We start from the raw sequence: 48,897 nt of genomic DNA, 5'->3' as shown, positions 1-48,897 counted from the left end.
GCGGGGTGGAGCAGCTTGGTAGCTCGTCGGGCTCATAACCCGAAGGTCGTCGGTTCAAATCCGGCCCCCGCAACCAAATACAAGACGATAGATTGAGTACTTATTTAGTATACAATTGTTAAGTCGTCTACGGATGCGCCGCTTGATTCAACGCCTGCTTCTCGCAACCAATCACATCGCTCTTTTCATAATGCTGCGAAGCATGAATCCCCAAAAGCTAAACTTTTATCCGCATCATATGATGTCGGACGATTTCGTTTGTGTTTAAAACACGATATGAATCGGCTGACGTACAAGTATGATGAGGCTTCGCGTGTTTTATCTACTTTAATTAACAGAGTTATCCACATACGTCGTTCTGTGGATAAGTTGGTTGATAAAGTGTTTTTAGCTTGACTTTTTATGATGGGGAAGAAAGATCTTTTCTCTAAAATGAAGTTGAAACAACAAAGAAATACCAATTAAATCTTTGTTATATAAAGAAAAAATAAGTTTTTTGTCGGATCGAGTACGTTAAAATACGATCATTAACTGGTATTTTTTTGATCCTAGTCATTTCTCCGAGCTGTGTTTAACTTTTTTCTGCTAGCTTGTTTTTCTTGAATCTCAAATTTTTTTCCACATTACAAAATTGAGAACAAGGTCATGAATTGAACATGCAAAAGTACTTTCAATCTCTTGCATATAGACTACGCTCTATGCGTCTCTCGGCAGTCCCTTCTCGACTATCCTTATTAAGCGTTGCTTTTTTGTCTCTATAGATGAATTACTCTCAGTGGGGAGTTGATTCAGTTGCTCTGTCAAAGCCCATTTAATGTGCTCATCAAGTAATTTATTTTCACCTTGCCGACTTTCCAGCGCATCTATGATTCGCTGACTATATTCTGCATTACCAAGTGCGACAGCGATGTTACGTAGCCACTGTATATGACCAATACGACGGATAGCGGAGCCTTCCATATTTTTTAGAAAAGTCGCTTCATCCCAGTTAAACATGTCGACGAGGTCAGGGTTTTTGAAACTGTCACGACGGTGGAAATCATCTTGCTCCGTTATGTCGGCGTAGCGGTTCCATGGGCAAACCAATTGACAGTCGTCACAACCATAAATGCGGTTACCCATTGGCTTTCGAAACTCTTCAGGAATCACGCCACCGAACTCGATGGTGAGATAAGAGATACAACGCCTGGCATCGACAACTTTGTCTTCAACGATGGCTTGTGTTGGGCATGATGTAATGCATGCTTTGCATTTACCGCACTGATCAACGCTTGGCTCATCTACGGGTAGTGGTAAGTCGATAAGTAGTTCACCTAAAAAGAACCACGATCCACAGTCTTGATCTAAAATCAGGGAATGTTTCCCGGTCCAACCTAAGCCCGCTTTTTGGGCGAGAGGTCGCTCTAATATTGGTGCGGAATCAACGAAAGGTCGGTAACCATATTGACCAACCTCTTGTTCAATAAGTTTGCCGAGCTTATTTAGCTGCTTTCTGACGAGCTTGTGATAATCGCGCCCTAGTGCGTAGCGGCTAATATAGGCATGACTTTTATTCGCGAGGTTCGAAGCGAATTGAGCCTCTGGTGGCAGATAGTCCATCCGGACGCTGATAACACGAACGGTTCCCGGGAGTAGCTCATGGGGTCTAGCACGCATCATACCGTGACGAGCCATCCAATCCATTGAGCCGTGATAGCCTGCATCAAGCCATTTTTGTAGTGCTGCTTCATGTTCACTCAGATCAACGTCGCAGATCCCAACTTTTTGGAAGCCGAGTTCTTTTCCCCAAACTTTGATTTGTTGTGCGAGTTGTTCGTAGTTCATGTTAACCACCGGAATAAAGGGGGGCGGATCTTAACGGATCTCTGGCTTTGGTGCTACCCAGTTAGGTACGTTTTTGATGTTGTGAATACTGCTTATTGAAGTCATTTGCATATATTCTAAATCTAGGTCGATACTAAGATGATTAAGATACCGTTTATTGGATACTTTTTTCGCACATATGACATTTGAAAGCTTGTCTCTCAAAACCAACACGGTTTACTATTCCTGTTCTTTTGATTTTTATATAGTCAACGATCATTAGTTAGAGAAGCATCAATGAGCACGAAACAATTCAATTTAAAAGATGAGCATGAAACGGTTGCACTAGGCACCGCTTTGGCTCAGCTTTGTTCCCAGCAAACCACAATTTATCTGCATGGTGATTTGGGTGCAGGTAAAACAACCTTTAGTCGTGGTTTTGTCCGTGCTCTTGGTCATCAAGGTAACGTGAAAAGTCCAACTTATACTCTAGTCGAACCGTACCAGTTGGATCAGTGGCAAGTATATCACTTCGACCTTTATCGTCTTGCGGATCCTGAAGAGCTTGAGTTTATGGGTATTCGAGACTATTTCACAGACGATGCGATTTGCTTGGTTGAATGGCCTGAAAAAGGGCATGGCTTACTGCCACAACCGGATCTTGATGTAAACATTCGCTACCAAGGTGAGCAACGTGTAGCCGAACTAACAGCTAATAATGATTATGGTGTGCAGTTACTCAGTCGATTGGAGCTATGTTGAGTTTTTCAAATTTTAGAGTAGTGGCGACGTTTGTCGCCACTTTTCTCCTTCTCATCCCCAATTTAGCATTTGCTAACGTCGTTAAGAGTTTTCGAGTTTGGCCTTCACCTGATGAAACGCGTGTTGTCATCGATTTAGGCTCGGAAGCTGACTATTCCTATTTCTCTTTATCAGGGCCGGATCGCCTTGTCGTGGATTTAAAAAGCACGACGATGCAGGCCAAACTACCTGTTACTGTTACGGATAGCCCTGTTTTAAAACTGGTACGAAAAAGCTCGCCTCCAGAGAAGGGCACTTATCGTTTGGTGTTTGAACTAAAAAAGAGCGTTCAAGCGGAGTTATTTAAATTAAGCCCAACACCAGGTGGGCAGTATGGTCACCGCTTGGTGATTGATTTACCGCACGGTAAGAAGGCATCGACCTCTAAACCGAGTAAGCCAGCGGCGGCCAGCAAAGACATGAGCTCAGTTCAACGAGCTCAAGAAGTGTTAATTGTTATCGACCCTGGTCACGGTGGGGAAGACCCTGGCTCTATTGGCCCTTCACGTCGTAAGTACGAGAAAGATGCGGTATTGAGTATCTCAAGAAAAATTGCTGCTCAGCTCGATGCGACTCCTGGTATTAAAACGCGCATGACTCGTACGGGAGATTATTTTGTAAACTTAAACCGTCGTGTCGCGATTGCTCGTGAAAATGATGCGCACTTGCTGATCTCCATTCACGCAGATGCGTTTACTTCACCGAAGCCTCGCGGTGGATCGGTCTTCGTACTAAATACTCGTCGTGCAAATACCGAAATTGCTCGTTGGGTCGAGAACCATGAGAAGCAGTCTGAGTTATTGGGCGGCTCGGGTAATGCGTTCTTCACGAAGACAAAAGATCGTAACGTGAACCAAACTTTGTTGGACTTGCAGTTTAGTCATTCACAAAAAGAAGGCTATAAGCTGGCAACAGAAATCCTAGGTGAGATGGGACGTGTTGCGCACCTGCATAACACCAAACCGATCAACACCAGCCTTGCGGTTTTACGCTCTCCACAGATTCCGTCTGTGCTAGTGGAAACGGGCTTTATTTCTAACCCAACAGAAGAGCGTTTACTGTTTCAACGAGCGCACCAAGATAAGTTAGCTCAGGCTATCACTAAGGCGGTCGTCAAGTACTTAAAAGATAACCCACCAGAGGGTACGGTGTTCTCGCCTTCAGCGAAGCCAATGGTACATATTGTAAAGCGTGGCGAGTCATTATCGGTGATCGCGAACAAATATGGGCTTAGCTCTAAAGCGCTGATGTCGGCAAACAACTTGAAGTCGACAGGCTTGGCAATTGGTCAGAAGCTCAACATTCCTTCTGCTGGTACGATTAAAGTGCCAAGTAAACCGATTACTGTTGAGACAGAAACCATTACGCACAAGGTTAAGTCTGGTGAGTTCTTAGGTAAGATTGCGAATCACTATAAAGTGAAGGTTTCAGATATCCGCCGAGAGAATAACTTGAAGTCAGATACCTTGTGGGTAGGGCAAAAGTTGAAGATAACGGTCGCGGTAAAAGATAAACCAATTCGTAAGCACAAGGTTTCTCGGGGTGAGTTCCTTGGCAAAATAGCGTCCAAATACGGTGTTAGCGTATCGAGCATTCGTAAAGCGAATAACTTACGCTCTGATCAGCTAGCGGTTGGGCAAGTCCTGATCATTCCAAACAAGTAGGTGAGCTTCTAACTCATTATGACGATTAAAATTTTGCCAGCTAGGCTTGCAAACCAAATCGCCGCAGGGGAAGTGGTCGAAAGACCTGCTTCTGTGATTAAAGAGCTGGTTGAAAATAGTCTTGATTCTGGCGCAACTCGAATCGATATCGATATCGAGAAAGGAGGCGCAAAGCTGATTCGTGTTCGTGATAACGGAAAAGGTATCGCGAAAGATGAACTCGGCTTAGCGCTCAGTCGTCATGCGACATCTAAGATACATACCTTAGATGATCTCGAAGCCATTATGAGTCTAGGTTTTCGCGGTGAAGCGTTAGCCAGTATTAGCTCAGTCTCGCGTTTGACGCTCACGTCGCGTCCTGCGGCACAAGAAGAAGCCTGGAGTGCCTACTCCGAAGGGCGTGATATGCAGGTGAAGCTTAAGCCAGCAGCGCACCCGATTGGCACAACTGTTGAGGTGTTGGACTTATTTTTTAATACTCCAGCGCGTCGCAAGTTTCTTCGTACGGAGAAAACCGAATTTGCTCATATTGATGAGTTATTGAAACGTATTGCGTTAAGTCGCTTTGATGTCACCATCAATGTGCGTCATAACGGCAAGATCATCCGTCAATATCGCGCGGCGAAAAATCAGCTTCAAACCGAAAGGCGTATTGCTGCTGTCTGCGGTAATGCGTTTGTGCGGCATATGCTCAGAATCGAGCTTGAGCATCAAGGGTTTAAGCTACATGGGTGGATTACCACGCCAGAGGGAGCAAGGCAGCAAAGCGATTTACAATATTGCTATGTGAATGGCCGAATGATGCGTGACAAATTAATCAATCACGCGATTCGTCAAAGCTATGAAATGAGCTTAAAGCCAGATCAGTTTGCTGCGTATGTGCTCTTTATTGAGCTAGATCCGCACCAAGTAGATGTGAATGTTCACCCTGCTAAGCATGAAGTGCGTTTCCACCAAGCTCGTTTGGTGCATGATTTCATTTATCAAGCTTTGACGGATGCACTTGCGCAAAGCGCCGTGATTGATAAACCACAGGTGAATGAATCGGCATTTCATCGCGTGGAACCGACTGAGTCCGAAGAGATTGAGCATTCGCCAGAGCCTGAAAAAGTACAAGAGCCAGCATCTTCACCAGTACCAGAGCGGGTTTATCAAGCGATAGAGAGTACACCGGCTTATCCTGGACGCAGTGATTATGAAGTGAAGCCTCGTAATAGCGGTCCTAGTGAAACCTCCGTGCGAGAGGCGCGCGTAGTGGAGTCATTCAAACGTAATGATTGGGTGGAATCCAAACCTGCACCAAAGCCAAGTCACAGTAAAGAGCGCCACGTAGAACCAGCGCCAACTAAACAAGAAGTACGCGCTTATCACGAGCTGTTGAAAACGCCAGAGTTTGAGGCTCAGGCAGTCACTCCAATAGCGCCCCAAACGATAACTTCGCACACATCAATGCCATCGATTACTGCATTAGGCAAAGCGCTGATGGTGGTCGATGAACAATTTGTTTTGATGGACAGTGACAGTGGGGCGGCGTTAGTCTCGTTACCTAGAGCAGAATTTTATCGTGTAAAAGGCCAGCTCACTCCAAGCGATGGTGCACTTAAGGCACAACCTCTGCTTGTTCCTCTATCTATTAAGTTAGAGGCCGAATTAGTGAGACTGGCCCAAGATTATCAACAAGATTTGGCATTGCTTGGTATTCAATTGAAAGCGAGAAACGAGCACGCCTTAATGGTGATGGGCGTTCCAGCTCCGCTGCGTCAACAAAACTTACAAAATTTAGTACCAGATCTGTTATCTTACGCGCAATCTTGTGTGAACGAAGGTATAGCAGCGGCTCAGATGCTGTCTGAGTTGATAGATTGGCTCGCATTACAGGTCACGACAGTGAAGAGTCACTATACTTTTTCTGAAGCCATTCAAATTATTGCGGAACTTGAACAGCTAAGACATGGTCAATTGCCATTAGAAGATACAAAATTCGTATCCGCTGTTGATTTCTCTGCCACGATAGCCAAATTAAAACCATGACAGATAAACTACCTTTGGCGCTATTTTTAATGGGGCCAACTGCATCAGGCAAAACTGAGCTGGCGATTAGTCTTCGTCAAAAATTTCCGATTGAGATCATCAGTGTTGATTCTGCTTTGATCTACAAAGGGATGGATATCGGTACGGCGAAACCGGATGAAAAAGAGTTAAGTTTGGCGCCTCATCGCTTGATAGATATTTTGGATCCAAGTGAATCTTACTCTGTCGCCGACTTTCGTCGAGATGCATTGAAAGCGATGGATGATATTGTTGCAGAAGGAAAAATTCCACTTCTTGTGGGTGGAACAATGCTGTATTACAAGGCGTTACTTGAAGGTTTATCACCACTTCCTGCTGCAAATCCTGAAATTCGTCAGCAAATTGAACAAGAGGCATTGACTAAAGGTTGGTCAGTGTTGCACGATGAACTCAAAGAGGTTGATCCTGTGTCAGCCGCGAGAATCCATCCCAATGATCCCCAACGTTTATCTCGGGCATTGGAAGTTTTTCGCATTTCAGGTAAAACTTTGACTGAATTGACTCAAACGAAAGGTGAAAGCCTACCATACCGAGTCAAGCAGTTTGCAATAGCTCCCAAGGATAGGGCAGAACTTCACCGTCGGATTGAACTCCGTTTCGAGAAGATGATGGAAGCGGGCTTTGAAGAAGAAATGAAAGCGTTACATTCGCGAAAAGATCTTCACCCCGATCTTCCTTCCATACGATGCGTCGGTTACCGACAGATGTGGGAGTATTTAGATGGGGAGTGTACACGTGACGAAGCGGTATTTCGTGGCGTATGCGCGACTCGTCAATTGGCCAAGCGTCAAATCACCTGGTTACGCAGCTGGGATGATTTAACTTGGTTGGATAGCGAGAACATTGAACAGGCATTAGAAACGATGTCGGAAGCAATAGCATCTGATTGACATAGCTGTGTATAATGTGATCGTTTTTGCGTGAACGCACTCTCAAAGGATCTGTTGTTGGCGGTTTTTATACTATGCTGCTAATTACTTAGAGTGCATTTTTGATTCGTTTAGCTCAGATGCAAAAGCCGTATCTTTTGCATTGCACCACTAGCTAAATAATTACAACTACAAATTAAATAAGGAAAATAAAAATGGCTAAGGGGCAATCTCTACAAGACCCATTTCTAAACGCGCTACGTCGTGAGCGTATCCCGGTATCTATCTACCTTGTGAATGGTATTAAACTACAAGGTCAGATCGAATCATTCGATCAATTTGTGATCCTGCTGAAGAATACTGTTAACCAAATGGTGTACAAGCACGCGATCTCAACAGTTGTGCCGGCTCGTCCAGTGAGCCATCACAGCGGTGAACGTCCACAAGGTGAGCGTCCACAAGAGAAATCAGAAGATTAATTCTTCATCGAGTATTTTTAAAATAAGGAGTTGATTGCTTGTTTGACCGTTATGAATCCGGTGAGCGAGCCGTACTTGTTCATATCAACTTCACGCAAGAAGGTGAATGGGAAGATCTGGCTGAGTTCGAAATGCTGGTTTCTTCTGCTGGGGTAGAGGCGCTACAAGTGGTAACTGGTAGTCGTCAATCCCCACACCCGAAATACTATGTCGGAGAGGGTAAGGCCCAAGAGATTGCTACAGCGGTACAATCAACGGGTGCCGAAATTGTGATTTTTAATCACGCCCTCTCTCCTGCCCAAGAACGTAACCTCGAAGCACTGTGCCAATGTCGAGTTCTCGACCGCACTGGTCTTATTCTCGATATCTTTGCTCAACGAGCTCGAACACACGAAGGTAAGCTACAGGTAGAGCTGGCTCAACTTCGTCATATCTCTACTCGTTTGATTCGTGGTTGGACGCACCTTGAAAGGCAGAAAGGTGGTATCGGTTTACGTGGCCCGGGTGAAACCCAGCTGGAAACCGACCGTCGCTTATTGCGTGACAGAATCAAAGCCATCCTGCGACGCTTAGACAAAGTAGCGAAGCAGCGTGAACAAGGGCGCCGCGCCCGAAATCGAGCTGAAATCCCAACGGTTTCACTTGTGGGTTACACCAACGCGGGTAAGTCGACACTCTTCAACCGTATTACAGAAGCTGGCGTGTACGCGGCTGATCAATTATTTGCTACTTTGGACCCGACTTTACGTAAGATAGAGTTAGCAGATGTTGGTCCTGCCATCTTGGCAGACACGGTTGGTTTTATTCGACATTTGCCACACGACTTGGTTGCGGCCTTCAAGGCAACCTTGCAGGAAACGCAAGAAGCTGACATTTTGTTACATGTTGTTGATGCCAGTGATGAGCGTTTTCGTGAGAATATTCAAGCTGTTCATGAAGTACTAGAAGAGATCGACGCGCATGAAGTGCCGACTCTGGTTGTCATGAACAAAATCGACAATCTAGATTCGCAGAAACCACGTATAGAACGAGACGAGGAAGGCGTACCTCGCGCAGTTTGGGTTTCAGCAATGGATGGGTTGGGCATTGATGTCCTGTTTGAGGCTCTGACGGAACGTCTGGCGTCACAAATGGTCGAGCATCAGTTGCGAATTCCTCCACAGTATCAAGGACGATTCCGTAGTACCTTCTTCCAAATGAAGTGTATTCAACGTGAGGAATATGACCAGGATGGTAACTTGTTGATCGATATTCGAATGCAGCAAGTAGATTGGTCTAGACTTGAAAAAAGAGAAGGGGCAGTTTTGACTGGCTTTATAGTCACTTAAAGGACTGCTACAGTATAACGTCATATCAAATGATGGAGCTTTCTAATGGCGTGGAATGAGCCTGGAAATAACAACGGCAACAATGGCCGCGATAATGACCCTTGGGGTAATAATAATCGTGGTGGCCAGCGTCCTGGTGGCCGAGATCAAGGTCCGCCAGATTTAGATGAAGTGTTCAACAAACTGAGTCAAAAGCTGGGCGGCAAGTTTGGTAAAAAAGGCGGCGGTGGTTCTCCAATCGGCGGCGGTGGTGGTAGTGCAATTGGCTTTGGCGTGATTGCTCTGATTGCTGTTGCAGTTTGGTTCTTCGCTGGTTTTTACACCATCGGTGAAGCAGAGCGTGGTGTTGTACTGCGTTTAGGTAAATACGATCGTATCGTAGACCCAGGTCTTAACTGGCGTCCTCGCTTTATTGATGAGTACGAAGCGGTAAACGTACAAGCGATTCGTTCACTACGTGCATCTGGTCTAATGCTGACTAAAGATGAAAACGTTGTAACAGTTGCGATGGATGTTCAGTACCGAGTGACTGACCCATACAAATACTTGTACCGTGTAACCAATGCAGACGACAGCTTGCGTCAAGCAACGGATTCTGCACTACGTGCAGTAATTGGTGACTCATTGATGGATAGCATTCTAACCAGTGGTCGTCAGCAAATTCGTCAAACTACGCAAGAAACACTTAACCAAATCATTGATAGCTATGATATGGGTCTGGTACTTGTTGATGTGAACTTCCAGTCTGCTCGTCCACCAGAGCAAGTGAAAGATGCGTTTGATGATGCAATCGCAGCACGTGAGGATGAAGAGCGTTTCATTCGTGAAGCTGAAGCATACAAGAACGAAATCTTGCCTAAGGCAACGGGTCGTGCAGAGCGTTTGAAGAAAGAAGCACAAGGTTACAATGAGCGTGTCACTAACGAGGCTCTTGGTCAGGTAGCACAGTTCGAAAAACTACTACCAGAATACCAAGCAGCGCCTGGTGTAACGCGTGATCGTCTGTACATTGACGCAATGGAAGAGGTGTACTCAAGCACTTCGAAAGTGTTGATTGACTCGGAATCAAGCGGCAATCTTCTTTACCTTCCAATCGATAAGTTGGCGGGACAAGAGGGCAAAGCAGATACCAAACGTAAATCGAAGTCATCTTCAACCTATGATCAAATTCAACTTGAGTCTGATCGTACACAAGAAGACACTTCGAACTCGCAGTCTCGTTCAACAGGTTCACGTCAAGGGAGATACTAAGAATGCGTAAGTTAATGATCCCTGTACTGGTAATCGCACTGGCATTAATGTTGATGTCTTTGTTTGTGATTCCTGAAGGTGAGCGCGGTATCGTGGTTCGATTTGGTCGTGTCTTGAAAGACAATAACGACATCACTCGAATTTACGAGCCTGGTCTGCATTTCAAGATGCCTTTGTTTGACCGTGTGAAACAACTTGATGCACGTATCCAAACAATGGATGGTCGTGCAGACCGTTTCGTAACGTCTGAGAAAAAAGACGTTATCATTGATACCTACGTGAAGTGGCGTATTGAAGATTTTGGTCGCTACTACCTCGCGACAGGCGGTGGTAACTCGCTAACGGCAGAGGCACTACTTGAGCGTAAAGTGACGGACGTGCTTCGTTCTGAAATCGGTGCTCGTGAAATCAAACAGATCGTATCTGGTCCACGTAACGATGATGTGCTACCAGAAGACGCAAGTGCCGATGTTGTCGCAACTGAAGCGGCTCGTGAGGCGCTTGAGATTGATGGTGAACGCGACCTAATCATGTCTGAAGTATTGAAAGACACGCGTGAAAGCGCAATGAAAGACTTGGGTGTTCGTGTCGTTGATTTCCGAATGAAGAAAATCAACCTGCCTGATGAAATCAGTGAGTCTATCTACCGTCGTATGCGTGCGGAGCGTGAGTCCGTTGCTCGTAAGCACCGTTCTCAAGGTCGTGAAAAAGCGGAAGTTATTCGTGCTCAAGCAGAACTAGAAGTAGCAACTATTCTAGCTGAAGCTGATAAAACTGCGCGTGTGACACGAGGTGAGGCGGATGCTGAAGCTGCGAAGATTTATGCTGAAGCATACAACAAAGACCCTGAGTTCTTTAGCTTCCTACGTTCGCTACGTGCGTATGAGAAGTCCTTCAGCTCTAAGAGCGATATTCTGGTGCTTGATCCGAAGAGTGAGTTCTTCCAATACATGAACCAGTCGAAGGGCAGCATGGAGAAATAATCTCCGCGTCTCATTGAAATAAAAGGCTCCTTAGGGAGCCTTTTTTGTATCTGATGCTAAGTGCTAGCTCATCATGATGGCGATGACGGCTCCAGCAACTACTAGGCAGCCACCGATGCGTCGTAGCTGATTGTTGGGTTGTTCACTTAATTGAGCCACCATATTCCGCCAACCGTTAGGAGCAATCAGTGGCCCAATGCCTTCCACGATCAAGACGAGCCCAATCGCCAACCATATGGATTCAGACATAGCGCTTTCCAGTCGAATAGAGAAAGCTAAATACTATCAGTGATATGCTGATTTCAAAATGAACAAAGCGGCAAGATGACATTCTGGTAGCAACTCTGTGAACAAAAAATGACTGCAAGAAGCGTGATTCGGTGCTAGAATCCATTTTTAACTAGCAATCAGACTTGGAAAGATGGGAAATAACGTAGTCGTTCTAGGCACCCAATGGGGTGACGAAGGTAAAGGTAAAATCGTAGACCTTTTAACTGAAGATGCAAAATACGTGGTACGCTACCAAGGCGGTCACAACGCAGGTCACACTCTCGTAATTGACGGTGAAAAAACCGTTCTTCACTTAATTCCATCAGGTATCCTTCGCGATAACGTAAAATGTGTTATCGGTAACGGTGTTGTACTATCACCTGAAGCTCTACTTAAAGAAATGAAGCCTCTTGAAGAGCGCGGTATTCCAGTACGCGAGCGTCTTTTCATTTCTGAAGCATGTCCGCTAATTCTTCCTTACCACGTTGCAATGGACCAAGCTCGCGAAATCGCTCGCGGTAAAAAAGCTATCGGTACTACTGGTCGTGGTATCGGTCCAGCATACGAAGATAAAGTTGCTCGTCGCGGTCTACGCGTTGGCGACCTATTCGATATGGCGACTTTCGCAGAGAAGCTAAAAGAAGTCATGGAGTTCCATAACTTCCAACTAGTTAACTTCTACAAAGCGGAGCCAGTAAGCTACGAAGAAGTACTTGAGCAAGCTAAAGGCTACGCTGAACTACTAACGTCAATGGTTATCGACGTAACTGACGAACTAGACGCAGCACGTAAGCGCGGCGACAAGATCATGTTCGAAGGTGCACAAGGTACACTACTTGATATCGACCACGGTACTTACCCGTACGTAACGTCTTCTAACACGACTGCTGGTGGTGTTGCTGCAGGTTCTGGTTTTGGTCCTCGTCACATCGGTTACATCTTGGGTATCGCAAAAGCGTACTGTACTCGCGTTGGTGCTGGTCCATTCCCGACTGAACTATACGACGGTTTAGATAAGCAAGATCCAATTGGTAAGCACTTAGGTGAAGTTGGCCACGAGTTCGGTGCGACAACTGGTCGTCTACGTCGTACAGGTTGGTTCGATGCTGTTGCTATGCGTCGTGCAATCCAAATCAACTCTGTATCTGGTTTCTGTCTAACTAAACTAGACGTACTAGATGGTCTAGAAGAGCTAAAAATCTGTACTGGTTACAAGATGGAAGATGGCTCTGTGCTAGAAGTTTCTCCGATGGCTGCTGAAGCATTCGAAAAAGCAACGCCAATCTACGAAACAATGCCTGGTTGGTCTGAGAACACATTTGGTGCTAAGTCACTAGATGCTCTACCACAAGCCGCTCTTGACTACATCAAGCGTATTGAAGAGCTAACTGGCGTTCCAGTAGACATCATCTCTACAGGTCCTGACCGTAACGAAACTATCATCAAAGTTCACCCATTCGAAGCTTAATTGATAGCCGTTAAAGATTGCAAAAGCCGACCTTCTGGTCGGCTTTTTTGTATCTGAACAAAAACAGCGTGACTCTCATATGGCAAGCTTTTGCCGCTGAGCCTAAATCAGAGGCAAAAATTGTCTAAAGCTTAGCTGTTTTTTGCCGATAAGGTTATCAAGCAGAGGAGATCCTTCACCGATCTTTGGTTTCTTAGATACCTTAAGGGTACGTTTATGAAGTTACGAACAGTGGCTGCTTCACTGTTGTTGACCTTGGTTGCTACCACAGTGAAAGCCAATGTTGCTGATGTGGGGGCACCAGTTCCGATCTATACCGAAGCAGAGCTGATAAAGCTTATTGAGCAAAATAAGCACTTACAACGTGTGCGCGCTGATAACTGCCAGCTGGTGGAGGATATCGTAGCTCGTGCGACTCGAATTAACTTACCCGCTTATGAATTTCTGTACGGAGATATGTTGGCTTGGGGGGTGTGTGTCGAGCAAGATGTCGAACTGGGTCTTTACTACATCGAAAATGCAGCGCATCAGGGGTTACCAGCTGCACTAGAGCAGATTGGCCGATACTATTCGCGTGGCACTTTAGTACAGCAAGATAAAGAACGTGCAATTCCATATTTGCGAGAAGCTGCGTCAATGGGAAACCTAAACGCGCGTATTCATCTGGCCGAGTTGCTTTTACGTGATTATGGCAGTCCACTCGATTACGAAGATGCGTATCGTTGGTTATATAACTCTGTCACAGCAGATAAGCGGCAGCATAAGCGCATAACTGTATTGAGAAACGGCCTTGAACAGCGCATGCCACAAAACGTTATTGCTCGAGCTAAACGGCGAGACACCTTTTGGTAACGCTTCAATATTGCAAACAACTTCATACAACAAAGCCCACGTCACGTGGGCTTTGTTGTTTTCCCGATAGTTGGTAGCGCTTAAACCACTTTGTGTGGACCGAAGCATTCGTAATGGAATTGCTCTTCTGGTACGCCAAGTTCTAATAGCTGTTTCGCTACGTGCTGCATAAATCCTACAGGACCACAGAAGTATACCTGCACGTTATCTTGCTTTAATGCAGCTTCAATTTCATACAGATTGACAAAGCCCGTGAAGTGGAAGTCTTCGCCTAGCTTGTCTTCTGCCGTTGGTTGGTTATACCAAACGAGCGCGTTCATATTTTCTTTTTCTGCAACGAGTTGGTTTACGTGTTGCTTGAAAGCATGCTGTTGGCCATTTTCTGTTGCATGAACCCAAGTTACAGGTGCTTGATGTGCTGAGAGACTTTCTAGCATTGACAGCGTTGGAGTAAGTCCCACACCAGCAGAAATTAGAACAACGGGTGTTTGTGGTTCGGCATCCATAAAGAAATCACCGGCAGGGGCCGCAAGCTGCACTTTTTCGCCAATGTTCAGGCTATCGTGCAGGTAGTTCGACACTTTTCCGCCTTCTTCACGTTTTACTGAGATACGGTAGGTGTTCTCTTGGACCGCAGAAGACAGGCTATATTGGCGAATTTCTTGGTTTTCTAACTGGTCACTGTTGATGTAGATGCCAAGGTATTGTCCCGGTTTATACGGCGCCACTTTTTGGCCATCGGTTGGCTTGAACACAAAGCTGCAAATGTGTTCGCTCTCAATCTTTTTATCGACTAATTCAAATTCGCGTAGACCGCGCCAGCCGCCTTCCAAAGCTTCATTTTGTTGGTAAATTTGTTCTTCGCGCTGAATAAATACATTCGCAAGTACGCCGTAAGCCTCAGCCCAAGCATCCAACACTTCTTGACCTGGATTAAAAAGCTCATCGATTGTCGCAAGTAAATGCTTACCAACGATTTGGTACTGATCTTCTGTGATCAAAAAGCTCGTGTGCTTATGCGCAATTTTCTCTACTGCGCCAAGCAGAGCTGGCAAATTTTCAATATTGGCAGCATAGGCACAGATAGCGTTGAATAATGCTTCACGCTGATCGCCGTTACGCTGGTTACTCATGTTAAAAATATCTTTCAACTCAGGGTTATGAGTAAACATACGCTCGTAAAAGTGCGCGGTCAGTTTTGGTCCTGTTTCGGCGATGAGTGGTGCGGTCGCTTTGACGATCTCGATAGTTTGATTGCTGAGCATAAGGGCTTCCTACTTTAAGTTGTATTTATAATGCATGTTTAAAGTTGTATCTCAAATGTATCTTTCGATCAAGAAAAGATTTACACTTTTATCGATAGCTCAAGTTTGGGGTTTTAGCATCACCAGTGGGTTATTGAGTCGCACTTTGGGAGAGAATATGCAGTTAACTAGTTTCACTGATTATGCGTTGAGAACCTTAATTTTCTTGGCTTCGTTGCCGGAAGATGAGTTAACCAGCATTACCGAAGTGACGGATTTATTTGGTGTGTCGCGCAACCATATGGTTAAAGTTATCAATCGGTTAGGGCAGTTGGGTTATGTCCATACCGTGCGCGGAAAAAACGGTGGTATCCGGCTGATGAAGCCAGCGTCTGAAATCACAGTCGGTGGTGTTGTGCGCGATTTAGAGCCGTTAGATTTAGTCAACTGTGGTGTGGATTTTTGCCATATTACCCCTGCTTGCCGCCTCAAAGATAAATTGGCGAAAGCAAAAAGTGCCTTTCTGGCGGAGTTGGATGACTGCACGATTGAATCCTTGCTCAGTGACAATTCTGAACTTTTGATCTTGCTGGCTCGTCCTTAACTCATTTGCATGCCTAGAGTCGATCTCGATCATTCTTTTTTCAAAGCAATTCTGTAGCTTATCGAGAGACTCAGATATACTAGCCATATACCTTCCTTGCTAGATAGGCGTGCCTATGTCAGACAATATTCCAAACGATCCTTTTGCAGATCGTGAATCCAAAAATTACGAAAATCCAATTCCAAGCCGAGAGTTTATCATCGAGTTTCTAGAGCAAGCGGGCGTTCCAATGAATCGTAACGACTTGTTTGAGGCACTAAAGCTTGAGGGCGAAGAGCAATACGAAGGGTTGCGTCGTCGGCTACGTGCGATGGAGCGAGATGGCCAACTGGTGTTTACCCGCCGTCAGTGCTATGCATTGCCTGAAAAACTTGAAATGGTGAAAGGTTACGTGATTGGTCATCGTGATGGCCATGGTTGGGTACGTCCAGAAGGCAGCGTCGGCAAGGATGATGATATTCTGTTACCGCACCATCAGATGAAGAACATCATCCACGGTGATTTTGTCTTAGTGCAACCGACAGACAACAGCAAGCGCGGCCGCCGTGAAGGACGTTTGGTGCGTGTGCTAGAGGAGCGCAATGATCAAATCGTTGGTCGTTTCTTCCTTGAATATGGATACTCCTATGTTGTCCCAGATGACTCGCGTATCAGCCAAGATATCCTGATCCCAAATGAGCACAAAGCGGGTGCACGCATGGGTAACGTAGTCGTAATTGAAATTACTGATCGTGGCTCACGCTCACGCGGCATGATGGGTAAAGTGGTTGAAGTCCTTGGTGAAAACATGGCACCAGGTATGGAAACACAAATTGCGATTCGTACACACCAAATCCCTCACGAATGGCCAGAAGCCGTCGATAAACAAATCGAAAACTTAGGCGAAGAAGTACCAGAAGAAGCGAAAGTTGGTCGTGTGGATCTACGTGATTTGCCACTAGTGACCATTGACGGCGAAGACGCACGAGACTTTGATGATGCCGTTTACTGTGAAAAGAACAAAGAAGGTGGTTGGCGTTTATGGGTAGCGATTGCTGACGTCAGTTACTACGTTCGTCCTGACTCTGCGTTGGACAAAGAAGCGATCAATCGTGGTAACTCAGTATATTTCCCGTCGCAAGTTGTGCCAATGTTGCCAGAAGTACTGTCGAACGGTCTATGTTCGCTTAACCCGCAAGTAGATCGCTTGTGTATGGTGTGCGAAATGACCATTTCCGATACAGGTAAGCTGTCTGGTTACAAGCATTACGAGGCGGTGATGAACTCGCACGCTCGTCTCACATATAGCAAAGTGAGCGCGATTCTAGAAGGGGATGAAGAACTACGTGAGCGCTACCAGCCGCTTGTTTCTCATCTAGAAGAGTTGCACAAGATGTACAAAGTGCTGAAAGAAGCACGAGATCAACGCGGTGCAATCGAATTTGAAACCGTTGAAACCAAATTTATTTTCAATGCGGAACGTAAAATCGAAAGCATTGAGCCAGTAATTCGTAATGACGCGCATAAGATCATCGAAGAATGTATGATTTTAGCCAACATTGCTTCGGCATCGCTGGTAGAAAAAGCGAAAGAGCCCGCGCTTTATCGTATCCACGAATCTCCAGGTGAATTACGCCTGCAAGGTTTCCGTGACTTCTTAAGTGAACTTGGTCTTGAGCTAAAAGGTGGTTTAGAGCCTTCACCAACGGACTATGCTGATCTCGCACGTCAAATCTCCGGGCGTCAAGATCAAGAGTTGATTCAGACCATGCTGCTACGCTCAATGAAGCAAGCGGTATACAACGCAGATAACGCGGGGCACTTTGGGTTGGCATTGAAACGCTATGCGCACTTTACGTCGCCAATTCGTCGTTACCCTGACTTGTTACTTCACCGTGCAATCAAGTATCTGATTGCTAAAGAAGAAGGTCGTAATCAAGATCGCTGGACACCAACAGGTGGCTATCATTACTCGTTTGACGACATGGATTTTTACGGCGAACAATGTTCGATGACAGAGCGCCGTGCTGATGATGCAACACGTGATGTTGCGGATTGGCTGAAGTGTGAATATATGCAAGACCACGTCGGTGACGAACTAGACGGTGTTATTGCTAATGTCACTAGCTTTGGCTTCTTTGTACGTTTAACGGATTTGCACATCGATGGTTTGGTACATATTTCTACCCTTGCGAACGACTACTATCAATTTGACCCGATTGGTCAACGACTTATTGGTGAAAGTTTCGGTAACATCTACCGCTTAGGTGATGCAGTAAAAGTAAAAGTACTGGCTGTTAACCTCGATGATAAGCAAATTGACTTTGAATTGGTCGAAACAAGTCGTAAGCTACGCGGCGAAGGTAAGACTGCGAAGAAACGCGCAGCGGAAGCAAAGCGCAAAGCGAAAGATAAAAAACGCGCTGCGACTCGCTCTTCATCGAAGGAAGGTGGCGCGGCTCGTGCAGTTCCTGCGATAGAGCCAACTAAACGCCCAGAAGAAACGGGCGCAACGAGTAAGCGTAATGGCCCAAAACGTGGTGACGCCGAAGGCAACGAGAAGCCTAAAGTGAAAAAAGCACGTAAAAAGAAGCCGCACAGTAAGCCGAAGAAAACCAAGCGCACTAAAAAAGAAGCGCAGTAGTAGGTTGAAGCGCCAACTTAGTTCAAACTTGGTTGGCGCAGGCAATACGACCAGAACAACAGGTTAAACAATGAGTAACGAATTTATCTACGGCATTCACGCAGTGAAGGCGGTATTGGAGCGCGAACCAGAGCGTTTTATCGAGGCGTACGTTTTAAAAGGTCGTCAAGATGATCGCCTAATGCCAATCCTAAATGATCTTCAGGTTTGTGGTGTTTCTATTCAGCAGATGACACGTAAAACTTTGGATGACAAAGCGCGCGGTGCAAATCACCAAGGCATCATCGCTCGTGTGAAACCAGCGAAGCAGCTGAATGAGAACGATATAGATGACATCCTGGCGCAGCACGAATCACCACTGCTATTAGTGTTAGACGGAGTGACCGATCCACACAATCTTGGTGCGTGTTTACGTAACGCAGATGCGGCAGGTGCTGCGGCGATCATCGTACCGAAAGATCGTTCTGCGCCAATGAATGCGACGGTAAGTAAAGTCGCTTGTGGTGCAGCTGAAGTCGTACCATTGATCCGAGTAACGAACTTGGCTCGTACTATGCGTACATTGCAAGAGAAAGGCATCTGGTTTGTTGGTACTGCGGGTGAAGCAACGCACGACATCTACCAAGCCAAACTGACTGGACCCCTTGCTATCGTAATGGGGGCAGAAGGTGACGGTATGCGTCGTCTGACTCGTGAAACCTGCGACGATTTGATTAAGATCCCAATGGCTGGTAGCGTTTCAAGCTTGAACGTATCTGTGGCATCCGGCATCTGTTTGTTTGAGGCAGTTCGTCAGCGTATTGCTGCAAAGTAAGTGCTAAATAAGTTAATAAACAAACAGTTACTGCAAAGTTAGACATACTGATAAAAACAAAGGATGGGGTGCCATCCTTTGTCGTTTTCACCGATTTATAAATAAAAATCCTCAGGGAAGTTATGACTCAACAAGACATTAAATTCATCGCCTTCGATCTAGATGGTACTTTGCTTGATAGCGTGCCAGATCTAGCTGTCGCGGCAGACCAAGCAGTACAGGCGCTTGGCTTTCCATCGGTTTCAGAAGAACAAGTTCGTGATTACGTGGGTAACGGTGCAGACGTGCTTATTGGTCGCTCATTAAGCCAAAGCCTGACCATCAACCCGGAGCTGAGTGAAGAGCTTCGTGCTAAAGCGCGTGTATTGTTTGATGATTACTACGAGCAAAGCGGTCACAAGCTAAGTCATCTTTACCCAACGGTAAAAGAGACACTAGCAGAGCTGCACAAAGCGGGCTTTGTTATGGCGTTGGTGACCAACAAACCTTCAAAGTTTGTGCCTGACGTTTTGGAAAAGCACGACATCGCAAAATACTTCGTTGATGTCCTTGGCGGTGATGCATTCCCAGAGAAAAAACCAAACCCAGTAGCATTGAACTGGTTGATGGAAAAGCACCAAACCCAACCAAGTGAAATGCTGATGGTTGGCGACTCGAAAAACGATATTCTCGCAGCAAAGAATGCAGGCTGTGCCTCATTTGGTCTGACATATGGTTACAACCACGGTGAACCTATTTCAGCATCAAATCCAGATTTCGTCGCTGACAGTTTGGCAGAATTATTGGACGTTGTAGCGGTTTCTGCATAACGGCTACAAAAGAGCTTCCAAAATACTCGTTAATGAGTACACTGAGTAAACCGTGCACCTATTACTGCACGGTTTTTTTCATTTAATTAGATTAAGAAGTCAAAGGAATCATTCTAATGAGCAAACCCATTGTATTGAGTGGTGTTCAACCTTCAGGTGAACTAAGTATCGGTAACTACTTGGGTGCTCTACGTCAATGGCAGCAGATGCAAGACGATTATGATTGCCAATATTGTGTGGTAGACCTTCACGCGATTACGGTTCGTCAGGACCCTAAAGCGCTGCATGAAGCAACTCTAGACGCACTGGCAATTTGTCTGGCAGTTGGTGTTGACCCGAAGAAGAGCACGCTATTTGTTCAGTCACATGTACCAGAGCATGCTCAATTAGGTTGGCTTCTTAACTGCTACACTCAAATGGGTGAGCTGAGCCGTATGACTCAGTTTAAAGACAAATCGGCACGTTACGCGAATGACGTAAACGTCGGCCTATTTGACTACCCGGTGTTGATGGCGGCTGACATTTTGCTTTACGGTGCACACCAAGTACCTGTAGGCAGTGACCAGAAGCAACATCTAGAATTAGCGCGCGATATCGCAACGCGTTTCAACAATATTTACTCGCCAGAGCAGCCAATCTTCCAAGTTCCAGAGCCTTACATTCCGACAGTAAATGCGCGTGTAATGAGCCTTCAAGACGCAACGAAGAAGATGTCTAAATCTGATGACAACCGTAAGAACGTTATCACGCTGCTGGAAGAGCCTAAGTCGATCCTTAAGAAGATCAACAAAGCGCAAACCGATACCGAAACGCCACCAAGTATCCGTCATGATATCGAGAACAAGGCGGGCATTGCTAACCTAATGGGTCTGTACTCTGCGGCGACAGGCATGAGCTTCGAAGAGATTGAAGCGAAGTACCAAGGCGTAGAAATGTATGGCCCATTTAAGAAAGATGTTGGTGAGGCAGTTGTAGCAATGCTTGAGCCAATTCAAGCAGAATATCACCGTATTCGCGCTGATCGTGCTTACATGGACGAGGTAATGCAGCAAGGCGCTGAGAAAGCCTCGGCACGAGCGGCTGAAACGCTTAAGAAAGCATACGAAGCAGTAGGTTTTGTAGCTCGCCCATAGTTGCTAAGAACGAATACGAAAAAGCTCCACTTTGGTGGAGCTTTTTTTATGCCTGTATTACTGAAATGGTGTGTCTTTCATACAGCGTTCCATGTCGTAATATTCAACACGTCCTCGAGCCCCTAGAAAGGCAGACTTCACAACCATGCCTCTATCAATGAAGTAACTAAGCTGTACGCATGATATATCGTAGCTGAGTTCTTTAATTCTCGCTGGAATCCAGTAGGTTCCTGGCGTTCTTAGACGCTGAGTAAAGGTAATAACACCCTCGTCACTGACTTCTAGCTCTTCAATACCATCCAGTTCATTTTTGGCTGATTCGATGATGTCTTGATTCGCCGTAGGTTGAAGTGGCTCACTGGCGGTCAACTGACACCCCGCTATCAAGCCAAGTAGGGAGAGAGCTAGCACACTGCGTTGAATTTTTTTCATTTGTCGTTCCTGGGTTTACAGCTAATGAGATCTTATTGTCTCGCGCAGGTGTTATATCTTTTGTGTATGTTTTTGGCTAGTGAGTAATGAAAAGTTATTGAATAAATCATGAAAACTTTGAAGTATGAGAGGCCTGTATAAGAGAGAACGAAGCGAGTAATAGATTCTTGGGCTTGAACAGTGATACAAGTGAAAATTAAAGCATTCTAAATTAGTGACTAATTATATTTTTTATTTGTAACAGGAACGGTTGGGTTAATAAGCAACTCAACAAGTGATGTATTTTCTACTCCTTAACATGAATTGAAAAAGTAAACTGAGTAATCAATCTAAATTCTGATTTGTTTATCAATAGCGCTCTGTATTTATTACAAAAAATGTTTGAATGGGATGCTCTGGCATATTTTCTTATATTCACATGTGATTCATTTCACGGCTTTAATTACTCATTCTTATTTATTTCATAAATAAACCTGATAGTAGACGCAAATGGCAGGCTCTAACCAGAGCTAAGTTTGCATTTACATAAATATCAGGTATGACAATGGACACGTTAATCAAACCCTCAATACTCGCATTAACCATCGCCAGTGCACTTAGTGCAAACGCGAACGCAGAGATTATTATTTCCCAATACGTAGAAGGCGGCGCTTATAATAAAGCGGTAGAGATCGCTAATACGGGTGATACTGCGGTGACACTCACTGGCTACGAGTTGGCGAAATCATCAAACGGTGGTGGTACTTGGGGTAGCACATTCGACCTTAGCCAAGTGATGCTACAAGCTAACCAAGTGTATGTACTGGCGCATGGTGACGCGAGCGATACCATCAAAGCTATCGCGGATATTACAGATAAAAGCGTCGCGAACTTTAACGGTGATGACCCGATCGCACTGCTTAAAGATGGTGAAGTACACGACATCATCGGTGTGATGGGTGACGTAGATTTTGGTAAAGACACCACATTAGTTCGTAACAGTGATGCACTAACCCCTTCTGCTACTTATGATGCATCTCAGTGGACGGCATTTGAGAAAGACAACATTGACGGCCTTGGTGAGCTAAATGCGACTGAGCCACCAGCACCATTCGCTTGTGAAGTAGACGGTCAGCAACCTAACTTCACTACCATCCAAGATATTCAAGGTGAAGGCGATACGTCTCCATTCATTGATGGTTACCCATACATTACTGACGAAGATCATTTCGTAACTGGTGTCGTGACTGCTGTTACCACTGGCCTAACCAAAGGTTTCTACCTACAAGCACTAGAAAGTGATAACAACGACAAGACCTCAGAAGGTTTGTTCATTCATACCGATGCGGCAGACACGGAGCTAAAAGCTGGTGACGTTGTTTGTGTGAAAGGTAAAGTTCAAGAGTACTACAGCAATACTCAGCTAGCTTCTGATGCTAACAGCTATGTGAAAACAGGCACCTCTGAAACCCCTCGAGTTACCGATCTTGTTATCAAAGAAGGTGAGACACTACGTGATGCGCTAGAGCGTCATGAAGGCATGCAAGTTGAGTTGACCTCGGCAAGTGACTTGTTTGTAACTCGAAACTTCTCTTACGACTACGATTCACGTCGTAACAATATGATGCTCTCTCATGAAGCGCCATTGTTAAAGCCGACTCAATTACACGCGGCAGAGAGCGATGCAGCCGTTGAGCTAGCAAAAGACAACGCAGCGAACCGCGTATACCTAGAATCAGATGGCAAAGCACCAAACGGCCAAATCCCATACTACCCAGATTTTGCTAAAGATGCAGATCAAGATGGCTCTTCAGAGCAGCACATTCGCCTTGGTTCTCGAGTAGAAGGTCTACAGGGTGTCGTGGCTTACAGCTACAACGAATACCGCCTGATTGCGACAAATGAAGTCAATAACACCAACTTCGTGACTTCAGGTGAAGGCTTCGACGTGGCTCGTAAAGATGCCCCAGCGATTGCGGACTCAGATTTGCGTATTGCAAGCTTCAACGTACTGAACTACTTCAACTCCGTGGCTGACAGTGGTCATGAAAACCCAACCGGACAAAACCGTGGTGCGACTAATCTAGACGAATTCCTGATCCAGCAAGCGAAAATCGTTGCGGCGATGAACAAGATGGACGCAGACGTTATTGGTTTGATGGAAGTCGAGAACAATGGCTTTGGTGATGGCAGTGCTATCCAAAACTTAGTTGATGCCCTAAATGCTGAGATTGATGACGCTGAAGATCATTACACGTATGTCGAAATCGAAGAGCAAGACAAATACCAAGACGAATACTTTGGCAGTGATGCGATCATGGTGGCGATTTTATATCGTGCTAACGCAGTAACGCCAAAAGACGCTGCAAAAGTGATCATCACGCCAGAGCAGCACATTGCAGAAAACACAATTACTCGTAAAGAGGGCACAGAAAGTAACCCTGCTTACGATAAGTACCAACGACACAGTCTACTTCAGACCTTTACGGTGAAAGAGACGGGTGAAGATTTGTCTATTGTCGTAAACCACTTTAAGTCGAAAGGCTCTGAGTGTATTGAAGAGTGGATTGCTGGTGTAGAAGATTCTGAGCCAGCGGATCTGCAAGGCAACTGTAACAACTTCCGCGTTTCTGCTGCGCACGCAGTGGGTGAAGCGTTGAAAGAGGTGAAAGGCGATGTATTGCTCATGGGCGATCTCAATGCTTATGGCATGGAAGACCCACTTCTGACACTGACTGATTACTCGAAAGAGAAATACGGCCGTGACATTTATACTGCTGCTTACACAACCATTGGTGATGGTGAACTTCAAGTAGAGAAGACCAAAATTGAAAAAGGTTACGGTCTGCACAATTTAAACACGTTGCTGCACGGCACTGATACGTTTTCTTACACCTATTCGGGCGAGCTGGGTAATTTGGACCACGCATTGGCAAGCAGTAGCCTAGCGCAAAAAGTGGTAGCAATTGAAGATTGGCACATCAACTCACTAGAGAGTAACTTGTTCGAATACAGCAGCAAGTACACTGGTGATATGCCGAAGTACAAAGATGCGTTCTCTGCCTCTGATCACGATCCAGTGATCATCGCGATTGATTTACCAGATGATGACATCGATTTACCGAAAGCAGGTGACAACTTAGCCGTCGATGTCCGTTTACCACCAACGGCGGTTGTAGGTGATATTGTTACGGTGAACTTAACGCCATCCACACAAGCGGCTGCGGCAAGCAGCGATACGAAAGCTTACTCGGCTAGCCAAACCTTAGTTCAAGCTGATATTGATGCGCGTAGCGTGAATATTGAGTTTGAACAAACGCCAGAGCAAGGTAATTATCAGTTAGAAGAGAAAGTGACTGACTCGACAGGTAATATCGTGAAGTTTAGCTCTGTTCGTGATGTTTCAATGACGCAAACTGAAACTGGAACAGAAGGGTCGAAGGATTCAGATGGTGGTTCGTTTGGTTTTGGCGCGCTATTTGCGCTGCTAGGTCTCGGCTTATTCCGCCGTCGCCGCTAAGCGAATTTATTTCCTGATAAACCTTTCCTAAATAGCTGTAAAGACCAAAGGCCAGCCTATGCTGGCCTTTTTATTCAGCAAAAACTTGCCTTTCTTGCTTGGTATAGCAAAATACCGCCCTTGATTGTCACGAACGTGGCGATTCACTACGTAAGCATTGCCAAAACGGATTGGAGCAACCGACCCTTTATGTTGTTGATCATCGATAACTACGACTCTTTTACCTACAACCTTTACCAATACTTCTGCGAGCTTGGTGCAGACGTAAAGGTGGTGCGTAACGATGAAATCGATATCCAAGGCATTGAGGCGCTCAACCCAACTCATTTGGTGATCTCGCCAGGGCCATGTACGCCGAACGAAGCAGGTATTTCACTGAAAGCGATAGAACACTTCGCTGGTAAGCTTCCAATATTGGGTGTTTGCCTTGGCCATCAAGCGATAGCGCAAGTGTTTGGGGGGGAAGTGGTACGTGCACGACAAGTGATGCACGGTAAGACCTCACCGATTCGTCATAACGGTCGTAGTGTGTTTAAAAATCTGAATAACCCACTCACGGTAACCCGTTATCACTCTCTTGTGGTGAAAAACGGTACTTTACCCGACGTGTTTGAACTGACTGCATGGACAGAACTGCCGGACGGAAGCATGGATGAAATAATGGGTTACCAACATAAAGCCTTGCCAATTGATGCGGTGCAGTTCCACCCAGAATCAATCAAAACTGAGCAAGGTCACGAGTTGCTTGCGAACTTTTTAGCACGCAAAGCGATCTGATCGCGATCACTTTTCTTAACAAATCATTCATCTTTTTGCTGAGGTGAGCGGATTGCAAAACTATGCGATTCTCTCGAGTCTCTTTGTCTATTCATGTCTTTTTAAACCTTCTATCCCCTGTATTACATAACATTTATAAAAAATCACTTCTCTATTTTACTTTCTTGATGCATAAATAGTCATAAGCAGTGATTAATGGAAGTTGCTTTCGAGAACGAAAAGAATAAATCACTATTGAAATGGTTAATTAAATGTAAATACAATGCCGCAATAGCTTAAATGCAAAACATTATTTGCTGGCAAAGAGAGCCGGTTAAATTCGCTTATCTGCTACGCATGCGGTATCAAGAAGGAATGTGCAATGACAACGGAAATTAAAGTAGAGCGCGGTTTATTCGATGAGGTAATGGTACCTTGCTATAACCCGATGGAAATGATCCCTGTTAAAGGTGAAGGTTCACGTGTTTGGGATCAGGAAGGTAATGAATACATCGACTTTGCTGGTGGTATTGCAGTGAGCTGTCTTGGCCATTGTCATCCAGTAATGGTAAACGCACTAACAGAGCAAGCTAACAAGCTTTGGCACTTAAGTAACGTTATGACGAACGAACCAGCCCTTCGTCTGGCGAAAAAGCTAACAGAAGTGAGTTTTGCTGAGCGTGTGTTCTTTGCTAACTCTGGCGCAGAAGCAAACGAAGCCGCTTTGAAGCTGGCACGTCGTTATGCAGCAGACGTTCATGGCACTGAGAAATCTGAAATCATTGCATTCAAACAAGGTTTCCACGGTCGTACATTCTTTACCGTAACGGTTGGTGGCCAAGCGGCATACTCTGACGGCTTCGGTCCTAAGCCAGGCGACGTGACACACCTTCCTTACAACGATATCGAAGCTTTACAAGCACACATGTCTGATCGTACTTGTGCGGTCATGATGGAGCCACTACAAGGTGAAGGCGGCATCGTGCCACCAACGCCTGAGTTCGCTCAAGCGGTTCGCGAGCTGTGTGACAAACACAACGCCTTACTGATCTTCGATGAAGTGCAAACTGGTAATGGCCGAACAGGTAACTTCTACGCTTACCAAGGTTTAGGTATCACGCCAGATATTCTAAGTACTGCGAAATCACTTGGTGGCGGTTTCCCAATCGGTGCAATGCTAACGACAGCAAAATTGGCAGAGCACATGAAAGTGGGCACTCACGGTTCTACATATGGCGGTAACCCACTAGCGTGTGCGGTTGCAGAAGCGGTTGTAAATGAAGTCACTAAGCCAGAGGTTTTGGCTGGTGTACTAGAACGCGAAGCAATGTTCCGTGAAGGTCTAGAGAAGATCAACGCGAAGTACAACATCTTCTCAGAAGTGCGCGGTCAAGGCCTATTACTTGGCGCTGCACTAAATGAAGAATGGCAAGGCCGTGCGCGTGACGTGCTGGTTGCTGCAGGTAAACAAGGTCTCATGGTATTGGTTGCGGGTGCCAATGTCGTACGTTTCACACCATCACTCGTTATCACACAACAAGAAATTGAAGAAGGCTTGGCGAAACTGGATAAAGCGATCGCGACTTTAGTTTAAGCGCGATATCAGTTTAAACGTCAACGCAGACACCCCCGTCAAGGATCTCTGATGGGGGAATTGTTCCTACAATATAGTTAGGATCTTCTTGCATCTGGAGGGAGTATTGATGCTAGTAGTTCGCCCTATCGCGATGTCGGATTACGACGCACTGCACACTTGTGCGGTGGAGTCTGGTCACGGATTTACATCTCTACCGGTTAACGAAGAACTGTTAACCAATCGAATCAAACATTCAGAGTACAGCTTTGGTAAGCCAGATGTGGCAGAACCAGGCGATGAAGGCTACCTGATGGTTGGCTTTGACTCTGAAACGGGTGAGGTTGCGGGTACCACCGGAATCGAAGCATCTATCGGCTGGGATGTCCCATTTTACTCATATCACATTAGTAAAGTTGTGCACTCGTCGCCAAAGCTTGGCGTTAACAACGTCGTTAAACTGCTTACTTTTGGTAATAACTACACTGGTAACAGCGAAATTTGTACCTTGTTCTTGCGTGAGAAATTCCGCCAAGGTCTGAATGGTCGTCTAATGTCGAAGTGTCGTTTCCTAATGATGGCAGAGCACCCAGAGCGCTTCTCTGAAACGATCTTTGCGGAGATGCGTGGCGTTTCAGACGACGAGGGTAATTCACCATTCTGGCAATGGCTTCAAGAGCATTTCTTCTCTATCGATTTCACTCTTGCAGATTACCTGACAGGTATCGGCAAGAAAGGCTTTATCGCCGACTTGATGCCGAAACTGCCTATTTACATCAACCTGCTCAGCCCAGAAGCGCAAGCCGTGATTGGTCAAGTACATGACAACACGCGTCCAGCGCTGAAGCTGCTTGAGCGTGAAGGTTTTACCAACCGAGGCTACGTCGACATCTTCGATGGTGGCCCAACGGTTGAGTGTGATCTGCGTAATATTGAGTCGGTACGTCATTCATTCCGCGCGCAAGTCAAAATCTCTGAACATTCCAGCACACAAGACTTCTTGATGTGTAATTCATCTTTCGAGAACTTCCGTGCGACAGTCACTAAGGCGGCGTATGACGCAGAGACACAGAGCGTAATGATCGCACCAGACGTTGCGGATGCACTTTCGGTTGAAGAAGGGGATTTCGTTCGCCTTCTTCCGCAGTAACAGACGACAGAATTTAAGGATAGAAACAATGACACATTGGATTGCAGGTGAATGGGTACAAGGTCAGGGTGAAGCATTTACGTCTCTGTCGCCGTACAACCAAGAAGTGATCTGGCAAGGCAAAGGTGCAACGGCAGAGCAGGTGAACCAGGCGGTATCTGCAGCGCGTGAAGCGTTTATTGACTGGAAAAAGCGTCCATTTTCAGAGCGTGAGGCAATCGTGTTGGCTTTTGCGGAGAAAGTAAAAGAGAACAGCGAAAAAATCGCCGAAGTGATTGCCAAAGAAACTGGTAAGCCGATTTGGGAAACGCGCACTGAAGCAGCAGCCATGGCAGGTAAAATTGCCATTTCGATTCGCGCTTATCATGACCGTACTGGTGAGGCGAGCCGTGAAGCAGCAGGCAACCAAATCGTATTGCGCCACCGCCCATTGGGCGTGATGGCGGTGTTTGGTCCTTACAACTTCCCAGGCCACCTACCAAATGGTCACATTGTGCCAGCGCTACTGGCTGGTAACACGGTAGTCTTCAAACCGTCTGAGCAAACGCCATGGACGGGTGAATTGGCAATGAAGCTATGGGAAGAAGCCGGTCTGCCGAAAGGCGTGATTAACCTTGTTCAAGGCGCGAAAGAAACTGGTATCGCCCTCGCTGACGCTAAAGGCATTGATGGCGTACTGTTTACGGGTAGCGCGAATACGGGGCATGTATTACACCGTCAATTTGCTGGTCAACCGGGCAAGATGCTCGCACTAGAAATGGGTGGTAATAACCCGATGGTGATCTCTGATAAATATGGTGATTTGGATGCCACGGTTTACACCATCATCCAGTCAGCGTTTATCAGTGCTGGGCAGCGTTGTACGTGTGCTCGTCGTTTGTATGTGCCATTGGGTGAAAAAGGCGATGCGCTTATCACTAAGCTCGTCGAAGCGACACGCAATATTCGCGTAGACCAACCATTTGCAGAACCTGCGCCATTTATGGGACCGCAAATTTCGGTCGCGGCAGCCAAGTTTATTCTTGATGCACAAGCTAATCTACAGTCTCTTGGCGGTGAAAGCTTGATTGAAGCGAAAGCAGGAGAAGCGGCGTTTGTTTCTCCTGGCATCATTGATGTAACGAACATTGCTGAGTTACCAGATGAAGAATACTTCGGCCCACTTCTGCAAGTGGTGCGTTACGAAGGGTTAGACAAAGCCGTGGCGCTAGCAAACGATACGCGCTTTGGCTTATCTGCTGGTTTGGTCTCAACCGACGACCAAGAATGGGAATACTTCGTTGACCACATTCGTGCAGGTATCGTGAACCGTAACCGCCAGCTCACTGGTGCAAGTGGTGATGCGCCATTTGGTGGTCCGGGAGCGTCGGGTAACTTGCGCCCAAGCGCTTACTACGCAGCAGATTACTGTGCGTACCCAATGGCATCAATGGAAGGTCAAGAGACTGTCTTGCCTGCAACATTGAGTCCAGGTGTAGCGCTATAAGTTTTAATAATAGAGTCGCAACTATGCATTGCGGCTCACCTTGCCGGCGCATCATTTAGGTATGGGTTGTAGTGATCGTTGGCAGAACACGAAAAGTGAGCAAAGACTCGGAAAAGCGTGTTGACTGACTGGCATTTACCGTCACAGGTTGATGGTTGCTCGTTCATTATTCTGGACAACTTTTGTTGTGAACGAGCAGCCAACTTCCGCTTACCTTTAAACTCTACATCTCGTAACAAGGAGTCGTTATGACGCCCGATGTGTTATTTGAATCGCTATGGCAAGATTACATTCAACGTCTTTGCCCTTCGGCTGCTAAAGTGCATCAGCTGCTTCAAGAAGATGAGCCTCTGATTAATGATCATATAGCTTTACGTACCTTCAATATCGCGCCTCTTGGTATTGAAACTCTAGCTAAGCCATTTGTAGCTATTGGTTACAAGGCGTGTGGTGATTACGTTTTCGAAAGCAAAAAGCTGGTTGCTAAGCACTATGAGCACCCAGATCCGAAGCAACCTAAAGTCTTTATTAGTGAGCTAAAAGTTGAAGAGTGCTCGTCTGAGCTACAAGAGATTGTGAAAAATTTGGTGGCACAAGTCGATGCTGACAAGCTGAACGATAGCGCATTCTTACATGGTGGACGCTTGTGGGATTTAAGCTTTGCTGATTACCAAACGTTGGCTAAAGAAAGTGAGTACGCATCTTGGCTTGCGGCGCATGGTTACGGAGCAAACCACTTCACGGTGAGCGTTAACCAGCTCAATGAATATGAAGAAGTGAAGCAGGTAAACGATCATCTGCGTACCGCTGGGTTTACCATTAATGAAAATGGTGGTGAAGTGAAGGGCACTCCTGAGGTGTTGCTAGAGCAGTCATCGACCATGGCAGATAAAGTAGCGGTTCGTTTTAGCGAAGGCACTGAAATTATCCCTGGCGGGTTTTATGAATTTGCTAAGCGCTATCCGATGGAAAATGGTGATTTGTACCCAGGTTTCGTGGCCGCTTCAGCTGACAAAATCTTTGAAAGTACGAATGGCTAAGTTTTAGGGTTAACCTGTTAAGCTTACTCATTAGTGTTCGCTGCACCCTATCTCATTTGGTCATGAGTAAATAAAAAGCCACCAATGTTGCCATTGGTGGCTTTTATAATTTTGTTCGTTTCACTCTAGTTCGAGATTAACGAGTACCGTAAACCACGATGGTTTTACCGTGAGCAGAGATTAGGTTCTGCTCTTCTAGCATCTTCAAGATACGACCTACTGTCTCACGAGAACAGCCAACAATTTGACCGATTTCTTGACGAGTGATCTTGATTTGCATGCCGTCTGGGTGAGTCATTGCGTCTGGTTGTTTTGCAAGGTTCAGAAGCGTCTGAGCGATACGACCAGTTACGTCTAGGAACGCCAGGTCACCCACTTTTTGGCTAGTTACTTGAAGACGACGAGCCATCTGCGCAGAAAGACGCATTAGGATGTCTGGGTTTACTTGGATAAGCTGACGGAACTTCTTGAAAGAAATTTCAGCAACTTCACAAGGAGATTTAGCACGAACCCAAGCTGTGCGCTCTTGGTCTTCCTCGAATAGACCAAGTTCACCAATAAAGTCTCCTTGGTTTAGGTAAGAAAGGATCATCTCCTTACCTTCTTCGTCTTTGATAAGAACCGCAACAGAACCTTTAACGATGTAGTACAAAGTTTCTGCCTTTTCGCCCGCGTGAATTAGCGTGCTCTTTGAAGGGTACTTATGAATATGACAGTGTGAAAGAAACCACTCTAATGTTGGGTCGGTTTGAGGTTTACCTAGAACCATAATATCTCACTTCCTCTGCAGGGTACGCTTGCGCTATCCATATTTTAGCTAAGCCTGAATTAGGCCTACTAGAATAAGAGCACTTTTTATATGCTGCAAGCTCTCTTGTGTTTCGGTAAGAAATAGTATCCTTTTTCGAAAACGATTTCTTGATTTTAATCGTGCCATGATTGAGATTTTGTAAGCAAAACTGTGCACATGATCACGGTATGAAAAGTAAACATCTTCGCTGGCAGGTTTTTAGCCAATTTTCCCTGTTTCGATGAGCTGTTGTAGGATAGGCCGAACTATGAGCTCCATTGCAAAGCTCATCTTACCGCCGGGTACGACAATCGTGTTGTGGCGTGACATGAATGAGCCATCAATCATGGCCAGCAGATATGGGAAGTCGACATTCTTGATACCGCGTAGGCGAATCACCACAAAACTCTCATCCAAACTAGGGATGCCTTTTGCATTAAGTGGGTTGGAAGTATCAACGGTCGGTACGCGCTGGAAGTTGATGTGAGTACGAGAAAACTGAGGAGTGATATAGTTGAGGTAATCGTCCATGGATCGCACGATTGAGTCCATTACCGCTTCACGCGAATGGCCGCGATCGCGAGTGTCGCGTACGAATTTTTGTATCCACTCTAAGTTCACAATCGGCACCATGCCAATTAAGAAATCCACATGTTGAGCAACATTAACATCGCCATCGACCACGCCACCATGTAACCCTTCATAAAACAGAACGTCGCTGTTTTCGGGTAAGTCTTGCCACGGTGTAAACGTGCCTGGCATTTGATTGTAGGGAACCGCTTCGTCAAACGTGTGCAGATAACGGCGCACGCTGCCAGTGCCGTCATGCCCGAACTTACGGAAAAACTCTTCTAATCCCGGGAAGTCATTAGCTTGTGGGCCAAAGTAGCTAATGTGTCGACCTTGCTCGCGGGCTTTGCGGATTTCGATGTCCATTTCTGGGCGAGTAAAGCGATGGAAGCTATCGCCTTCAACCCATGCGGGTTTAACGTTCATCATATTGAACATTTTACGGAAGGCTTCAGATGTAGTGGTCGTGCCGGCACCGGACGAACCAGTAACCGCAATAATTGGGTGTTTAGCTGACATGACAAACCTTGTCGAAAATTACTTACCTGTAATGTGCAGTAGAGTTACTACTGCACGGTCGATATCCCACTATAGCACGTAACAATACCTTGTCATCGAGTGGGATACGGTAAAATGTGAAAGGTCTAAAATTTTGTTTTATGCTGAATATCGACGGTTTCGTGTAGCTCAGAGAACACGATAACCGCTTCACCTTTTTCCAATTGAGCTTTAACTTGATCAATTTTGTCATGCAAAGAAACCTCGACGGTTCCGTAATCCGTTCCTTCGCGTAAGACGAATTCACGAATTAAGTTTTCCAATGTTTCCGGCGCAATGTCTTGCCATGGAATGATCATAAATACCTCTAACTTTTATGATGAGCGGCTAGTTTACTGCGTTCGTTGCTTGGATACAGCAGAAAGGTAATCTGCGGCGATACTTTCGTAATACGCGGGCAGCGCTTCCTCCAACCAAAACTTAGGTTTTAACGCCGTTCCTGTCAGGAAGCCAACATGGCCACCGTGCTCAAAGAGACGGTAATCAATATTATCTGGCAGAACAAACTTCGGGATCACATCGTCGGTCATGAACGGATCGTCTTTGGCATGGATGATCAGTGTGGGTAGCGTGATTTGCTGTAGTTTACTTAAGCCAGAGCATTGGTCGTAATAATCTTGTGCGTCTTTGAAGCCATGCAATGGTGCGGTAATCAAATCATCGAATTCATACAATCGTGTGACACGTTTTATTGAGTTGTAGGACAGCGCAAGCTCACCATGCAGTAGATGATGCTTTTGTAACGCGTTACGTTTCAGTGAAGAAAGCAGGTAACGGCGATACACTTTTGAAAAGCCTTGTTCAATACGGTTTGCACACGCAGCTAGGTCTAAAGGCGCTGAGATAATAGTCGCTGCATTCAAAATAGGGTGGTCTTTATATTGGGCTAAATAATTCGCCAACATGTTACCGCCAAGAGAAATACCAACTGCAACTTTGGGATTATCAGGAAAACGTTGTTCAAGGTGCTCTAGGAAGTAACGAGCATCCGTCACTTCTCCCGAGTGATAAGCTCGTGCTTTTTTGTTTGGTTTACCGCTGCAGCCACGAAAATGCATCATCACCGACAGCCATCCAGATTGAGCAAATGCATTCATTAGCCCATTGGCATAAGGGCTATAGAAGCACCCCTCTAACCCATGAAATAAAACAAAAATCGGCTTTTTTTGTGCAGGCTCTTGGGTTGGGTCCTCGCTCCACGCGAGATCGAGAAAGTCGCCATCGGATGTATCGAGGGTTTGCCAAATCGGCGTAAATAACGCTTTTTTGCGAATAAAACGCGGCAAAAGCGTTTGGAGATGCGGGTTTTTGATCCCGGCGGCTGCGAAAAATTGTGTCATACCTAACTGCTCTTATGCGGTCCTTCGGTGTCCGTTGAAGAACTTATTAATATAATCCTTTATAAAGATTATAGGTATTCTACAGATTTATGGGCGTTTTGGTGGTTGAATGTTTGGCACCGGAATAGCAAAGGCTTGCTGCAAATGCTCCCCACCGAGTTGACGACAGTATCTCAACGTCAGTGGGTCACCATCATTTTTGAGTAGTGCAAGTGAGTTAATGCAGCCCACCAAATCCGCTTGTTGCTGCTTTTCTAGTTGCAGCTCAAACTGCAAGGTCTCACGATACAAAGCGTCATTGACTTGAGACTTAAGGTGGCGACGAAGGTCGCGAAAGGAGTGAAGTAAAGTTTCGCTTCTACCTAGACAGTCTTGCACCAAGGGCCAGTCTTTTTCTTGGAAAATGAGTTGCTGCTCATCGAGCCATCTGAGCAGCAGGAGTAGGTTCACGTTACCGTGGTAGTTGTTTTGCAATGATAAGCACGCCTCTTTCACTTCTCGCACACCATAAAACTGCAGACTAAACTGCCAAAGGTGTTCTAGGGTGAGTGTGTATTCAGCGTGTTGATTACTCATTGATTAAACTCTAGCTCCATCTGCTCCAACGTTTCTTGAGCAGACATCCATTCCATTTCAATTTCTTCGAGCTCAGCCTTACTAGAAGCTTGAAGTGCCAGCACTTGGTTAAGTTTAGCTTTATTTTCGGCCGCATACAGTGAGTTGTCCGCCAATTGTTCTTCAGCTTCGGCCAGTGCAGCACCTAACTTATCCATTTTATTTTCTAGTTGTGTCAGCGTTTTGCGAATTGGCGCTGTCTGTTTTCGAAACTCTGCATCGCGACGTTTTTGCTCTTTCTTCGCAGCTGCGCTGTTGGCCGTATCTTTGCTTGGCTGCGCAGCCTGCGCTTCTTTGCGTTCCGCTCTTTGTTGTTCGGTTAACCATTTATAATAGTCATTTAAATCACCGTCGAACGGAGCAACTTGTCGATCATGCACTAAATACAAGTCATCGGTCGTAGCGCGCAGTAAATAGCGGTCGTGCGAAACAATCACCATCGCACCTTCGAATGTTTGCAGTGCCATCGTAAGTGCTTGGCGCATGTCCAAGTCTAAGTGGTTGGTCGGTTCATCAAGTAGCAACAGGTTTGGCTTTTGCCACACAATTAAAGCCAACACCAAACGGGCTTTTTCGCCACCAGAAAACGGCGCAACTTTTTCTAGTGCTTTGTCACCTTGGAAGCCAAAGCTACCTAGGTAATCACGTAGCTGCTGTTCGGTTTGATCCGGCGCGATCTGCATCATGTGTTGCAGCGGCGTTTCCTCTGGGTGCAGCGTTTCTAATTGATGCTGGGCAAAGTAACCTATTTTTACGCCTTGTGAGTAAGTCAGATCGCCACCTTGCGCGTTAAGCTCACCAGAGAGCAATTTGATCAAGGTCGATTTACCCGCGCCATTACGGCCGAGTAGACCAATGCGACTGCCAGGAACCAAGTTCAAGCGGATCTTCTCTAAGATCAGGTTGTCACCGTAGCCTGCCGATACTTCATCCATCATCATGATTGGGTTTGGCAGCGCCGCGGGCTCACGGAATTGGAAGCTAAATGGGTTATCGAATTGAGCGGGTAACACTTTCTCCATGCGCTCCAAAGCTTTAATACGGCTTTGAGCCTGGCGTGCTTTAGAGGCTTTATAACGGAAGCGGTCGATGTAGCTTTGCATGTGCGACATCTGTTTCTGTTGCTTCTCGAACATCGCTTGCTGCAGCACCATTTTTTGCGCTCGTTGGTTTTCGAACGACGAATAGTTACCCGTGTATTCGTTCAATTGTTGGTTTTCGATGTGAATAATACGGCCAACAATGGGGTCAAGGAAGTCACGGTCGTGCGAGATCAGGATCAGTGTGCCTGGGTAGTTTTGTAGCCAACGTTCAAGCCACATCACCGCGTCTAAGTCCAAGTGGTTGGTTGGCTCATCGAGTAGCAATAAGTCAGAACGGCACAATAGCGCTTGGGCTAAGTTAAGGCGCATACGCCAACCACCTGAGAATTGAGTCAAACTCCAACTCATTTGCTCTTGGCTGAAACCTAAACCGTCGAGCAATTCTGCCGCGCGAGCGCGAATGCTATAACCGCCGATGGTTTCAATTTTACCGTGGATCTCGGCAACCAAGGTGCCGTTGTCTTGTGCTTCCGCTTCAGCCAACTGCTTTTCGAGCGCTCGGTACTCGCGATCACCATCGATGACGTATTCTAGTGCAGTGCGCTCTAGCGCAGGCGTTTCCTGTGCGACCCAGGCCAACTCCCAATGTTGAGGTTGGCTAAATGAGCCTGCATCAATCGACAGTTCATCTTTCAGCAATGCAAATAGCGTTGATTTACCGCAGCCGTTTTTGCCCACAAGACCGACTTTATCGCCAGGATGGATAGTCGCTGAAGCTTGTTCTAAAAGAGGTTTACCGCCACGCAGTAACTGAATATCAGAGAAGGTAATCATAAAGTTTTCATTCACTTTGCGCAGTGCGCGTTGCTTGGTTACATCGCGAAGTGGTTTCAATCGTTTTTAAAGCCACTTGGGTATATATCTTGCGGTGAATAGTAGGGGTATTGGCCGGAAAAGTCGATTGATTCGCTTTAATTGCATTATGCTGTACAAAAAAGTATAACAATTTGATAACGGATAAAAATAACCACAAGGACGACCATTTGGCTGTTGCACCGTCTATTCTCCCAAGAGTTCTGGTCATTTATGCTCATCCAGAGCCACATAACTCGATTGCTAATCAAGTGATGATTAAAAAAGCTCAGTCGCTTGAGCACGTCACTGTGCACGATCTTTACGGTGTTTACCCTGACTTCTTTATTGATGTGAATTATGAACATGAGTTGTTGCTCACGCATGATGTGATCGTGTTTCATCACCCGCTTTATATGTATTCATGCCCAGCCCTGTTAAAAGAGTGGTTGGACCGAGTGCTGGGCAAAGGTTTTGCTTTTGGCGGAGGTTCGGCGCTGGAGGGAAAATACTGGCGCAGTGTGATTACAACGGGGGGGAAAGAAGAGGCCTTTAGCGCGAAGGGGTACAACAAATATCCATTAGAGCAAATCTTACAACCGTTTGAACTGACGGCCGCCTTGTGTCAAATGCACTGGATTGAACCTTTGGTGTTGTATTGGTCGCGTAATGTCTCGGATATTGAGCGGTATGAGCACGCCGAATTGTATCGTCGGTGGTTGAACAACCCACTTGAAAACTGGGAAGCAACAGACCAAGGAGGTCAGTATGGCGATAACCAGTGAGTTTCTTCAAAGTAGCGTGGTCTTTCTCTCGGCTGCGGTTATCGCGGTGCCGATTGCTCAGCGTCTCGGACTTGGCTCGGTTTTAGGTTATTTACTTGCCGGTGTGTTGATTGGCCCTTGGGGTCTTGGCTTAATCAGTGATGTTGATGCTATTTTGCACTTTGCTGAACTTGGGGTCGTGTTGTTACTGTTCTTGATCGGCCTTGAACTAAATCCTAAAAAACTGTGGCAAATGCGAGGACCGATTCTAGGTTTAGGCGGCGCGCAGGTGGTGGTTACGACCGCCGTGCTCGGCAGTGTCGTCAGTATGTTCGGCGTAAGCATGCAAGTGAGTTTGGTGATTGGGATGGGGTTGGCGCTGTCCTCGACGGCAATTGCTCTTAAAGTGATTGAAGAGCAAGGGCTCAATGGCACCGAAACGGGTCAGTCTGGTTTTGCGGTATTGCTCTTTCAAGATATTGCCGTGATCCCAATGTTGGCAATGTTGCCCTTGCTTGCTGGCGGGCAGAGTGGCGGTAGTTGGTTGGATGTCTTCACGGTATTAGGCAGTGTGGTGGCCCTGTTGATTGGTGGTCATTTCTTATTGCGTCCACTATTTCGTTTTGTTGTGATGAGCGGCGTTCGTGAGCTCTTTACCGTCGCCGCACTATTGGTCGTGCTTGGGATTTCTGTCGTGATGCAAAAGCTCGGGCTTTCTATGGCCCTAGGGACTTTCTTAGCCGGCGTTCTGCTGGCTGAGAGTGAGTATCGACATGAATTGGAAATCGCTATCGAGCCGTTTAAAGGTTTGTTGTTGGGTTTGTTCTTCATCGCGGTTGGCATGGCGGTAAATTTGGGGTTATTGGCATTACACCCTTTAGAGATTCTGGGCGCGGTGGTGGCTTTGGTCGTGGTTAAGGGCTTGGTTTTGTATGCATTGGCGAGAGCTGCCCGTGTCGGAGCCAAAGCGAGAAGCCGTATGGCCGCGATTTTAAGCCAAGGTGGTGAGTTTGCCTTTGTCATATTTACCGCAGCGAGCCAAGAGGGCATTTTATCCAAAGAGCAAGTGGCTTTTCTGTTGGTGGTGGTCAGTCTATCCATGGTGACGACACCACTTTTGCTGATGGGACAAAAAAAATGGTTTGCTCATACCCTGAATCAAGAAGAAGAGGGCATGACCACGAAAGTAGTGGATCGTCGGCCACGTGTGATCATTGCAGGCTTTGGACGTTTCGGTCAGATCGTCGGACGTTTAATGTATGCCAATAAAATCAAAGTGACGGTATTAGAAAGTGATGCCAGCCAAATTCACCTACTGCGCAAGTATGGTTACAAAGTGTTTTATGGTGATGCTACCCAAATTGATCTTTTGCGGGCTGCTGGCGCAGATAAAGCAGAAGCATTGGTCATTTGTACCGATTCACCTGATGAGGTGATGGCCATCGTTGATATCTGCCGCGTGCACTTCCCGAAACTTAAGTTGCTAGCCCGAGCAAGAAGCCGTGTCGAGGCGTATCAGTTAATGAGCCACGGTGTTGAGAATTACTCTCGTGAAACATTTTTAGGGGCATTGGATCTCGGTCGTCAAGCGCTCGTAGAACTTGGTATGCACCCTTATCAAGCAAAGCGGGCAGAAGCACATTTTCGTAAGTTAGATAATGCTATGCTTAAGGACTTATTGCCTCAGCACAATGAAGATAAGAAATTGGCTCAGAGAGCGAAAGAGGCACGCAAAGAGCTAGAAGAAATTTTTGGTCGTGAGATGGAGAGCGACCATCAGTCACCTAATCATTGGAAGTAGTACTTGAGCCAAGACTCAAGCTAAGGAAATAGCGTGAAAATCAAGAAACGTTTTATTGCCGGCGCTAGCTGCCCAAATTGCAGCCAGCAAGATACCCTGCGCTGGTGGATTGAAAATAATATCGAGTTAGTTGAGTGTGTCGAGTGTGAGTTTACTGAGCAGCGTAAACCGCAATCTGTAGAGAAAAATAAACACTCAGATCAGGAAATGATCGGAATTTTTAAGCCGGAATAATTGAACTTCGATAATTGATCCCCATAATACACCCAGATATCTCAGTACTTAACCCCATTCAGGTTAAGTCAATTAATCTCCCTGGAGTTAGTATGAAAATTGAAAAGAACGTTGTTGCAAGCCTTGCATACAAAGTAATGATGGAAGACGGTGTCGTTGTTGATCAATCAACAGCAGAAGCGCCTCTAGATTACCTTCACGGTCACAACAACCTAATCACTGGTCTTGAAAAAGAGCTTGAAGGTAAAGTGGCTGGCGACAAGTTCTCAGTAACGGTAGCTCCTGAAGAAGCTTACGGCGAGCACAATGATGCGCTAGTACAACGCGTTCCTGCGGACGTATTCCAAGGCGTTGACCAAATCGAAGTGGGCATGCGCTTCCTAGCTGACACTGACCAAGGTCCAATCCCTGTAGAAGTAACAGAAGTTGATGGCAACGAAGTGGTTGTTGACGGTAACCATATGCTAGCTGGTCAAACACTAACTTTCGAAGTAGAAGTTATGTCTACACGTGAAGCAACAGCAGAAGAGATCGAACACGGTCATATCCATCAAGCTGGTGGTTGTGGTCATGACCATGATCACGATGATGAAGGCTGCTGTGGCGGCGGCAGCTGTGGTTCTCACTAATCACAAGCTCCTTCACTAGATAATCTTATCTAGTAAAGCTTTGCAAAGCGCAAGTTGAGGTTTCAACTTGCGCTTTTTGTTTATCTAAGGTGTAGTGCATAGAAGAAAAGAACAACTCATGGAAAAAGCGATGACAAAACCTTTCTCGATTGCGATTCATGGTGGCGCAGGCACCATTTTACGTGAACAGATGAGCAATGAACTTCAGCAATCGATCTTGGCTGATTTGGAAGCGTCGGTAAAAGCTGGCTATCAAATTCTAGAGAAAGGCGGCGACGCTTTGGATGCGGTTATTGCTGCAGTAAAAGTATTGGAAGACTCGCCTAACTTTAATGCGGGTAAAGGCTCGGTGCTGACCAACAACGAAATGGTAGAAATGGATGCCTCTGTCATGGATGGTCGAAACCAAGCCGCAGGCGCGGTCGCTGGTGTTCGTCATATCAAGAATCCAATTGAGCTCGCTCGTGACGTAATGCGAAACAGCAATCACGTGTTGTTGGTGGGTGAGGGCGCAGAGAAGTTTGCTTTTGAACAAGGCCATGAGTATACCGAACAGGATTACTTCTTTACTGATCGCCGTTATGAGCAGTTGCTGTCTATGCGTGAGAAAGGGCTGTTTGCTTTGTCGGAATCTCGCTACCCAGATGATCGTAAACATGGCACCGTCGGAGCCGTAGCGTTGGACCAACAAGGTAACTTAGCCGCTGCCACCAGCACGGGTGGCGTAACGAATAAGCAATACAATCGAGTTGGGGATTCGGCTTTGATAGGCTGTGGCACGGTGGCCGAAAATGGCGTTGTCGCAGTTTCAACTACGGGTGTCGGTGAGTTTTTTATCCGTAAACGTGTCGCAGAAGACGTCGCCGCGCGGATGCGTTACTTACAAGAAGATATTCATACTGCTTGTGAGCATATTATTCAGGGCGAACTGAAAGAGATGGGCGGCGAAGGCGGCTTAATCGCAATTGACGCGCAAGGTGAGCTGCACTTTGCGATGAACAGCTCTGGTATGTACCGAGCTGGCATCAACACTCAAGGCGAGTTGAGCGTCAAAATCTACGCTGACGAATAGCTTCCTCTTGAGTGCCTCTTAAGTAATAAATACAACAAAGCCCAGAACACGTTCTGGGCTTTATGCTATTTGAGCCTGCATTTTAATAATGCGGTGGTGGGGTTTCTTCTGACGGATCGGCTAAATTCGACGAGTCCATATTTTTTACTTTACCTACCACATATTTCATCTGATCGAGCATCTTGGTAATTTGCAGTTGCTGCTGCGATAAGGCACCGTTCAGATCTTCAATAGTCTGTTCTTGGAACGCAAGCTGACATTCTAAGTCATTAATGCGTGCTTCCAATTGCTGAATGATTTTTTCTGTCATGATCCGTTCTCTAACTGCCAAGCTTGGGCAATACCTGCTGAAGTAGCAGTAATTACGCGTTGTTTTGAATCAAAGGCTGCATCATACACGACCGCACGGGGAGGGCGAGTGTCTTTTTTGGGCTCAACTTCAAATCCGCCAATCCGTTTTCCGGTTTGAGTATCCCATATTGAAACGCGGCCAGAAGGCGTTCCTGTCACTAACTGAGTTCCGTCGTCAGAAAATCGCGCAGTAGAAAAGATCAATTGGCGCGACCAACTGCTCAACTGTGTGACTTCTTGTCCAGTTTTTAAATCCCAAATTACCGCTTGGTTTCCGCCATCGGATGTCATTGCTAACTTGCCATCTCGTTGCAGGGCAACACGAACAACCCGTTGTTCATGTTCGAAGGTCCGCAGCACTTGTCCGGTTTCGGTGTCCCACAAATACGCTTTGTAGTCATTACCACCAGTCAGTGCGAAGCGGCCATTAGGAGAAATGGCGACGGAATTGACTTTTTCACGATGCGCAAGGAACTCCAAGCGACGTCCGGTGACTAAGTTGACGTAAATTGCTTTACCGTTGGATAACCCGAGCAGAACTTGCTCACCGTTACTGGTGATATCAACGTCGCGAATGAGCGCATCAGAAATAGACCAAAGGCCTTCGGATTGCGTCCAACCTAAGTCCCAAACTGCGAAGTTCATTTGGCTTGCTGTGACTGCATAGCGACCATTGTCTGAGATACGAATATGGGATACCACGTTGGCATCGGCATCGAGCTCACCCAGGTTGGCTAGTTGTTCATTTTGCTCTAGGTCCCACAACATCAAATGGTGTTGCTGAGAATAGAGCAGAGCAAATCGTCCATCTCTGCTAAGTGCGAAGCTCGTCGCACCCTGAGGCTCTATCGGCCAACGGTGCACTTCACGCTCGGCGAAAAAGCAACCATTTAACGTGGTGATGACAATTAAATATAGGAATAAATGAGAAATTCTTTGCATCACATCTAATAATCCGGTTTGTGTCTTAAGACATATAGCTAGTATATTGGTATAACGATTGTCTTCACTAGTCTCATAGAAGATTTGTGCACAACAACCAATGGCAAAGCCATTATTGGGAGAATTTAATGAAATCAGTTTTAAAAGTGTCGCTACTTGCTGCAACAGTTATGCTAGCGGTAGGTTGTCAGAAAGAAGAAACTAAAACAGAAGCCGCACCTCAAGCAGAACAAGTTCAAGCAGAAACCGGTAAAGCGGTTCACTTTAAAACCGACGACGATAAAGCGGCATACGCAATCGGTGTTTCATTTGCTAACTACCTAAGCACAAGCATCGACAAGCCAAGCGAAATCGGCATTAATCTTAACAAAGACTTGGTACTAAAAGGTATCGAAGACGTTTTCAAAGGCAATGCTGAATTGAATGAAGAAGAAACACGTGCAGCACTAGAATCTCTAGATAAGCGTGTTGCTGAAAAGATGCAAGCACAAGCGGCTGAGAAAGCAGCTGAAGCGAAAAAAGCTGGCGATGATTTCCGTGCTGAGTTCGAGAAGCAAGAAGGCGTAGTGAAGACAGATACAGGTCTTCTATACCAAGTTATTACTCCAGCTGAAGGCGAGAAGCCAAAAGACACTGATACGGTTCAAGTACACTACAAAGGTACGCTAATCGATGGTACGCAATTTGATAGCTCTTACGATCGTGGTGAACCTGCAACCTTCCCACTTAACCGTGTAATCCCAGGTTGGACAGAAGGTGTTCAGCTAATGCCTGTGGGTTCTAAATTCAAATTCGTTATCCCGCCAGAGCTAGCATACGGTGATCAAGACACACCAAGCATTCCTGCTAACTCAACGCTAGTATTTGAAGTTGAGCTGCTAAAAGTCGAGAACGACAACGCAGAGCAATAACAATAAGCAGCGATAAGTTATTGAAAAAGGTCCGTTTAACGGGCCTTTTTTGTTCTAGGTCACTAGTTGGTGAGTTTGCTAGGTTGATTTTCAAATTTTCTGATAAACTTACACCAATTTGTTGATTTTTCGCTCGAAGGCTTATGACAACTACAGAAACAATAAACGCGGAGATGTTGCTCGAAATGGAATCCGTTAACGTGATGCCGTTTACCGAGCACGACAAAATCATTTTAAGATCTTATGAGGCGGTCGTTGATGGTATCGCCAGCCTGATAGGTCCCTTTTGTGAAATCGTTCTTCACTCGCTAGAAGACTTAAATACCTCTGCAATTAAAATCGCTAACGGTGAAAACACGGGTCGCCAAGTCGGCTCACCGATCACTGATTTAGCGCTTAAGATGCTAAAAGACATCGAAGGCTCGGAGCGCAACTTCTCACGTTCGTACTTTACCCGTGCAAAAGGTGGCGTGTTGATGAAGTCGATTACTGTCGCCATTCGTAATGGCGAAAATCGCGTGATTGGTTTGTTGTGTATCAACGTCAACTTGGATGCGCCTTTCTCGCAAGTCCTTCAATCTTTCATGCCAACGCAAGAAGCAAAAGAAGCGGCTTCCTCGGTTAACTTTGCTAGTGACGTAGAAGAGTTGGTGGACCAAACTGTTGAACGCACCATCGAAGAGATCAATGCGGATAAATCCGTATCGAACAACACCAAGAATCGCCAAATCGTGATGGAATTGTACGACAAAGGCATCTTCGATATTAAAGATGCCATCAACCGCGTTGCAGATCGTCTTAACATTTCAAAACACACCGTCTACTTATACATTCGTCAACGTAAAACCGAGGACGATGAAAAGTGAGTAAGCTGACTTACACGTTGGTGGTGAATGGTCCTGTTTACGGTAGCCAGTCAGCACGCAGTGCTTATCAGTTCGCCAAGGCGGTGATTGAGCAAGGCCATCAGTTAGTGAGCGTTTTCTTTTATCAAGAGGGCGTGACCAATGGTACTGCTTTGAGTGTGCCTGCCAACGACGAATTTGATCTCAATAAGGCATGGCAATCTTTGGCAAAAGAGCATGGTGTTCGTCTAGAAACTTGTGTTGCTGCGGCTTTGCGTCGCGGGATCGTAAGTGAAGAAGAAGCGAATCAACATGGTTTGGTCCAGAGCAATCTAGCGGAAGGTTTCGAGCAAGCCGGCTTAGGTAGCTTAGCCGAAGCGATGTTAACCCAAGACAGAGTGGTACAGTTTTGAGTCAGCTAACTTATCTATTTCGTAGCGCACCGCATGGCAGTGCGGCTGGTCGTGAAGGTGTGGATGCACTGTTAGCCGCGTCGGCTTACTGTGAAGATATCAGCGTCATTTTCATGGGAGATGGGGTTTACCAGCTTCTACTAGGGCAAGAACCGAGTAAGATCTTGAGCAAAGATTATGCGCCGATGCTGAAGCTTTTCGATTTATACGATATCGAACAAGTCTTTGTGTGCTCAGAGTCATTAGCTCAGCGAGGTTTGGCTCAAGCGGATTTAGTCATTGAAGCTCAAGCGTTAAGCTCAGAGCAGCTCAAAGATAAGTTGCAACACGCTGGCAAGCTACTGTCGTTCTGAGGAAGTTATGCTACATATTATAAAAACGGTCTCCGCTCTAGAAGACGCCATGCCCTTATGCAGTACACAGGATGACATCTTACTTATAGAAGATGCCGTGTACGCTGCTAACTCGCAGCATAAAGCGTTCTCCCACCTAAAAAACCGCAGTGTATTTGTGCTAGAGAGCGATATTCACGCTCGCGGTATTGCGAATCGTATCAGTCCATCACTGACGATCGTGAATTACTCAGGCTTCGTTGAGCTCACAGTTAAACAGGATAAATCGCTTACTTGGGATTGAACGTGATTTACTGTCGCTAAAGCTTTACGGATGAATTGTCCTAATTGAACAAAAAAGATCCGTATATTTCTTGACACACCTCTCACTGCTGCATAGAATTTTGCGTCCCTAACTGCAATGGTAGTTGGGGATAGATTTTTCACAAAGCTTACTTTCAAGTAAATCAGGAGCTAGTTAATGGCAACTATTAACCAGTTGGTACGTAAGCCACGTGCAAAGCAAGTTGTTAAAAGCAACGTGCCTGCACTAGAAGCGTGCCCACAAAAACGTGGTGTATGTACTCGTGTTTACACTACTACACCTAAAAAACCTAACTCAGCACTTCGTAAAGTTTGTCGTGTACGTCTGACAAACGGCTTCGAAGTTACATCGTACATCGGCGGTGAAGGTCACAACCTTCAAGAGCACTCAGTTGTTCTAATCCGTGGTGGTCGTGTTAAAGACCTTCCAGGTGTGCGTTACCACACTGTTCGCGGCGCACTAGACTGTGCTGGCGTAAATGACCGTAAACAAGGTCGTTCTAAGTACGGTGTGAAGCGTCCTAAGTCTTAATGGATTCCGTTAAGTAAGGCCAAACACTAAATTATTTTTAATTTTTTGAAAAAACTGAAAAGTTTTGGATAAAACCTGAAGAAGACAACGGAGATAAATCCATGCCACGTCGTCGCGTCATTGGTCAGCGTAAGATCCTTCCAGATCCAAAATTCAAATCTGAATTGCTGGCAAAATTCGTTAACATCCTAATGGTTGACGGTAAAAAATCTACTGCAGAGAAAATCGTTTACACTGCACTAGATGCTATGGCTGAAAAGTCTGGTAAAGACCACTTAGCTATTTTTGAAGAAGCTCTTGAAAACGTTCGCCCAGCGGTAGAGGTTAAATCTCGCCGTGTTGGTGGTTCAACTTACCAAGTACCTGTAGAAGTACGTCCGGTTCGCCGTAACGCACTTGCTATGCGTTGGTTGGTTGAAGCTGCGCGCAAGCGTGGTGAAAAATCTATGGCTCAACGCCTAGCTGCTGAAATGCTAGACGCGTCTGAGAACAAAGGTACTGCGGTTAAGAAACGTGAAGACGTTCACCGCATGGCTGACGCAAACAAAGCGTTCGCTCATTACCGTTGGTAATACCTTCTGTGCTGCGAGGTTCTCTCGCAGCACTTTTCTATACTCTAAGGTACACCTTAGTAAGAGGATACAATCGTGGCTCGTAAAACTCCTATTGAGCTATACCGTAATATCGGTATCTGTGCTCACGTAGATGCAGGAAAAACAACCACAACTGAGCGTATTCTGTTCTACACTGGCCTTTCTCACAAAATCGGCGAAGTTCACGATGGTGCAGCAACCATGGACTGGATGGAGCAGGAGCAGGAGCGTGGTATCACTATCACATCCGCTGCGACTACTACATTCTGGCGTGGTATGGAAGCACAGTTCCCTGAGCATCGCGTAAACATCATTGATACCCCTGGACACGTTGACTTTACTATCGAAGTAGAGCGTTCTCTTCGTGTACTTGATGGTGCTGTGGTTGTGTTCTGTGGCTCATCTGGTGTTGAACCTCAGTCTGAAACTGTATGGCGTCAAGCAGACAAATACCACGTTCCACGTTTGGTATTTGTAAACAAGATGGACCGTGCGGGCGCAGACTTCCTACGCGTTGTGAACCAAATTAAGAATCGTCTTGGTGCGACTCCTGTTCCAATCCAGCTGAACGTTGGTGCGGAAGATGAGTTCAGAGGTGTCATCGACCTTATCAAGATGAAAATGATCAACTGGAATGATGCCGATCAAGGCACTTCGTTTACTTACGAAGACATCCCAGCTGACATGATTGAACTTGCTGAAGAGTGGCGCAACCACATGGTTGAATCCGCTGCTGAAGCTAGCGAAGAGCTGATGGACAAGTACCTTGAAGAAGGTGAATTGACTGAAGCTGAGCTCAAACAAGCTTTACGTACTCGCACACTAAATAACGAAATCGTACTGGCTACTTGTGGTAGTGCGTTTAAGAACAAAGGTGTTCAAGCGGTACTGGATGCAGTAGTTGAGTTCTTGCCATCGCCAGTTGACGTACCTGCAATTAAAGGTGTCGACGAAAGAGAAAATGAAGTTGAGCGTCATGCTGACGACAACGAACCTTTCTCTGCGCTAGCGTTTAAGATTGCGACTGACCCATTCGTGGGCACGTTAACTTTCATGCGTGTTTACTCCGGTGTTGTAAACTCGGGTGACGCTGTTTACAACTCAGTAAAAGAGAAGAAAGAGCGTTTCGGTCGTATCGTTCAGATGCATGCGAATAAGCGTGAAGAAGTGAAAGAAGTTCGCGCTGGTGATATTGCAGCTGCTATCGGTCTGAAAGACGTAACAACAGGTGACACACTGTGTGATCAGAATCACAAAGTGATTCTAGAACGCATGGAGTTCCCTGAACCAGTTATTCAGATTGCTGTAGAGCCTCGTTCTAAGGCAGACCAAGAGAAAATGGCTATCGCGCTAGGTAAACTAGCAGCGGAAGATCCATCATTCCGCGTGGAAACGGACGACGAATCAGGTCAGACTCTGATCTCAGGTATGGGTGAACTTCACCTAGACATTATCGTTGATCGTATGAAGCGTGAATTCAGCGTTGATTGTAACGTTGGTAAACCTCAGGTTGCTTACCGTGAAACCATTCGTGGTAAAGCGGAAGTTGAAGGTAAGTTTGTTCGTCAATCAGGTGGTCGTGGTCAATACGGTCATGTTTGGGTCAAACTTGAGCCTTCTGAGCCTGGTGAAGGTTTCGTATTCGTAGACGAAATCGTGGGCGGTGTGATTCCTAAGGAATACATCAGCTCGGTATCGAAAGGTATCGAAGAGCAAATGAATAGTGGTGTTCTAGCGGGTTACCCTGTACTAGATATTAAAGCTACACTATTTGATGGTTCTTACCACGATGTAGACTCAAGCGAGATGGCGTTTAAGATCGCTGGCTCGATGGCATTCAAGAAAGGTGCACTAGAAGCACAACCTGTGATTCTAGAACCTATGATGAATGTCGAAGTAACCACTCCGGAAGACTGGATGGGTGACGTTGTTGGTGACCTAAACCGTCGTCGTGGTATCATTGAAGGCATGGACGAAGGTGTGGCTGGTCTTAAGATCATCCGTGCTCAAGTACCACTATCCGAAATGTTCGGTTACGCAACTGATCTACGTTCTGCAACTCAAGGCCGTGCGTCTTACTCTATGGAGTTTCACGAGTACGCTGAAGTGCCGAAAAACTTCGCAGATAAAATTATTGCAGAGCGTGGTTACTAATTGACGATTGAACTGCAAAAAGTTTACGACTTTTTGCGAGATCAGGGCGTCCAAATATTGCGCTAACGGGCGTTGGCGCATAAAATAACAATTTCTGGCGCGTCGTCGATCAATAATGATCACGACGAATCATAACTAGGAAGGAACACGATCGTGTCTAAAGAAAAATTTGAACGTACGAAACCGCACGTTAACGTTGGTACTATCGGCCACGTTGACCACGGTAAAACA

At 46.0% G+C, this 48,897-nt stretch carries 46 protein-coding genes; 34 read left to right on the top strand and 12 right to left on the bottom strand.

The genetic code is table 11. From position 1 onward, the window contains the following. Nucleotides 1–696: 696 nt before the first annotated feature. The gene (gene queG / locus R7P36_RS23080) at nucleotides 697–1,824 is read right to left on the bottom strand and encodes a tRNA epoxyqueuosine(34) reductase QueG (RefSeq protein ID WP_065274931.1); all 1,128 of its coding nucleotides are present in this window, start codon (nucleotides 1,822–1,824) and stop codon (nucleotides 697–699) included. A gap of 276 nt (nucleotides 1,825–2,100) precedes the next feature. Here queG and tsaE point away from each other — a divergent pair, with 276 nt between their 5' ends. The 8 genes from tsaE to hflC all read left to right on the top strand — a co-directional run bounded on the left by tsaE (nucleotide 2,101) and on the right by hflC (nucleotide 11,248). Next, the gene (gene tsaE, locus R7P36_RS23075) at nucleotides 2,101–2,565 is read left to right on the top strand and encodes a tRNA (adenosine(37)-N6)-threonylcarbamoyltransferase complex ATPase subunit type 1 TsaE (protein ID WP_005381372.1); all 465 of its coding nucleotides are present in this window, start codon (nucleotides 2,101–2,103) and stop codon (nucleotides 2,563–2,565) included. After that, the gene (locus R7P36_RS23070; RefSeq protein ID WP_005381374.1) at nucleotides 2,559–4,268 is read left to right on the top strand and encodes an N-acetylmuramoyl-L-alanine amidase; all 1,710 of its coding nucleotides are present in this window, start codon (nucleotides 2,559–2,561) and stop codon (nucleotides 4,266–4,268) included. The genes tsaE and R7P36_RS23070 overlap by 7 nt, the downstream gene beginning before the upstream one ends. 18 nt (nucleotides 4,269–4,286) lie before the next feature. Then, nucleotides 4,287–6,299 carry a DNA mismatch repair endonuclease MutL gene (mutL, locus tag R7P36_RS23065; protein ID WP_213900103.1) on the top strand — a complete coding sequence of 671 codons (2,013 nt, stop codon included), beginning with the start codon at nucleotides 4,287–4,289 and terminating at the stop codon, nucleotides 6,297–6,299. After that, nucleotides 6,296–7,228, top strand: coding sequence for a tRNA (adenosine(37)-N6)-dimethylallyltransferase MiaA (gene miaA / locus R7P36_RS23060; protein WP_053303035.1), 933 nt, complete (start codon nucleotides 6,296–6,298; stop codon nucleotides 7,226–7,228). Before mutL ends, miaA begins: the two co-directional genes overlap by 4 nt. Nucleotides 7,229–7,422: 194 nt before the next feature. Next, complete coding sequence (gene hfq / locus R7P36_RS23055; protein ID WP_005381379.1) at nucleotides 7,423–7,686, top strand: RNA chaperone Hfq; 264 nt, start codon at nucleotides 7,423–7,425, stop codon at nucleotides 7,684–7,686. A 38-nt stretch (nucleotides 7,687–7,724) separates the two neighbouring features. Next, nucleotides 7,725–9,014 carry a ribosome rescue GTPase HflX gene (hflX, locus tag R7P36_RS23050; protein ID WP_005381380.1) on the top strand — a complete coding sequence of 430 codons (1,290 nt, stop codon included), beginning with the start codon at nucleotides 7,725–7,727 and terminating at the stop codon, nucleotides 9,012–9,014. 45 nt (nucleotides 9,015–9,059) lie between these two features. Beyond that, entirely contained in the window at nucleotides 9,060–10,265 is a 1,206-nt protein-coding gene (gene hflK, locus R7P36_RS23045; RefSeq protein WP_005381381.1) for an FtsH protease activity modulator HflK, read from the top strand. Between the two features lie 2 nt (nucleotides 10,266–10,267). Then, nucleotides 10,268–11,248 carry a protease modulator HflC gene (gene hflC, locus R7P36_RS23040; RefSeq protein ID WP_005381382.1) on the top strand — a complete coding sequence of 327 codons (981 nt, stop codon included), beginning with the start codon at nucleotides 10,268–10,270 and terminating at the stop codon, nucleotides 11,246–11,248. A gap of 63 nt (nucleotides 11,249–11,311) precedes the next feature. Here the strand turns inward: hflC and R7P36_RS23035 are convergent, their stop codons facing one another. Further along, nucleotides 11,312–11,497 (bottom strand): DUF2065 domain-containing protein, encoded by a 186-nt coding sequence (locus tag R7P36_RS23035; RefSeq protein WP_005381383.1) that lies wholly within the window; start codon nucleotides 11,495–11,497, stop codon nucleotides 11,312–11,314. A 172-nt stretch (nucleotides 11,498–11,669) separates the two neighbouring features. Here R7P36_RS23035 and R7P36_RS23030 point away from each other — a divergent pair, with 172 nt between their 5' ends. After that, the gene (locus R7P36_RS23030; protein WP_005381385.1) at nucleotides 11,670–12,986 is read left to right on the top strand and encodes an adenylosuccinate synthase; all 1,317 of its coding nucleotides are present in this window, start codon (nucleotides 11,670–11,672) and stop codon (nucleotides 12,984–12,986) included. Nucleotides 12,987–13,202: 216 nt separating this feature from the next. Then, nucleotides 13,203–13,838: a flagellar protein MotX gene (gene motX, locus R7P36_RS23025; RefSeq protein WP_005381388.1), complete on the top strand. Its 636-nt coding sequence runs from the start codon at nucleotides 13,203–13,205 to the stop codon at nucleotides 13,836–13,838. Nucleotides 13,839–13,918: 80 nt separating this feature from the next. Here the strand turns inward: motX and hmpA are convergent, their stop codons facing one another. Then, nucleotides 13,919–15,103 carry an NO-inducible flavohemoprotein gene (gene hmpA, locus R7P36_RS23020; protein WP_005381390.1) on the bottom strand — a complete coding sequence of 395 codons (1,185 nt, stop codon included), beginning with the start codon at nucleotides 15,101–15,103 and terminating at the stop codon, nucleotides 13,919–13,921. Nucleotides 15,104–15,260: 157 nt separating this feature from the next. On the opposite strand from hmpA, the gene nsrR reads away from it, so the two are divergent. From nsrR to trpS, 5 genes are all read left to right on the top strand, one after another. Then, complete coding sequence (gene nsrR / locus R7P36_RS23015) at nucleotides 15,261–15,686, top strand: nitric oxide-sensing transcriptional repressor NsrR (protein ID WP_005381392.1); 426 nt, start codon at nucleotides 15,261–15,263, stop codon at nucleotides 15,684–15,686. Nucleotides 15,687–15,801: 115 nt separating this feature from the next. Further along, nucleotides 15,802–18,309 carry a ribonuclease R gene (gene rnr, locus R7P36_RS23010; protein WP_017821742.1) on the top strand — a complete coding sequence of 836 codons (2,508 nt, stop codon included), beginning with the start codon at nucleotides 15,802–15,804 and terminating at the stop codon, nucleotides 18,307–18,309. A 70-nt stretch (nucleotides 18,310–18,379) separates the two neighbouring features. After that, nucleotides 18,380–19,123 carry a 23S rRNA (guanosine(2251)-2'-O)-methyltransferase RlmB gene (rlmB, locus tag R7P36_RS23005; RefSeq protein ID WP_005381395.1) on the top strand — a complete coding sequence of 248 codons (744 nt, stop codon included), beginning with the start codon at nucleotides 18,380–18,382 and terminating at the stop codon, nucleotides 19,121–19,123. 122 nt (nucleotides 19,124–19,245) lie between these two features. Continuing rightward, nucleotides 19,246–19,932 carry a phosphoglycolate phosphatase gene (locus R7P36_RS23000; RefSeq protein WP_017633734.1) on the top strand — a complete coding sequence of 229 codons (687 nt, stop codon included), beginning with the start codon at nucleotides 19,246–19,248 and terminating at the stop codon, nucleotides 19,930–19,932. A 116-nt stretch (nucleotides 19,933–20,048) separates the two neighbouring features. After that, the gene (gene trpS, locus R7P36_RS22995) at nucleotides 20,049–21,065 is read left to right on the top strand and encodes a tryptophan--tRNA ligase (protein WP_005381398.1); all 1,017 of its coding nucleotides are present in this window, start codon (nucleotides 20,049–20,051) and stop codon (nucleotides 21,063–21,065) included. Nucleotides 21,066–21,122: 57 nt separating this feature from the next. Here the strand turns inward: trpS and R7P36_RS22990 are convergent, their stop codons facing one another. Further along, on the bottom strand, nucleotides 21,123–21,497 hold the full coding sequence (locus R7P36_RS22990) for a hypothetical protein (RefSeq protein ID WP_005381401.1): 375 nt from the start codon (nucleotides 21,495–21,497) through the stop codon (nucleotides 21,123–21,125). Between the two features lie 544 nt (nucleotides 21,498–22,041). On the opposite strand from R7P36_RS22990, the gene R7P36_RS22985 reads away from it, so the two are divergent. The 6 genes from R7P36_RS22985 to R7P36_RS22960 all read left to right on the top strand — a co-directional run bounded on the left by R7P36_RS22985 (nucleotide 22,042) and on the right by R7P36_RS22960 (nucleotide 31,001). Then, nucleotides 22,042–24,996 (top strand): ExeM/NucH family extracellular endonuclease, encoded by a 2,955-nt coding sequence (locus R7P36_RS22985; protein WP_213900105.1) that lies wholly within the window; start codon nucleotides 22,042–22,044, stop codon nucleotides 24,994–24,996. 189 nt (nucleotides 24,997–25,185) lie between these two features. Further along, complete coding sequence (locus R7P36_RS22980) at nucleotides 25,186–25,773, top strand: aminodeoxychorismate/anthranilate synthase component II (RefSeq protein WP_031780782.1); 588 nt, start codon at nucleotides 25,186–25,188, stop codon at nucleotides 25,771–25,773. Nucleotides 25,774–26,134: 361 nt separating this feature from the next. After that, the gene (locus tag R7P36_RS22975) at nucleotides 26,135–27,346 is read left to right on the top strand and encodes an aspartate aminotransferase family protein (protein ID WP_005381420.1); all 1,212 of its coding nucleotides are present in this window, start codon (nucleotides 26,135–26,137) and stop codon (nucleotides 27,344–27,346) included. Between the two features lie 109 nt (nucleotides 27,347–27,455). Next, nucleotides 27,456–28,475, top strand: coding sequence for an arginine N-succinyltransferase (gene astA, locus R7P36_RS22970; RefSeq protein ID WP_005381422.1), 1,020 nt, complete (start codon nucleotides 27,456–27,458; stop codon nucleotides 28,473–28,475). A gap of 28 nt (nucleotides 28,476–28,503) precedes the next feature. Continuing rightward, nucleotides 28,504–29,961 carry a succinylglutamate-semialdehyde dehydrogenase gene (gene astD / locus R7P36_RS22965; RefSeq protein WP_005381424.1) on the top strand — a complete coding sequence of 486 codons (1,458 nt, stop codon included), beginning with the start codon at nucleotides 28,504–28,506 and terminating at the stop codon, nucleotides 29,959–29,961. 248 nt (nucleotides 29,962–30,209) lie between these two features. Further along, nucleotides 30,210–31,001, top strand: coding sequence for a DUF1338 domain-containing protein (locus tag R7P36_RS22960; RefSeq protein WP_005381426.1), 792 nt, complete (start codon nucleotides 30,210–30,212; stop codon nucleotides 30,999–31,001). Nucleotides 31,002–31,137: 136 nt separating this feature from the next. Here R7P36_RS22960 and crp read toward each other — a convergent pair whose 3' ends face one another. The 6 genes from crp to R7P36_RS22930 form a co-directional block, all read right to left on the bottom strand. Beyond that, nucleotides 31,138–31,770, bottom strand: coding sequence for a cAMP-activated global transcriptional regulator CRP (gene crp / locus R7P36_RS22955; RefSeq protein ID WP_005381432.1), 633 nt, complete (start codon nucleotides 31,768–31,770; stop codon nucleotides 31,138–31,140). A gap of 240 nt (nucleotides 31,771–32,010) precedes the next feature. Further along, nucleotides 32,011–32,880 (bottom strand): phosphoribulokinase, encoded by an 870-nt coding sequence (locus R7P36_RS22950; protein ID WP_005381434.1) that lies wholly within the window; start codon nucleotides 32,878–32,880, stop codon nucleotides 32,011–32,013. Between the two features lie 125 nt (nucleotides 32,881–33,005). Beyond that, complete coding sequence (locus R7P36_RS22945) at nucleotides 33,006–33,218, bottom strand: YheU family protein (RefSeq protein ID WP_005381436.1); 213 nt, start codon at nucleotides 33,216–33,218, stop codon at nucleotides 33,006–33,008. Between the two features lie 33 nt (nucleotides 33,219–33,251). Then, the gene (locus tag R7P36_RS22940) at nucleotides 33,252–34,259 is read right to left on the bottom strand and encodes a hydrolase (protein ID WP_033907159.1); all 1,008 of its coding nucleotides are present in this window, start codon (nucleotides 34,257–34,259) and stop codon (nucleotides 33,252–33,254) included. Nucleotides 34,260–34,346: 87 nt separating this feature from the next. Further along, nucleotides 34,347–34,835, bottom strand: coding sequence for a TIGR02444 family protein (locus R7P36_RS22935; protein WP_213900107.1), 489 nt, complete (start codon nucleotides 34,833–34,835; stop codon nucleotides 34,347–34,349). Then, nucleotides 34,832–36,751: an ABC transporter ATP-binding protein gene (locus R7P36_RS22930; RefSeq protein WP_318122315.1), complete on the bottom strand. Its 1,920-nt coding sequence runs from the start codon at nucleotides 36,749–36,751 to the stop codon at nucleotides 34,832–34,834. Before R7P36_RS22930 ends, R7P36_RS22935 begins: the two co-directional genes overlap by 4 nt. A gap of 209 nt (nucleotides 36,752–36,960) precedes the next feature. On the opposite strand from R7P36_RS22930, the gene kefG reads away from it, so the two are divergent. The 5 genes from kefG to R7P36_RS22905 all read left to right on the top strand — a co-directional run bounded on the left by kefG (nucleotide 36,961) and on the right by R7P36_RS22905 (nucleotide 41,269). Further along, on the top strand, nucleotides 36,961–37,554 hold the full coding sequence (gene kefG, locus R7P36_RS22925; protein ID WP_005397668.1) for a glutathione-regulated potassium-efflux system ancillary protein KefG: 594 nt from the start codon (nucleotides 36,961–36,963) through the stop codon (nucleotides 37,552–37,554). After that, nucleotides 37,538–39,334 carry a glutathione-regulated potassium-efflux system protein KefB gene (gene kefB / locus R7P36_RS22920; RefSeq protein WP_046874533.1) on the top strand — a complete coding sequence of 599 codons (1,797 nt, stop codon included), beginning with the start codon at nucleotides 37,538–37,540 and terminating at the stop codon, nucleotides 39,332–39,334. Before kefG ends, kefB begins: the two co-directional genes overlap by 17 nt. A 33-nt stretch (nucleotides 39,335–39,367) precedes the next feature. Beyond that, nucleotides 39,368–39,568, top strand: a complete 201-nt coding sequence (locus R7P36_RS22915; RefSeq protein ID WP_005381449.1) for a YheV family putative zinc ribbon protein — start codon at nucleotides 39,368–39,370, stop codon at nucleotides 39,566–39,568. Nucleotides 39,569–39,660: 92 nt separating this feature from the next. Next, nucleotides 39,661–40,197 (top strand): peptidylprolyl isomerase, encoded by a 537-nt coding sequence (gene slyD, locus R7P36_RS22910; protein ID WP_005397664.1) that lies wholly within the window; start codon nucleotides 39,661–39,663, stop codon nucleotides 40,195–40,197. A gap of 130 nt (nucleotides 40,198–40,327) precedes the next feature. Further along, a complete protein-coding gene (locus R7P36_RS22905; RefSeq protein ID WP_318122312.1) occupies nucleotides 40,328–41,269 on the top strand; it encodes an isoaspartyl peptidase/L-asparaginase in 942 nt (313 codons plus the stop codon). 82 nt (nucleotides 41,270–41,351) lie between these two features. Here R7P36_RS22905 and R7P36_RS22900 read toward each other — a convergent pair whose 3' ends face one another. Together R7P36_RS22900 and R7P36_RS22895 are read right to left on the bottom strand one after the other, a co-directional pair. Beyond that, complete coding sequence (locus R7P36_RS22900) at nucleotides 41,352–41,579, bottom strand: SlyX family protein (protein ID WP_005381455.1); 228 nt, start codon at nucleotides 41,577–41,579, stop codon at nucleotides 41,352–41,354. Further along, nucleotides 41,576–42,562 (bottom strand): WD40 repeat domain-containing protein, encoded by a 987-nt coding sequence (locus R7P36_RS22895; RefSeq protein ID WP_046874532.1) that lies wholly within the window; start codon nucleotides 42,560–42,562, stop codon nucleotides 41,576–41,578. The genes R7P36_RS22900 and R7P36_RS22895 overlap by 4 nt, the downstream gene beginning before the upstream one ends. Nucleotides 42,563–42,690: 128 nt before the next feature. Between R7P36_RS22895 and fkpA the strand changes: the two genes are divergently transcribed. The 8 genes from fkpA to fusA all read left to right on the top strand — a co-directional run bounded on the left by fkpA (nucleotide 42,691) and on the right by fusA (nucleotide 48,666). Then, on the top strand, nucleotides 42,691–43,473 hold the full coding sequence (gene fkpA / locus R7P36_RS22890) for an FKBP-type peptidyl-prolyl cis-trans isomerase (RefSeq protein ID WP_005397659.1): 783 nt from the start codon (nucleotides 42,691–42,693) through the stop codon (nucleotides 43,471–43,473). Nucleotides 43,474–43,616: 143 nt separating this feature from the next. After that, nucleotides 43,617–44,339: a transcriptional regulator gene (locus R7P36_RS22885; protein WP_031780643.1), complete on the top strand. Its 723-nt coding sequence runs from the start codon at nucleotides 43,617–43,619 to the stop codon at nucleotides 44,337–44,339. Beyond that, nucleotides 44,336–44,731, top strand: a complete 396-nt coding sequence (gene tusD / locus R7P36_RS22880) for a sulfurtransferase complex subunit TusD (RefSeq protein ID WP_046874531.1) — start codon at nucleotides 44,336–44,338, stop codon at nucleotides 44,729–44,731. The genes R7P36_RS22885 and tusD overlap by 4 nt, the downstream gene beginning before the upstream one ends. Next, nucleotides 44,728–45,084: a sulfurtransferase complex subunit TusC gene (gene tusC / locus R7P36_RS22875; RefSeq protein ID WP_005397648.1), complete on the top strand. Its 357-nt coding sequence runs from the start codon at nucleotides 44,728–44,730 to the stop codon at nucleotides 45,082–45,084. The genes tusD and tusC overlap by 4 nt, the downstream gene beginning before the upstream one ends. Before the next feature lie 7 nt (nucleotides 45,085–45,091). Then, the gene (gene tusB, locus R7P36_RS22870) at nucleotides 45,092–45,367 is read left to right on the top strand and encodes a sulfurtransferase complex subunit TusB (protein WP_046874530.1); all 276 of its coding nucleotides are present in this window, start codon (nucleotides 45,092–45,094) and stop codon (nucleotides 45,365–45,367) included. A 177-nt stretch (nucleotides 45,368–45,544) separates the two neighbouring features. Next, on the top strand, nucleotides 45,545–45,919 hold the full coding sequence (rpsL, locus tag R7P36_RS22865; protein WP_004399892.1) for a 30S ribosomal protein S12: 375 nt from the start codon (nucleotides 45,545–45,547) through the stop codon (nucleotides 45,917–45,919). A 101-nt stretch (nucleotides 45,920–46,020) separates the two neighbouring features. Next, nucleotides 46,021–46,491: a 30S ribosomal protein S7 gene (gene rpsG / locus R7P36_RS22860; protein WP_005382796.1), complete on the top strand. Its 471-nt coding sequence runs from the start codon at nucleotides 46,021–46,023 to the stop codon at nucleotides 46,489–46,491. Nucleotides 46,492–46,566: 75 nt separating this feature from the next. Then, nucleotides 46,567–48,666, top strand: coding sequence for an elongation factor G (fusA, locus tag R7P36_RS22855; RefSeq protein WP_005382794.1), 2,100 nt, complete (start codon nucleotides 46,567–46,569; stop codon nucleotides 48,664–48,666). Nucleotides 48,667–48,897 lie beyond the last annotated feature (231 nt).

It is taken from the genome of Vibrio sp. 397 (assembly GCF_033339395.1).
GTDB classification, from domain to species: domain Bacteria; phylum Pseudomonadota; class Gammaproteobacteria; order Enterobacterales; family Vibrionaceae; genus Vibrio; species Vibrio alginolyticus.
Note: the sequence above shows the minus strand (reverse complement) of the source record. Positions and strands in the feature narration are given on the sequence as shown.

Bases quoted from the DNA above. Each gene is read 5' to 3' on its own strand.
- queG (WP_065274931.1), bottom strand. From the start codon at position 1,824: ATGAACTACGAACAACTCGCACAACAAATCAAAGTTTGGGGAAAAGAA.
- tsaE (WP_005381372.1), top strand. From the start codon at position 2,101: ATGAGCACGAAACAATTCAATTTAAAAGATGAGCATGAAACGGTTGCA.
- R7P36_RS23070 (WP_005381374.1), top strand. From the start codon at position 2,559: ATGTTGAGTTTTTCAAATTTTAGAGTAGTGGCGACGTTTGTCGCCACT.
- mutL (WP_213900103.1), top strand. From the start codon at position 4,287: ATGACGATTAAAATTTTGCCAGCTAGGCTTGCAAACCAAATCGCCGCA.
- miaA (WP_053303035.1), top strand. From the start codon at position 6,296: ATGACAGATAAACTACCTTTGGCGCTATTTTTAATGGGGCCAACTGCA.
- hfq (WP_005381379.1), top strand. From the start codon at position 7,423: ATGGCTAAGGGGCAATCTCTACAAGACCCATTTCTAAACGCGCTACGT.
- hflK (WP_005381381.1), top strand. From the start codon at position 9,060: ATGGCGTGGAATGAGCCTGGAAATAACAACGGCAACAATGGCCGCGAT.
- hflC (WP_005381382.1), top strand. From the start codon at position 10,268: ATGCGTAAGTTAATGATCCCTGTACTGGTAATCGCACTGGCATTAATG.
- R7P36_RS23035 (WP_005381383.1), bottom strand. From the start codon at position 11,497: ATGTCTGAATCCATATGGTTGGCGATTGGGCTCGTCTTGATCGTGGAA.
- R7P36_RS23030 (WP_005381385.1), top strand. From the start codon at position 11,670: ATGGGAAATAACGTAGTCGTTCTAGGCACCCAATGGGGTGACGAAGGT.
- motX (WP_005381388.1), top strand. From the start codon at position 13,203: ATGAAGTTACGAACAGTGGCTGCTTCACTGTTGTTGACCTTGGTTGCT.
- hmpA (WP_005381390.1), bottom strand. From the start codon at position 15,103: ATGCTCAGCAATCAAACTATCGAGATCGTCAAAGCGACCGCACCACTC.
- nsrR (WP_005381392.1), top strand. From the start codon at position 15,261: ATGCAGTTAACTAGTTTCACTGATTATGCGTTGAGAACCTTAATTTTC.
- rnr (WP_017821742.1), top strand. From the start codon at position 15,802: ATGTCAGACAATATTCCAAACGATCCTTTTGCAGATCGTGAATCCAAA.
- rlmB (WP_005381395.1), top strand. From the start codon at position 18,380: ATGAGTAACGAATTTATCTACGGCATTCACGCAGTGAAGGCGGTATTG.
- R7P36_RS23000 (WP_017633734.1), top strand. From the start codon at position 19,246: ATGACTCAACAAGACATTAAATTCATCGCCTTCGATCTAGATGGTACT.
- trpS (WP_005381398.1), top strand. From the start codon at position 20,049: ATGAGCAAACCCATTGTATTGAGTGGTGTTCAACCTTCAGGTGAACTA.
- R7P36_RS22990 (WP_005381401.1), bottom strand. From the start codon at position 21,497: ATGAAAAAAATTCAACGCAGTGTGCTAGCTCTCTCCCTACTTGGCTTG.
- R7P36_RS22985 (WP_213900105.1), top strand. From the start codon at position 22,042: ATGGACACGTTAATCAAACCCTCAATACTCGCATTAACCATCGCCAGT.
- R7P36_RS22980 (WP_031780782.1), top strand. From the start codon at position 25,186: ATGTTGTTGATCATCGATAACTACGACTCTTTTACCTACAACCTTTAC.
- R7P36_RS22975 (WP_005381420.1), top strand. From the start codon at position 26,135: ATGACAACGGAAATTAAAGTAGAGCGCGGTTTATTCGATGAGGTAATG.
- astA (WP_005381422.1), top strand. From the start codon at position 27,456: ATGCTAGTAGTTCGCCCTATCGCGATGTCGGATTACGACGCACTGCAC.
- astD (WP_005381424.1), top strand. From the start codon at position 28,504: ATGACACATTGGATTGCAGGTGAATGGGTACAAGGTCAGGGTGAAGCA.
- R7P36_RS22960 (WP_005381426.1), top strand. From the start codon at position 30,210: ATGACGCCCGATGTGTTATTTGAATCGCTATGGCAAGATTACATTCAA.
- crp (WP_005381432.1), bottom strand. From the start codon at position 31,770: ATGGTTCTAGGTAAACCTCAAACCGACCCAACATTAGAGTGGTTTCTT.
- R7P36_RS22950 (WP_005381434.1), bottom strand. From the start codon at position 32,880: ATGTCAGCTAAACACCCAATTATTGCGGTTACTGGTTCGTCCGGTGCC.
- R7P36_RS22945 (WP_005381436.1), bottom strand. From the start codon at position 33,218: ATGATCATTCCATGGCAAGACATTGCGCCGGAAACATTGGAAAACTTA.
- R7P36_RS22940 (WP_033907159.1), bottom strand. From the start codon at position 34,259: ATGACACAATTTTTCGCAGCCGCCGGGATCAAAAACCCGCATCTCCAA.
- R7P36_RS22935 (WP_213900107.1), bottom strand. From the start codon at position 34,835: ATGAGTAATCAACACGCTGAATACACACTCACCCTAGAACACCTTTGG.
- R7P36_RS22930 (WP_318122315.1), bottom strand. From the start codon at position 36,751: ATGATTACCTTCTCTGATATTCAGTTACTGCGTGGCGGTAAACCTCTT.
- kefB (WP_046874533.1), top strand. From the start codon at position 37,538: ATGGCGATAACCAGTGAGTTTCTTCAAAGTAGCGTGGTCTTTCTCTCG.
- slyD (WP_005397664.1), top strand. From the start codon at position 39,661: ATGAAAATTGAAAAGAACGTTGTTGCAAGCCTTGCATACAAAGTAATG.
- R7P36_RS22905 (WP_318122312.1), top strand. From the start codon at position 40,328: ATGACAAAACCTTTCTCGATTGCGATTCATGGTGGCGCAGGCACCATT.
- R7P36_RS22900 (WP_005381455.1), bottom strand. From the start codon at position 41,579: ATGACAGAAAAAATCATTCAGCAATTGGAAGCACGCATTAATGACTTA.
- R7P36_RS22895 (WP_046874532.1), bottom strand. From the start codon at position 42,562: ATGCAAAGAATTTCTCATTTATTCCTATATTTAATTGTCATCACCACG.
- fkpA (WP_005397659.1), top strand. From the start codon at position 42,691: ATGAAATCAGTTTTAAAAGTGTCGCTACTTGCTGCAACAGTTATGCTA.
- R7P36_RS22885 (WP_031780643.1), top strand. From the start codon at position 43,617: ATGACAACTACAGAAACAATAAACGCGGAGATGTTGCTCGAAATGGAA.
- tusB (WP_046874530.1), top strand. From the start codon at position 45,092: ATGCTACATATTATAAAAACGGTCTCCGCTCTAGAAGACGCCATGCCC.
- rpsL (WP_004399892.1), top strand. From the start codon at position 45,545: ATGGCAACTATTAACCAGTTGGTACGTAAGCCACGTGCAAAGCAAGTT.
- rpsG (WP_005382796.1), top strand. From the start codon at position 46,021: ATGCCACGTCGTCGCGTCATTGGTCAGCGTAAGATCCTTCCAGATCCA.